52 protein-coding genes, 1 tRNA gene and 2 rRNA genes are annotated in these 55,624 nt (G+C 66.9%); 29 read left to right on the forward strand and 26 right to left on the reverse strand.

Going from position 1 to position 55,624, the window contains the following annotated elements:
• The 3 genes from DS843_RS09655 to DS843_RS09665 all read left to right on the forward strand — a co-directional run.
• Positions 1-140, forward strand: a 23S ribosomal RNA gene (locus DS843_RS09655); the annotation flags it as partial.
• A gap of 136 nt (positions 141-276) precedes the next feature.
• A 5S ribosomal RNA gene (rrf, locus tag DS843_RS09660) occupies positions 277-392 on the forward strand.
• Between the two features lie 237 nt (positions 393-629).
• Positions 630-920, forward strand: coding sequence for a YkgJ family cysteine cluster protein (locus DS843_RS09665; protein ID WP_286192022.1), 291 nt, complete (start codon positions 630-632; stop codon positions 918-920).
• Here DS843_RS09665 and DS843_RS09670 read toward each other — a convergent pair.
• Positions 862-1,689 (reverse strand): hypothetical protein, encoded by an 828-nt coding sequence (locus DS843_RS09670; protein WP_149468681.1) that lies wholly within the window; start codon positions 1,687-1,689, stop codon positions 862-864. The two genes, DS843_RS09665 and DS843_RS09670, sit on opposite strands and share 59 nt — an antisense overlap.
• 95 nt (positions 1,690-1,784) lie before the next feature.
• Here DS843_RS09670 and DS843_RS09675 point away from each other — a divergent pair, with 95 nt between their 5' ends.
• The 9 genes from DS843_RS09675 to DS843_RS09715 all read left to right on the forward strand — a co-directional run bounded on the left by DS843_RS09675 (position 1,785) and on the right by DS843_RS09715 (position 10,055).
• Positions 1,785-2,555 carry an SDR family oxidoreductase gene (locus DS843_RS09675; protein WP_149468682.1) on the forward strand — a complete coding sequence of 257 codons (771 nt, stop codon included), beginning with the start codon at positions 1,785-1,787 and terminating at the stop codon, positions 2,553-2,555.
• Between the two features lie 401 nt (positions 2,556-2,956).
• Complete coding sequence (uvrC, locus tag DS843_RS09680; RefSeq protein WP_149468683.1) at positions 2,957-4,894, forward strand: excinuclease ABC subunit UvrC; 1,938 nt, start codon at positions 2,957-2,959, stop codon at positions 4,892-4,894.
• 48 nt (positions 4,895-4,942) lie between these two features.
• Positions 4,943-5,554 carry a CDP-diacylglycerol--glycerol-3-phosphate 3-phosphatidyltransferase gene (pgsA, locus tag DS843_RS09685; RefSeq protein WP_149468684.1) on the forward strand — a complete coding sequence of 204 codons (612 nt, stop codon included), beginning with the start codon at positions 4,943-4,945 and terminating at the stop codon, positions 5,552-5,554.
• A gap of 291 nt (positions 5,555-5,845) precedes the next feature.
• Positions 5,846-6,373, forward strand: coding sequence for a molybdopterin-guanine dinucleotide biosynthesis protein B (mobB, locus tag DS843_RS09690; RefSeq protein WP_149468685.1), 528 nt, complete (start codon positions 5,846-5,848; stop codon positions 6,371-6,373).
• A 54-nt stretch (positions 6,374-6,427) separates the two neighbouring features.
• A complete protein-coding gene (moeA, locus tag DS843_RS09695) occupies positions 6,428-7,693 on the forward strand; it encodes a molybdopterin molybdotransferase MoeA (protein ID WP_149468686.1) in 1,266 nt (421 codons plus the stop codon).
• Complete coding sequence (gene moaD / locus DS843_RS09700; protein WP_149468687.1) at positions 7,693-7,944, forward strand: molybdopterin converting factor subunit 1; 252 nt, start codon at positions 7,693-7,695, stop codon at positions 7,942-7,944. The genes moeA and moaD overlap by 1 nt, the downstream gene beginning before the upstream one ends.
• 204 nt (positions 7,945-8,148) lie before the next feature.
• On the forward strand, positions 8,149-8,607 hold the full coding sequence (gene moaE, locus DS843_RS09705; protein WP_149468688.1) for a molybdopterin synthase catalytic subunit MoaE: 459 nt from the start codon (positions 8,149-8,151) through the stop codon (positions 8,605-8,607).
• A gap of 89 nt (positions 8,608-8,696) precedes the next feature.
• A complete protein-coding gene (locus tag DS843_RS09710) occupies positions 8,697-9,344 on the forward strand; it encodes an MORN repeat-containing protein (RefSeq protein ID WP_149468689.1) in 648 nt (215 codons plus the stop codon).
• A 75-nt stretch (positions 9,345-9,419) separates the two neighbouring features.
• The gene (locus DS843_RS09715; RefSeq protein WP_149468690.1) at positions 9,420-10,055 is read left to right on the forward strand and encodes a LysE family translocator; all 636 of its coding nucleotides are present in this window, start codon (positions 9,420-9,422) and stop codon (positions 10,053-10,055) included.
• 13 nt (positions 10,056-10,068) lie between these two features.
• Here DS843_RS09715 and DS843_RS09720 read toward each other — a convergent pair whose 3' ends face one another.
• Positions 10,069-11,235, reverse strand: a complete 1,167-nt coding sequence (locus DS843_RS09720) for an alpha/beta hydrolase family protein (protein ID WP_149468691.1) — start codon at positions 11,233-11,235, stop codon at positions 10,069-10,071.
• 222 nt (positions 11,236-11,457) lie between these two features.
• Between DS843_RS09720 and DS843_RS09725 the strand changes: the two genes are divergently transcribed.
• Complete coding sequence (locus DS843_RS09725; RefSeq protein ID WP_149468692.1) at positions 11,458-11,928, forward strand: hypothetical protein; 471 nt, start codon at positions 11,458-11,460, stop codon at positions 11,926-11,928.
• On the opposite strand, the gene DS843_RS09730 is transcribed toward DS843_RS09725, so the two are convergent.
• Complete coding sequence (locus tag DS843_RS09730) at positions 11,906-12,481, reverse strand: GNAT family N-acetyltransferase (RefSeq protein WP_149468693.1); 576 nt, start codon at positions 12,479-12,481, stop codon at positions 11,906-11,908. The genes DS843_RS09725 and DS843_RS09730 overlap by 23 nt on opposite strands.
• Before the next feature lie 310 nt (positions 12,482-12,791).
• Here DS843_RS09730 and DS843_RS31130 point away from each other — a divergent pair, with 310 nt between their 5' ends.
• Positions 12,792-12,962: a hypothetical protein gene (locus tag DS843_RS31130; protein ID WP_167525254.1), complete on the forward strand. Its 171-nt coding sequence runs from the start codon at positions 12,792-12,794 to the stop codon at positions 12,960-12,962.
• Between the two features lie 117 nt (positions 12,963-13,079).
• Here the strand turns inward: DS843_RS31130 and DS843_RS09735 are convergent, their stop codons facing one another.
• Together DS843_RS09735 and rpoH are read right to left on the reverse strand one after the other, a co-directional pair.
• Positions 13,080-14,426 (reverse strand): globin-coupled sensor protein, encoded by a 1,347-nt coding sequence (locus tag DS843_RS09735; RefSeq protein WP_149468694.1) that lies wholly within the window; start codon positions 14,424-14,426, stop codon positions 13,080-13,082.
• A gap of 233 nt (positions 14,427-14,659) precedes the next feature.
• The gene (gene rpoH, locus DS843_RS09740) at positions 14,660-15,550 is read right to left on the reverse strand and encodes an RNA polymerase sigma factor RpoH (RefSeq protein ID WP_149468695.1); all 891 of its coding nucleotides are present in this window, start codon (positions 15,548-15,550) and stop codon (positions 14,660-14,662) included.
• A 515-nt stretch (positions 15,551-16,065) separates the two neighbouring features.
• Here rpoH and DS843_RS09745 point away from each other — a divergent pair.
• Positions 16,066-16,599 (forward strand): GNAT family N-acetyltransferase, encoded by a 534-nt coding sequence (locus tag DS843_RS09745; RefSeq protein WP_149468696.1) that lies wholly within the window; start codon positions 16,066-16,068, stop codon positions 16,597-16,599.
• Positions 16,600-16,854: 255 nt separating this feature from the next.
• On the opposite strand, the gene DS843_RS09750 is transcribed toward DS843_RS09745, so the two are convergent.
• Together DS843_RS09750 and DS843_RS09755 are read right to left on the reverse strand one after the other, a co-directional pair.
• Positions 16,855-17,265: a Ros/MucR family transcriptional regulator gene (locus DS843_RS09750; protein ID WP_149468697.1), complete on the reverse strand. Its 411-nt coding sequence runs from the start codon at positions 17,263-17,265 to the stop codon at positions 16,855-16,857.
• A gap of 71 nt (positions 17,266-17,336) precedes the next feature.
• On the reverse strand, positions 17,337-17,741 hold the full coding sequence (locus DS843_RS09755; RefSeq protein ID WP_475849067.1) for an HU family DNA-binding protein: 405 nt from the start codon (positions 17,739-17,741) through the stop codon (positions 17,337-17,339).
• A gap of 267 nt (positions 17,742-18,008) precedes the next feature.
• On the opposite strand from DS843_RS09755, the gene DS843_RS09760 reads away from it, so the two are divergent.
• On the forward strand, positions 18,009-18,962 hold the full coding sequence (locus DS843_RS09760) for a TerC/Alx family metal homeostasis membrane protein (protein ID WP_475849068.1): 954 nt from the start codon (positions 18,009-18,011) through the stop codon (positions 18,960-18,962).
• 12 nt (positions 18,963-18,974) lie between these two features.
• Here the strand turns inward: DS843_RS09760 and DS843_RS09765 are convergent, their stop codons facing one another.
• A complete protein-coding gene (locus DS843_RS09765) occupies positions 18,975-19,442 on the reverse strand; it encodes an HAD family hydrolase (protein ID WP_149468700.1) in 468 nt (155 codons plus the stop codon).
• A gap of 13 nt (positions 19,443-19,455) precedes the next feature.
• On the reverse strand, positions 19,456-21,450 hold the full coding sequence (locus DS843_RS09770) for an acetoacetate--CoA ligase (protein ID WP_149468701.1): 1,995 nt from the start codon (positions 21,448-21,450) through the stop codon (positions 19,456-19,458).
• A gap of 114 nt (positions 21,451-21,564) precedes the next feature.
• Between DS843_RS09770 and DS843_RS09775 the strand changes: the two genes are divergently transcribed.
• Complete coding sequence (locus DS843_RS09775) at positions 21,565-22,683, forward strand: polysaccharide pyruvyl transferase family protein (protein WP_149468702.1); 1,119 nt, start codon at positions 21,565-21,567, stop codon at positions 22,681-22,683.
• A gap of 81 nt (positions 22,684-22,764) precedes the next feature.
• Positions 22,765-24,126 (forward strand): FAD-dependent oxidoreductase, encoded by a 1,362-nt coding sequence (locus tag DS843_RS09780; protein WP_286192024.1) that lies wholly within the window; start codon positions 22,765-22,767, stop codon positions 24,124-24,126.
• Between the two features lie 26 nt (positions 24,127-24,152).
• Here the strand turns inward: DS843_RS09780 and DS843_RS09785 are convergent, their stop codons facing one another.
• The 3 genes from DS843_RS09785 to DS843_RS09795 form a co-directional block, all read right to left on the reverse strand.
• A complete protein-coding gene (locus DS843_RS09785) occupies positions 24,153-25,493 on the reverse strand; it encodes a ferredoxin reductase family protein (protein WP_149468703.1) in 1,341 nt (446 codons plus the stop codon).
• A 143-nt stretch (positions 25,494-25,636) separates the two neighbouring features.
• On the reverse strand, positions 25,637-26,668 hold the full coding sequence (locus tag DS843_RS09790) for a hypothetical protein (protein ID WP_149468704.1): 1,032 nt from the start codon (positions 26,666-26,668) through the stop codon (positions 25,637-25,639).
• Between the two features lie 35 nt (positions 26,669-26,703).
• Positions 26,704-27,984 carry an NAD(P)/FAD-dependent oxidoreductase gene (locus tag DS843_RS09795; protein ID WP_149468705.1) on the reverse strand — a complete coding sequence of 427 codons (1,281 nt, stop codon included), beginning with the start codon at positions 27,982-27,984 and terminating at the stop codon, positions 26,704-26,706.
• Positions 27,985-28,149: 165 nt separating this feature from the next.
• Here DS843_RS09795 and DS843_RS09800 point away from each other — a divergent pair, with 165 nt between their 5' ends.
• The 8 genes from DS843_RS09800 to DS843_RS09835 all read left to right on the forward strand — a co-directional run bounded on the left by DS843_RS09800 (position 28,150) and on the right by DS843_RS09835 (position 36,602).
• Entirely contained in the window at positions 28,150-29,493 is a 1,344-nt protein-coding gene (locus tag DS843_RS09800) for a glutamine synthetase family protein (RefSeq protein ID WP_149468706.1), read from the forward strand.
• A gap of 209 nt (positions 29,494-29,702) precedes the next feature.
• Positions 29,703-30,803 carry an extracellular solute-binding protein gene (locus tag DS843_RS09805; RefSeq protein ID WP_149468707.1) on the forward strand — a complete coding sequence of 367 codons (1,101 nt, stop codon included), beginning with the start codon at positions 29,703-29,705 and terminating at the stop codon, positions 30,801-30,803.
• Between the two features lie 100 nt (positions 30,804-30,903).
• Positions 30,904-32,067 carry an ABC transporter ATP-binding protein gene (locus DS843_RS09810; RefSeq protein ID WP_149468708.1) on the forward strand — a complete coding sequence of 388 codons (1,164 nt, stop codon included), beginning with the start codon at positions 30,904-30,906 and terminating at the stop codon, positions 32,065-32,067.
• The gene (locus DS843_RS09815; RefSeq protein ID WP_149468709.1) at positions 32,064-32,987 is read left to right on the forward strand and encodes an ABC transporter permease subunit; all 924 of its coding nucleotides are present in this window, start codon (positions 32,064-32,066) and stop codon (positions 32,985-32,987) included. The genes DS843_RS09810 and DS843_RS09815 overlap by 4 nt, the downstream gene beginning before the upstream one ends.
• Positions 32,984-33,817 (forward strand): ABC transporter permease subunit, encoded by an 834-nt coding sequence (locus tag DS843_RS09820; RefSeq protein WP_149468710.1) that lies wholly within the window; start codon positions 32,984-32,986, stop codon positions 33,815-33,817. The genes DS843_RS09815 and DS843_RS09820 overlap by 4 nt, the downstream gene beginning before the upstream one ends.
• Before the next feature lie 413 nt (positions 33,818-34,230).
• Positions 34,231-35,247, forward strand: a complete 1,017-nt coding sequence (locus DS843_RS09825; protein WP_149468711.1) for an agmatine deiminase family protein — start codon at positions 34,231-34,233, stop codon at positions 35,245-35,247.
• Between the two features lie 121 nt (positions 35,248-35,368).
• Positions 35,369-35,668: a hypothetical protein gene (locus DS843_RS09830; RefSeq protein ID WP_286192025.1), complete on the forward strand. Its 300-nt coding sequence runs from the start codon at positions 35,369-35,371 to the stop codon at positions 35,666-35,668.
• 136 nt (positions 35,669-35,804) lie between these two features.
• Positions 35,805-36,602, forward strand: coding sequence for a PP2C family protein-serine/threonine phosphatase (locus DS843_RS09835; protein ID WP_286192026.1), 798 nt, complete (start codon positions 35,805-35,807; stop codon positions 36,600-36,602).
• Positions 36,603-36,615: 13 nt separating this feature from the next.
• On the opposite strand, the gene DS843_RS09840 is transcribed toward DS843_RS09835, so the two are convergent.
• Positions 36,616-37,428, reverse strand: a complete 813-nt coding sequence (locus DS843_RS09840; RefSeq protein WP_149468712.1) for a DUF4384 domain-containing protein — start codon at positions 37,426-37,428, stop codon at positions 36,616-36,618.
• 300 nt (positions 37,429-37,728) lie between these two features.
• Between DS843_RS09840 and DS843_RS09845 the strand changes: the two genes are divergently transcribed.
• The gene (locus DS843_RS09845) at positions 37,729-38,916 is read left to right on the forward strand and encodes a lysozyme inhibitor LprI family protein (RefSeq protein ID WP_149468713.1); all 1,188 of its coding nucleotides are present in this window, start codon (positions 37,729-37,731) and stop codon (positions 38,914-38,916) included.
• A gap of 45 nt (positions 38,917-38,961) precedes the next feature.
• Here the strand turns inward: DS843_RS09845 and DS843_RS09850 are convergent, their stop codons facing one another.
• From DS843_RS09850 to DS843_RS09885, 8 genes are all read right to left on the reverse strand, one after another.
• Positions 38,962-39,756: an MBL fold metallo-hydrolase gene (locus DS843_RS09850; protein ID WP_149468714.1), complete on the reverse strand. Its 795-nt coding sequence runs from the start codon at positions 39,754-39,756 to the stop codon at positions 38,962-38,964.
• Complete coding sequence (locus DS843_RS09855; protein ID WP_149468715.1) at positions 39,753-40,550, reverse strand: TatD family hydrolase; 798 nt, start codon at positions 40,548-40,550, stop codon at positions 39,753-39,755. Before DS843_RS09855 ends, DS843_RS09850 begins: the two co-directional genes overlap by 4 nt.
• Before the next feature lie 6 nt (positions 40,551-40,556).
• Positions 40,557-42,107, reverse strand: coding sequence for a methionine--tRNA ligase (gene metG / locus DS843_RS09860; RefSeq protein WP_149468716.1), 1,551 nt, complete (start codon positions 42,105-42,107; stop codon positions 40,557-40,559).
• Positions 42,108-42,182: 75 nt separating this feature from the next.
• Complete coding sequence (locus DS843_RS09865; protein ID WP_149468717.1) at positions 42,183-43,301, reverse strand: DNA polymerase III subunit delta'; 1,119 nt, start codon at positions 43,299-43,301, stop codon at positions 42,183-42,185.
• A 1-nt stretch (position 43,302) separates the two neighbouring features.
• A complete protein-coding gene (tmk, locus tag DS843_RS09870) occupies positions 43,303-43,935 on the reverse strand; it encodes a dTMP kinase (RefSeq protein ID WP_149468718.1) in 633 nt (210 codons plus the stop codon).
• A gap of 70 nt (positions 43,936-44,005) precedes the next feature.
• Positions 44,006-45,172 carry a D-alanyl-D-alanine carboxypeptidase family protein gene (locus DS843_RS09875; RefSeq protein WP_149468719.1) on the reverse strand — a complete coding sequence of 389 codons (1,167 nt, stop codon included), beginning with the start codon at positions 45,170-45,172 and terminating at the stop codon, positions 44,006-44,008.
• A gap of 76 nt (positions 45,173-45,248) precedes the next feature.
• Positions 45,249-46,193: a septal ring lytic transglycosylase RlpA family protein gene (locus tag DS843_RS09880; protein ID WP_149468720.1), complete on the reverse strand. Its 945-nt coding sequence runs from the start codon at positions 46,191-46,193 to the stop codon at positions 45,249-45,251.
• A 72-nt stretch (positions 46,194-46,265) separates the two neighbouring features.
• Entirely contained in the window at positions 46,266-47,090 is an 825-nt protein-coding gene (locus DS843_RS09885; RefSeq protein ID WP_286192048.1) for a YdcF family protein, read from the reverse strand.
• 167 nt (positions 47,091-47,257) lie between these two features.
• On the opposite strand from DS843_RS09885, the gene DS843_RS09890 reads away from it, so the two are divergent.
• Complete coding sequence (locus DS843_RS09890; RefSeq protein ID WP_149468722.1) at positions 47,258-49,216, forward strand: methyl-accepting chemotaxis protein; 1,959 nt, start codon at positions 47,258-47,260, stop codon at positions 49,214-49,216.
• Positions 49,217-49,293: 77 nt separating this feature from the next.
• Here DS843_RS09890 and DS843_RS09895 read toward each other — a convergent pair whose 3' ends face one another.
• The 5 genes from DS843_RS09895 to DS843_RS09915 form a co-directional block, all read right to left on the reverse strand.
• A complete protein-coding gene (locus DS843_RS09895) occupies positions 49,294-51,945 on the reverse strand; it encodes a valine--tRNA ligase (RefSeq protein WP_208852212.1) in 2,652 nt (883 codons plus the stop codon).
• A 56-nt stretch (positions 51,946-52,001) separates the two neighbouring features.
• On the reverse strand, positions 52,002-52,679 hold the full coding sequence (locus DS843_RS09900; RefSeq protein WP_149468724.1) for a DUF2497 domain-containing protein: 678 nt from the start codon (positions 52,677-52,679) through the stop codon (positions 52,002-52,004).
• Positions 52,680-52,806: 127 nt separating this feature from the next.
• Positions 52,807-54,165 carry a TolC family outer membrane protein gene (locus DS843_RS09905; protein WP_286192027.1) on the reverse strand — a complete coding sequence of 453 codons (1,359 nt, stop codon included), beginning with the start codon at positions 54,163-54,165 and terminating at the stop codon, positions 52,807-52,809.
• Positions 54,166-54,200: 35 nt separating this feature from the next.
• Positions 54,201-54,527, reverse strand: coding sequence for a rhodanese-like domain-containing protein (locus DS843_RS09910; RefSeq protein WP_149468726.1), 327 nt, complete (start codon positions 54,525-54,527; stop codon positions 54,201-54,203).
• A 98-nt stretch (positions 54,528-54,625) separates the two neighbouring features.
• Entirely contained in the window at positions 54,626-55,282 is a 657-nt protein-coding gene (locus DS843_RS09915; RefSeq protein WP_149468727.1) for a protein-L-isoaspartate O-methyltransferase family protein, read from the reverse strand.
• Between the two features lie 219 nt (positions 55,283-55,501).
• Between DS843_RS09915 and DS843_RS09920 the strand changes: the two genes are divergently transcribed.
• A tRNA-Cys gene (locus DS843_RS09920) sits at positions 55,502-55,575 on the forward strand.
• Positions 55,576-55,624: the final 49 nt, after the last annotated feature.

Raw genomic sequence — 55,624 nt, forward strand, 5'->3', positions numbered from 1 at the left:
AAAGCATCTAAGCGGGAAACCCACCTCAAAACCAGAACTCCCTTGAGAGCCGTGACAGACCATCACGTCGATAGGAGGCATGTGGACCGGCGGCAACGCCTGAAGCTGAGCCTTACTAATCGCTCGATAGGCTTGATCTTTCCCAGTGGCGGCCCGCGCGCAGCGGCCAGCCCTGGGCGCACGAGCCAGCACCGCAAAAGCAAACCGCATCGAAAAACGTCCTCGCTTAACGATACCCGCCCGTCCGTTCCGGCCGGTTCGCGTGTGCCTTGGTGACCTGGTGGTCATGGCGAGGCTCCCAACACCCGATCCCATCCCGAACTCGGCCGTGAAACGCCTCAGCGCCGATGGTACTGCGTCTCAAGACGTGGGAGAGTAGGTCGCCGCCAGGTCACCACGGCACACGCCAGACCAAAACCGGTCCGGACGCAGCGGAACGTTGTACAGTCACGCGACAATCGGCTTCATGAACGACAAGCCGGCGCTTCTCCGCAAGGGAAGCGCCGGCTTTTCGTCGTGTTCGGGGTGTCGCCACGGGGGCCCTCCCAAACCCTGAACCGCGCAGCGGGGGAGGGGATTGAAAGGTGCGGACGGGGGACAGGGAAGGTGGAACGGGAATGGGGGGTATCATGTCGGCGGGTGAGTCCGTACCGGACTGCGAAAGCTGCGGCGCGTGCTGCGCCTACTCCTGGGAGTGGCCGACTTTCATCGGCGATTGGGACGGCGATGGTATCATGGAGCACCTTAAGGAAGACGGGCGCATGCGGTGCAACGGGAACCGCTGCGCCGCATTGATGGGAACCCTCGGCGACTCCGTCTTCTGCAGCGTCTATGAGCACCGGCCATTGGTGTGCCGGGAATTCACGGCGGGGAGCGATGCCTGTCACACGGTGAGGAGTCAGTTGGGACTGGCGGACTGAACCACGCGCCGACCCTGTGACGCAGACTGCGCCGACGGTCTTCCTCCGGAGCGGGGGCGATGTCCCAGTCCCAGGAGCGGTCGGGTGGGAGAAGGTCGAGCCCCCAGAGAGAGTCTTCACGCTCTTGGACCGTACCCTTCTCCAGCCAGAGGCTTTCGGTGTCGGTGAAGAGCGCCGCCTGTGCGGCGACTCTGGCAAGCCAGGACAGGTGACTGCGCGCCAGAGCCTGGGCGAAGCACTCCCGCTCCGCAAGCGAGGTTGCCGGGGCCTTCCGATCGATGACCTCCAGGGGCAGCAGGGGGAGCTGCGACAGGAGATTGCAGGAGATGGCGAAGGCGAAACGTCCCCCCGGTGGTTCGGGCGGGCATGGCGCGGGAAGCGGCTGGCCGTCCGACACGGTGTCCAACCGGTCCAGCGTGCCGGTCACATCGAGCGTGAGTAGGCGGACGTTGGAATGGCGCCGAACCTGACGGCGGACGGCGTGCGTGTGAAGCATGTCGATCAGCAGCACCTCGTCGAATCGCTTCGCCAGGGTGGGCAGCGGGATCTCGATCAGCAAGCCGGAACCGGCCACCAGCGCCCGTCCACCCCGCGGGACCTGCTCCGCGGCCTCCTGGACGAAGCGGCGGCAGGCGTCGACATGGGGAGCCCAGGCCCGCCGTTGGCGCCGGTAGCGGGCGCCGAGGGCCAGCGCTTCCGCCAGATACCCGTAGCGGCGGGCCAGCGGCGGGCAGGGCGTGGTCAGATATTCGAAGGCTTCCCTCAGCATGACCGCATCCTGCTCCGTGCGTCCTTCACCGGTCCGGACCTTGACCTCAAGGGAACCCCCTTGACCGGAACGGGTGGCAGGGTACCTATGGCGGCATGGTCGAGATCAAGAGGAAAGCAGCCCTGGTCACCGGGGCGGGGAAGCGGATCGGACGCGCCATCGCGCTCGACCTCGCAGCGCATGGCTGGCGGGTGGGGGTCCATTTCGGGCATTCCCGAAGCGAGGCCGACTCGGTGGTCGCGCACATCGTCGGGCAGGGCGGCATCGCTGTCGCCCTTCAGGCCGATCTGGAGCGCGAATCGGACGCACAGGCGCTCGTGCCCGAGGCAGTGGAGCGGCTGGGAGCCCTGTCGCTGCTGGTCAACAACGCCTCCCGCTTCGAGCGGGACGAGGTGAAGGATGTGACGCGGGACTCCTGGGACCGGCATATGGAGGCGAACCTGCGCGCGCCCTTCGTGCTGAGCCAGAGATTCGCGGCACAGGTGCCAACGGACATGGAGGGGCTGATTGTCAACATGATCGATCAGCGGGTGTGGAACCTCACCCCGCACTTCATCTCCTACACCTTGTCGAAGGCGGGCCTGTGGACGCTGACCCAGACCCTCGCCATGGCGCTCGCTCCCCGCATCCGGGTCAACGCCATCGGGCCGGGGCCGACCTTGAAGAACGTCCGGCAGACGGACGAGGAGTTCGCGGCCCAGCGCGACGCGACCCCACTCAAGCGCGGCCCGTCGCCGGAGGAGATTTGCGCGGCCTTGCGCTTCCTGATCGATGCGCCTTCGGTCACCGGACAGATGGTCGCGCTGGACGGAGGCGAGCACCTGGGGTGGGCCCAGCCGGCCTTTGGCTTCGTTCCAAGGGAATAGGCCATAAGGACGAGCGGTGCTGCGCCGTGCCGTGCTTTTCGGCCTCGTTCAGGCGGCACCCTGGCAGGAGGACCGCGCGTTTTACACATCCGGCCCGGCCTGCGCAAGAGGCTGTTTGCGCGATTCGGAAAATTAATGGCGCAGCGCCAAAGAGCCGGCTTGACTCCGGGTCGAATAAATAAAATCAATGGCTTAAGGGAAATGCCAAAATTTTGAGCAGAGCTTGGAAACCCCTTGGGCCGCCTTGGTTCGGACGGGGTAACCAGCAGGTTATCGACACACTTATCCACAGGAGTCGTGGATATCCGGAAGGGCTCCCTCTGAAGGGGTGAGTCGTTTGCATTAACCATTCAGGACAGGGGGCGGTTGACCGGTATCCCCGGCTCGACGACATTCGACACATGGCCGATACCACAGACAATTCCATGGATCTCATCGCCCCGGAGACGGACCCCGCCGGCGCCGCGCCGCGTCCACGGCGGCGGCCCGCCGACCTCGCCCGTGGGGCGGAGGTGATCCGGGACCATCTGAAGACGCTGCCGCAGACCCCCGGCGTGTACCGCATGCTGGCGGGCGACGGGGCGGTTCTCTACGTCGGCAAGGCCAAGAACCTGAAGCGGCGGGTGTTCAACTACACCCAGGTCAACCGCCTGCCCGTGCGGCTGCAGCGCATGGTGTCGGAGACGGAGACCATGGAGTTCGTCACGACCCACACCGAGGTCGAGGCGCTGCTCCTGGAATCGAACCTGATCAAACGGCTGATGCCGCGCTACAACGTGCTGCTGCGGGACGACAAGACCTTTCCGCATATCATGATCACCAAGGACCACGACTATCCGCAGTTGACCAAGCACCGTGGGGCGCGGTCGCGCGACGCCGACTATTTCGGTCCCTTCGCGTCGGCGGGAGCGGTCAACCGGACGATCACGGCGCTTCAGCGCGCCTTCCTGCTGCGCAACTGCGCCGATTCGGTGTTCTCAGTGCGCACGCGGCCCTGTCTGCAGTACCAGATCAAGCGCTGCACGGCGCCCTGCGTGGAGCGGGTCAGCCCGGCCGAGTATCAGGCACAGGTCGATCAGGCCCGCGCCTTCCTGTCGGGCCGGAGCCGGGACATCCAGACGGAATTCGCCGCGAGGATGACCGAGGCGGCGGAGGCCATGGATTACGAGACCGCCGCCCGCTACCGCGACCGTATCCGCGCGCTGACCGCCGTGCAGGCTCATCAGGACATCAACATCGAAGGCGTGATCGAGGACGCCGACGTCATCGCCGCCTATGCGGAGGGCGGGATGACCTGCGTGCAGGTGTTCTTCTTCCGCGGCGGACGCAACTACGGCAACCGCGCCTACTTCCCCAGCCACGACAAGGCGGCGGAGATGCCGGAGGTGCTGGCCGCCTTCATCGCCCAGTTCTACGAGAACAAGGCCGCACCCGGTCTCGTTCTGGTCAGCCACGACCTGCCGGAGCACGACCTGCTGACCGAAGCGCTGTCGCTGCGCGCCGGGCACCGGGTGGAACTGGCCGCGCCCAAGCGGGGCGACAAGCGCCGCATCGTGGACCACGCACTGACCAACGCGCGGGAAGCGCACGGGCGGCGGCTTGCGGAAAGCTCGTCCCAGGCGCGCCTTCTCGACGGGGTGGCGACGGTCTTCGGGCTGGACGGCCCGCCGCAGCGCATCGAGGTTTATGACAACTCCCACGTCCAGGGCGCACACGCCATCGGCGCGATGATCGTGGCGGGGCCGGAGGGCTTCATCAAGAATGCCTACCGCAAGTTCAACATCAAGACGGAGGGGGCCGCCGGGGACGACTTCGCCATGATGCGCGAGGTCATGGCCCGCCGATTCGGGCGCGCCATCAAGGAGGACCCGGAGCGGACGCAGGGCACCTGGCCCGATCTGGTGCTGATCGACGGCGGGCAGGGGCAGCTCAACATGGCGCTGGGGGTCCTGGCCGACCTGGGAATCGACGACGTGCCGCTGGTCGGTATCGCCAAGGGGCCGGACCGCGACGCCGGGCGGGAGCACTTCTACATGCCGGACCGCGCGCCCTTCCAACTGGAGATGCGCGATCCCGTTCTCTATTTCCTGCAGCGGCTGCGCGACGAAGCGCACCGCTTCGCCATCGGCACCCACCGGGCGAAGCGCACCAAGGCGTTGGGCAAGTCGATGATCGACGAGATTCCGGGGATCGGACCCAGCCGGAAGAAGGCCCTGCTGCATCACTTCGGCAGCGCCGTCGCCGTGTCCCGCGCCGGTCTGGCGGATTTGGAGTCGGTCGAAGGGATCAGCAAGACGGTGGCGAAAAAGATATACGATCATTTCCATTCAGACGGTTAGAATGACGCCGCCCGACGCGCGTTTCCCCCGACTCCAGAGTTCCGACCGATGCTGACCAGCCTGCCCAATCTGCTCACCCTGTCGCGCATCGCGGTGATTCCCGTGGTCGTCGGGCTGTTCTACGTGCCGGAGACCTGGGCGGCCTACACGGCCTGCGCCCTGTTCGCCGCGGCCTGCATCACCGACTGGTTCGACGGTTATCTGGCCCGCGCCTGGGAACAGGAAAGCGTCATCGGCAAGTTCCTGGACCCCATCGCGGACAAGCTGCTGGTCGCCGCCACCCTGATCATGCTGGTCGCCTTCACGCGGCTGTCCGGACTGTCGGTGCTGGCCGCCGTGGTCATCCTGCTGCGCGAGGTTCTGGTGTCCGGCCTTCGGGAGTATCTGGCCGGGCTGAACGTCGGGGTGCCGGTCACTTGGATGGCCAAGTGGAAGACCACGATCCAGATGGTGGCGATCGGCTTCCTGATCGTCGGCGATTACGGGCCGGCCCACATCCCGGTCACGCTGATCGGCACGCTGGGCCTGTGGGTGGCGGCGATCCTCACCTTCGTCACCGGTTGGGACTACATGCGCGCCGGGCTGAAGCACATGATGGCCCACCAGCCGCCCAAGCCGCAGAAGGGCGCCTCCGGGAATCCGGCCCGCACGCCCGGATAATCTGGTTTGGGATAATCTGGTTTGGGCTGATCCGCCTTTCGTGGCGGAGGCTTTCCGGCAAGCGGCAGAGCAGGCCGTCATTCCGGTTTGTCCGTTCGCATGCCCGCGTGTTTCTGCTATGTGATGCCAACGGCGCCTGAAGGTGCCGTTGGCATCACCCTCTCGATCAACGCTAAAGCGTTGATCTGACGGGTTTCACGGCTGGAAAATGATGAAGCAATCATTTCCCGGCCGTATGACCGGGGAACGCCCGCGCAGCGATGGGCGGCAAGGCGGAGGATAGGGGCTTCCATGAAGATGTTCGGCCTGACGGGGTGGAGCGGCAGCGGCAAGACGACGCTGATCGTCCGCCTGATTCCGGCGCTGATCCGGCGTGGCCTGACCGTTTCGACCATGAAGCACGCGCACAAGGGCTTCGACATCGATCATCCCGGCAAGGATAGCCACAACCACCGGGTGGCCGGCGCGACGGAGGTGCTGGTCAGTTCCCCCCGCCGCTGGGCACTGATGCACGAGATCCGGGACGACGAGCCGGAGCTGACCCTGACCGAACTGCTGCCGAAGCTGTCGCCCGTCGATCTTCTGCTGATCGAAGGCTTCAAGCGCGAGCCCCACGAAAAGATCGAGGTCTGGCGCGCGTCGGTGGGCAAGCCCCTGATCGCGCCCGACGATCCCAGCATCGTCGCCATCGCCAGCGACGGCCCGGTGCCGGGCGCCGGGGTTCGGGTCTTCGACCTGAACGACGAGGAGGCCATCGCGTCCTTCATCATCGAGCGTTGCGCGCTGGACCGGTGCGGGGCGACGGGGCAGGCTGTCTAAGCCGACGAAGAGGTCGATCCGCCGGACGGCGGGTTTGCAGGGTGGAGTGTGGCCATGGCTCAGCTGAGCGACGATTGCTTCGCCTTCGGCGGCGAGATGATGGCGGTGGACCGTGCGCTGGAGCTTCTCGCCGGCCGCCTCCATCCCGTCACGGAGACCCGGCGCGTCGGCATCGCGGACGCGCTGGACCGCGTGCTCGCCGAGGATGTGGTGGCGCCTTTCGACGTGCCGCCCCACGACAATTCGGCGGTGGACGGCTACGCCGTCTTCTTCGACGACCTGACGCCCGACGCCGCCACGCTTCTGCCGGTCACCGCGCGCGTGGCCGCCGGCCATGCGCTGGATCGTCCGGGACAGCGGGGGGAGGCGGTGCGCATCTTCACCGGCGCTCCGATGCCCGAGGGTTTCGACACCGTTCTGATGCAGGAGGATTGCAAGGCGGAAGGCGGCGCCGTCGCCATTCCCCCCGGCATCCGGCGCGGGGCCAACCGCCGCCGCGCGGGGGAGGACATGGCGCAGGGAAGCACCGTCCTGACCGCCGGGCGCCGGCTGCGGGCGGAGGACATCGGGCTGCTCGCCTCGCTGGGACGGCGGGAGGTGGCGGTGCGCACGGCGCTGCGCGTCGCCGTCTTCTCCACCGGGGACGAGGTGCGGGAGCCCGGCGTGCCGCTGGAGCCCGGCTGCATCTATGACGCCAACCGCTTCGCCCTGATCGCCTCGCTGCGCCAGCTCGGCTGTGCCGTGACCGACCTGGGCATCCTGCCCGACCGGTTCGACGCCATCCGGGGCGCCTTGGCCGAGGCGGCGGAGGGGCATGACGTCCTCATCACCTCGGGCGGCATGTCCACCGGGGAGGAGGACCACGTCAAGGCGGCGGTGGAGGCTCTGGGCGGGCTGCATTTCTGGCGGCTGGCGATCAAACCGGGGCGCCCGGTGGCGCTGGGCACGGTCAAGGGGGCTGGCGGGGGCGCCGTCTTCGTCGGCCTGCCGGGCAACCCGGTGGCGGTCATGGTCACCTTCCTGCGCATCGCACGCCCGATCCTGCTTCGGCTGATGGGCGCGGCGGAGGAAGCGCCCGCCTTGTTCCCGCTGCGCGCGGGCTTTACCTACAAGAAGAAGGCGGGGCGGCGCGAGTATGTGCGGGCCACGCTGGCGCGCGCCGCCGACGGGGTTTTGACCGCGGTCAAGCACCCGCGCGACGGGGCGGGCATCCTGTCGTCGATGGTCGAGTCCGATGGGCTCGTCGAACTGCCGGAAGAGATCACCCGTGTCGAGCCGGGGATGATCGTGGAATTCCTGCCCTTCAGTGAGGTTCGGTGATGAAGATCCTCTATTTCGCCTGGCTGCGCACCAAGATCGGCGTGGCGACCGAGACGGTGGACCTGCCGGCGGAGGTCCGCGACGTGGGCGCTCTGGTGGACTGGCTGAAGACCCGCAGCCCGAAGCACGCCGACGCGCTTGCCAACAGCACGGTGGTGAAGGTCGCGGTGAACCAGGAGCATGTGCCCTACGATCACCCGGTCGGCCCCGGCGACGAAGTGGCCCTGTTCCCGCCTGTGACCGGCGGCTAAAGCGGATTGCGATCCGCTTTGGACCGCGACGGCGGTCCCGGCCGCACACGCGGCCGAAGCCTGGCCTCTCGCGGGAACACAGTTCCCGCGAGAGGCCAGGCGGATGCCATGGGCATCCGCTGAGAGCCGGCGAATGAGGCAATATGAATCCGAAGCGAACGGAAGTTCGCTTTGAGGACGAATGCCGAAGAAGGAAACCGTGCCGTGACGGTGAGGGTACAGAGCGAGGATTTCGACGTCGGCGCGGAACTGGCCGCGATGTCCGATGGCAAGACCGGCATCGGTGGAGTGACGCTGTTCGTCGGGCTGGTCCGCGACATGGCGGGCGGCGAGCCCGTCAGCGCCATGACGCTGGAACATTATCCCGGCATGACCGAGAAGCAGTTGGAGGCCATCGAGGCGGAGGCGCGGGCGCGCTGGCCGTTGGACGATGCGCTCATCATCCATCGTTATGGACGGCTGGAGCCGGGCGACCGGATCGTTCTGGTCGCCACCGCCAGCGCCCACCGCCAGGCGGCCTTCGAGAGCTGCCACTTCCTGATCGACTGGCTGAAGACCAGGGCGCCCTTCTGGAAACTGGAAGCGACCCCGGAAGGCGAGCGTTGGGTGGAGGCCAAGGACTCCGACGACGACGCGGCGGCCCGCTGGGGAAAACCGGCCTGAGGTGAGAGGCAGGGCACAGACGGGCCCCTTCCCATGGTGATTGGATTCGCTCCCGCGCAAGGCTGCGCGCGCGTGCGGAGTGTCCGATCATGCGAACCCGGTTCCTGCTCACCGGCTTGGCCATTCTGCTGGGCATCGTGGAGTCGTGCCCCGTCCACGGGAGAGAACGGCAACCGGTGGAACGGGTCGTGACCGACCCGTTCGGCGGCTGCCGCGTCCGCGACAGAGAGCCAGACAACCGGAAATCCATTCGCTGGACCGGCCCGTGCCGCAACGGCTTCGCCCATGGCGCGGGCCTTCTCGAATGGTTCATCGACGGGGAGCCGGCGGGATGGATCGACGCGGTCTTCGCCGATGGGCGGGCCGAAGGGCCGGGACGCAGCGGGCGGGAGGACGGGCAGATATTCCAGGGCCTGTTCCGGCACGGACTCGCCAGCGGCATGGGGACCCTGACGTTGCCGGACGGTCACCGCTATGTGGGCGGTTTCGCCTTCGGGCGCCCGACCGGGCAGGGCGAGTTCATCGCCTCCATGGGGTTGCGTTATCAGGCGCTGGTCGACCCGGATGGGCGCGTGTGGCCCGGTGCGCTTCTGGGGCCGAAGGCGCCCGAAAGCATCCAATCCGCCGAACGGCCACAGGTTCGCGGGCGGGCGGCGCCGGGCAGTCTGGAGGAATGGCTCCGCACGCCACCATGGGATTACCGTGATCCGGGCTGGCATGATCGGGGGCGGCGGTGAGCAGCTTTGCACAAGCCGCGTTTGCCAGACGCGAAGAGCCGTGGTGACATCGTCGCCCCTCTTCGGAAGACCGCGATGAACTGGCAGACCCTCGGACTCTTCTTCGTGACCGCCTTCGTGCTGTCAATGACCCCCGGCCCCAACATGCTGCTGGCGATGAGCCTCGGCCTGCGCTACGGCGTCCGCCGGGCGGCCTGGGGCGGGCTTGGCATGTGCGTGGCCCTGACGCTGATGGCCACCCTGTCGGTGCTGGGGCTCGGCGCCCTGTTGGCCGCGTCGGAGCCGGCCTTCCAGGCGGTGAAGTGGGCCGGGGTGGCCTATCTGACGTGGCTGGGGATCGCCGCGTGGCGGGCGCCGGTGCCGGACGGCTCGCCGCGCGCCGCCGGTGCCGCGGCGGTGGAGGAAGCCCCCGCCCATCGCCTGTTCCTGCGCGGGCTGCTGGTCGCCTTCAGCAACCCGAAGGCGCTCGTCTTCATGGCCGCCCTGTTCCCGCAGTTCATCGACCCGGCGGCCCCGCTGGCGCCGCAACTCGTGGCGCTGGTGACGGTGATGGTGGTGATCGAGTTCGGCTGGATCATGGCCTACGCCACCGGGGGCAACAGCATCGGCGCCCGCCTGACCAGCGCCTCCGCGGCCCGGACGCTCAACCGCCTGACCGGCGGGCTGATGATCGGCGCCGGCGGGCTTCTGGCGCTCGCCCGCCGGCTTTGAAAGAGGGGTTTCCTCAGTCCACCCGGCGGAGGGTCGTCTCCAAGCGGCCCTTGCCGGACCGGTCCAGCCATGTGGCGGACAGCCGCCCATCCGTCCGGACGCTGTAGCGCAGCACGTTGCGCCCCTTCTCGTCGAACACCAGTTCGTCGTTCTCGATGCGGCCCTTGCGGCGCGCCCGCTCCATGGGCTGGTCCGCTTCCATGCCCGGCCCCAGCACATAGTCGGCATGGACGGCGTCGCCATCCACCGTGTCCACGGACAGCGCCACCTCCCGCCCGTTGATGTAGGCGCCGTACCAGACGCCGAGGAAGTTGCGCCCGCCCGTTCCCGCGGGGGAGGAGGTGCCGCTGCCGCGCGGCTCGGGTGCCGCGGCCCGCATCAGTTCCGCGCTCGGCGTGCGGCCCCAGGACTCGTCGCAGGACGGGTCGCCCTGGCGCGGTGGGGCTTCCGCAAAGCGCAGGATGCAGGCGGAGAAGCGACGGACGAACATGCCGGTCGCCGCCGCGCCATGGCCGGTCAGCAGCGCCGGCTGGTCCACCACGATGTGGTCCAGCCCGCGCGAGGAGAGGATGCCGCGCGCCGAATCACCGCGCCCGCCGGGGTCGAAATCGTCGCCGTGGAAGAAGAACAGCATCACCCGCGCGCTCTGCACCCTGCGCAGGATCGGCCAGAGCTGCGAGGCGTTGTCGCGGAAGCTGTCATAGGCGTCGGAGAAATTGCCGAAGGCGGCGGGGGCGGTGCCCACCACCGCGTCGATCCGGTCGGTCTGCCCGGCGGCCATCAGCGAGATGAAGGCGCCGAAGGACTGGCCGGTCAGAACGACCTTTCGGTAGCCACGGTCCTTCAACTGGTCGGCATAGCCGGCCAGCGCGCGGGAGCTGTTCGGCAGCGTGTCGCTGACCCGCATGCGGTCCAGCCGGAACACGTCCCATCCCGCGTCGCGCATGGTCTTCATGTAAAGCGGGGTGGGGGCGTTGGAGTCCTCCACATCCACCGACCGGCCATGGCTCCACACCACCGCGCCGCGCGCCATGGTCGGGCCGAGCAGGGTGCCGTCGCCGTAGGCGGGGTTCAGGTGGATTTGGGCCGCCGCCGTCTGCGCCGTCCCCAGCATCGCCGCTAAGATCGCAAACGCCGCCATCACCAGTCCAAGCAGCGATTGTCCGACTGTCCGCCTCATCCTTCCACGCTCCTGTCTGCGGGCGTGGGAATGGTCCCGGAATATGGTTAACCCGACCTTTCCATCGGACCGGACCGGCCTTTGTCACGGATCGTTGTCACAACCGCTTCCGGCGGAGGGAGCCTGCGTCAGAACGCGCATGTTCTGCGAATGCGAATGACTCGCAATTCAAGCGTGGATCGTCTATGGTCGGTTTCGTCATTTCAGTCGGGGAGGGGCAACATGTGCGATTCGGTGGGCGAGGGGCGGCTGTCGCCCTGGACGGTGTCCGACCTGACGACGGCGGAGCGCGCGCTCCTGACCGGCTTCCGGCAGTGGTTCCGTTACGGCACCGCGGGCGCCATGGCGGCGATGCGGGCCGGCTTCGGCGTGGCCGGCGTGCCGTCCTCGGCGCTGCTGCCGCTGTTCGCCCTGCTGGGCACCTTCGCCGTGACCAACGCGGGCCGACCTGCCTTCCGTTGCCCCTCCTGCTCGCGGGTCGGCATGGATGAGATGGCGGTGCTGGACGGGCTGGCGGCCATGCAGGCGGGGGAGGCGGATGTGACGACCCAGGTCTTCGACCGCTGGCTTCCGCTGGTTGCCCTGACCATGGCCACCGACTCCGCGCGGGAATTGGCCGACATCCTGGACGGCGCGCGCATCCGTCTGCCGCGGCGCCGCCCGGCCCGGCTCATAGCGCTGGCGGCGGAATGACCGGAGCGAAGCCGGCCCCCGCCTGCCACACGGCCTCTCTCAACAGAGGCTTGCGCAGAATCCACTGATCGATGGGCACATTGACCAACTCGCCGGCCGGGGTGCGGTAGGAATAGCGCCCCCGCTCGGTGCCGCGCAGCTCATAGCCCAGCCGCTCGTAGAAGGCGAGTACCCCGGCGTTGTCCCGGTCCACGCCCAGTTCGGATTCCGAATAGCCGTGGTCGAGGGCGGTGCTCTCCGCGCTGCTCATCAGCCGTGTGGCGATGCCCCGGTTCCGGAAGGGCTGGAACACCCGCAGCGCCCACAAGGTGGCGCGGCGCAGATGCCGCTTGCGCTGGAAGTCGATGCAGATCTGGCCGGCGGGAAAGCCGTTGACCTCCGCCACGAGAAGGGCGCCAGTTCCGCGCTCCTGCGCGCGGAAGGCCGTGGCGAGAATTTCCCGGTGTGGGGTGTGCAGCCCGAACCATTCGAGATCCGGCAGATCGGTCCGGCGGGCGGAACGAACTGTGACGGGCAGGGTGATGACATCCTGCGACGCGGTGGCGGCGTCCATTCCTCCTCCGGACTTTCAAGCCTTATGGCGGAATGAACGGACCGACGCGGGGAGGCGTTCCCCGCGCCCACGCAAAGTCTTGCCGCAGACGGTTCGTACGCAAAGAGCGCAAGGAAAAGGAGAGCATTTTATCATTTCCACGCACAAAGGACCTTGTCGCGGGTCTTGAACAACCTAGGGACTATGAGGATCGGCCGTGTTGACCGTTTGCGCGGATTCTTGATAAGTCTCTAAACGAAATGGGGCGATACGCGACCGCCGGTCGGCAACGGGACGGGGTCGCAGCCCAGGGACGAAGGAGGGCAGCGCGATGATCAAGATTGTGAACCTGGGCCGCACCGGCCTTTTCGTCGCGATGCAGAACGGCGCCCTGACCAGCATCGGTGGCCGCAGCCACTGGCGCTCGCTGGAAGACGTCCGTTCGGCGGCGAACGCGGCGAAGATCAAGATCAGCGATACGGTCCTGCGCACCGTTCTCTGACGCCGGCTTCTCAAAGCGGCTTTCCCAGGACACCGCCCCCCGACAACGGGGCGGCGACGGAAAACGAACGAGCCGGCGGCTCCACAACGGGCCGCCGGCCTGCGTTCATTCCAGCGATCAGCCGGCGCGCACCCGCGCCAGGAACCGGTCGACCTCCGTCCGCAGCGTCGTGGACTGGATCGACAGTTCGTTGGTCGCCGACAGGACGCTGCGCGCTTCCGACCCCGTGTCGGACGCCGAGGAATTGACGCGCACGATGGTCTCGCTCACCTCGCGGGTGCCGATGGACGCCTGCTGGACGTTGCGGGCGATCTCGGTGGTTGCGGCACCCTGCTCCTCCATGGCGGACGCGATGGAGGTCGAGATGTCGTTGATCCGCGCGATGGTTTCGGAGATCGAGCGGATGGCCAGGACCGCTTCCTGGGTCGCCCCCTGAACGGCGCCGATCTGGGAGTTGATCTCCTCCGTCGCCTTGGCCGTCTGGTTCGCGAGACTCTTGACCTCCGACGCCACCACGGCGAATCCCTTGCCGGCCTCTCCGGCGCGGGCCGCCTCGATGGTGGCGTTCAGCGCCAGGAGATTCGTCTGGCTGGCGATGTCGTGGATGAGCTTGACCACCTGACCGATGCGGCTGGCGGCGTCGGCCAGACCCTGCACGGTGTTGTTGGTGCGCTCCGCCTGCGACATGGCCTCGCCGGCGATCGCCGCCGACTGGGTGACCTGGTGGCTGATCTCGCCGATGGAGGCGGTCAGTTCCTCCGCCGCCGCGGCGACGGTCTGGATATTGACGGACGCCTCCTCCGCCGCCGCGGCCACCTGGGTGGACTGGGCGCTGGTTTCCTCGGCGGTGCGGCTCATGGTCTGGGCGGTGCCCTGGAGCTGCTGCGCGGCGGAAGCGACGGCCTGCACCACGCTCTTCACCTCGCGTTCGAACGAGTCGGCGGTGCTGCCCAGCTCGCGCGAGATGATCGCCGCGGTGTTCAGGTCGACATAGACCGAGGTCGCGAGATCCATGTCCAGGAAGACCGCCTTGTTGATCGCCTGCATGAGCAGGGCGAGCTTCTCCGGCTTCTTGCGGTAGACCTGATAGGCAAGGTCGATCAGCTTGTTCAGCGTGAAGCAGTAGGCGCCCGTGTACCACCGCGGCTCCAGCCCGATGCGCTGGTGAGCCTGCCCGATCTTCAGCACCTGCGCCATGTAGGCGTCGTCGAAGGTGCCGGTGAAGACGCTCTTCAGCCAATGCTGCTTCTGCATGTCGCGCGCCCGGCTGACGGTCGCGGGGTTGGAGAGAAGCGCCGCGACCTGCGGGACGGAGCGCAGGTAGCTGTAGAACTCCTCCAGGATCTGGTCGATTCGCTGCGCGAGATGGGGCTGAAACTCCCGAAGGACGGCCTTCGTGGGTTCGTCGATCCGCAAGAAGGAGATTCGGTCGAGGATGGATTGCGTCTGGGCAGAATGCGACATGGATCAACTTCCCCGCGAAATAGGACCGCGCCAGATTAGCGGAATTTGTTGTTAATGCAAAGTAACTAACCTGCGGGCGGCACTATGAAGGGTTTCGACCGGCATGAAAATCAGCAGAGTTGTCGCAGGACCGGCATTCTATAATCTCATAGCCGAAATAAAAATACCGGCGGAGCCGGGTGGCATCCGCCGGTATGTGTGGAACCATCGCAGAGATCGTCGAATCCGCTTCGTCAGGCCGCCATGTGGGCCGGCGCGCGGCGCAGCGCCTGGGCGGCGCTGAGAACGGCCTTCTGCAGCTTTTCGAAGGCCCGCACCTCGATCTGACGCACCCGCTCGCGCGAGACGCAGAACTGCTGGCTCAACGACTCCAGGGTGGACGGGTCGTCCTTGAGCCGGCGCTCGAACAGGATGCGGCGCTCGCGGTCGTCCAACCGCTCCAGGGCCTGCCCAACCAGCCGGCGGCGCAGCGCCAGCTCGTCGGCGTCGGCGATCACGCTTTCCTGGGTCGGACGGTCGTCGGCCAGAAGCTCCAGCCAGTTGGTTTCGCCGTCGCTGGACAGGGCGGCGTCGAGCGAGCTGTCGTTGGAGGAGAGCCGGCGGTTCATCTCGATCACCTCCTGCTCCGGAACGTCCAGCTCGGTCGCGATGGCGGTGACGGTGGAGGGGGACAGGTCGCCCTGCTCCAGCTCCTCCATCTGGCTCTTCAGGCGGCGCAGGTTGAAGAACAGCTTTTTCTGCGCGGCGGTCGTGCCCATCTTCACGAGGGACCAGCTGTGCAGGATGTATTCCTGGATGGCCGCACGAATCCACCAGGTGGCGTAGGTCGCGAAGCGGAAGCCGCGCTCCGGATCGAATTTCTGCGCGGCCTGCATCAGGCCCACATTGCCCTCGGCCACGAGGTCGGGCAGCGGCAGGCCGTAACCGCCGAAGCCGCGGGCGATCTTGATGACCAGCCGCAGATGGCTGCCCACCAGACGTTCCAGCGCATGGCCGTTGCCGCGGTCGCGCCAGGCGACGGCCAACTCGCGCTCTTCATCGGGGGCCAGGATGGGGAACCGCTTCGACTCCTCGACATAACGGGTCAGGCTGGCGTTTTCACCAGTCAGGAGTTTCTTGAGCACTCCAGCCTCCTCTCTCCAACGCTCCACCGTCTCTTGCCGCAGAACCCTTTCGGTGGACGTTCGGGGACGCCCATCGTTTCGGCATTCTTTTTGTAGGGGATTTGCCGAAATTATCCGGGAACACGTCAATCAGACATTGATACTGTGCCGCCACCACCAAGTTGGATCAAGCCTGGAAACGGCGGTGCAGCAATATTTTTTGGCGTATATCCGGACTATTCGGTCCTTGCCGGCGCCGAAAAGATCGGGCGAACTTTTGGAAGATTGGCGAAAACATGGTGACTTTCGTTTGGAACGAAGGCAGATGCGGTTCTCTCCGCTTCGTTATCACTCGGCCAGTTGGCTGTATCTTTTGCTCAGGCTATGACCATACAGGTTATCGGCATCGGCTATAGGGCATAGGCCCATCCGGTGAAACTCCCATTGAGGCTCGGCCGCAACACCTCTGTTTCCACTGGTTGCAGGCGTGCTATTCCAGGTGGAACGACGCCCCGATGCGGCACGAGAGGCCTTTCATGAACATCCGCGACAGCCGCCCGGACGATCTGGCACGCATCCAGGCGATCTACGCCCACCACGTCCTGACCGGCACCGCCAGCTTCGAAGAGGTTCCGCCCGGCCTGGAAGAACTGGCCCGTCGGCGGGATGACGTGCTGGCCCGGGGAATGCCCTATGTCGTTGCGGAGACGGAAGGGCGGGTCATAGGATACGCCTATGCCGGCCCCTACCGGTTGCGCACCGCCTACCGCTACACGGTCGAGGATTCGATTTATCTCGACCCCGACTGCATGGGGCGCGGCGCCGGGCGGGCCCTGCTGTCGGCTGTGATCGACCGTTGCGCGGCGGCCGGGTGCCGCCAGATGATCGCGGTGATCGGCGGCAGCGACAACGCCGCGTCCATAAGCCTGCACCGCAGCCTGGGGTTCGAATCGGCGGGTGTGCTGAGGGCCGTGGGGTTCAAGTTCGGGAACTGGCTGGACAGCGTCCTGATGCAGCGCCCTCTCGATCACGGTGACCGGTTGCCGCCCGACGGCTTTCAGCGGACCTGAACAAAGGGGCCGTTGGACGAACCAACGGCCCGAGTTCAGGGAGGAAACGCTCCAGAGGCGTATGCGAAGAGTCTTATGTCGCGCTGCACAATCGCGCTATGCGCGGAATGTCGCAGTGTTTGCGTCGGCCTCGCATTGTCTTCCGGTGTCCGCGTGCCGCCATGCACCGTGCGATTGATGGAAACAAGTACGGGCGCTCCCATGGGAAGCGCCCGCTGTTGCGTATGGTACCGATGCGCCAAGCGAAGGAGGAGGTCAGTCCTGCGTGACCCGCTTGCGGCCCAGGCCGAGCTTGGTGGCCATCTCCGACCGGGCCTTGGCGTAGTTCGGGGCGACCATCGGGTACTCCGCCGGCAGGCCCCATTTGGCGCGGTAGTCGTCCGGAGACATGTCGTAGACGGTCTTCAGATGCCGCTTCAGCATCTTCAGCTTCTTTCCGTCCTCCAGGCAGACGATGTATTCCGGTGTCACCGACTTCTTGATCGGCACCGCGGGGACCAGTTCGGCCTTGGCCGGGGCGGCCTTGTCCTCGCCCAGGCCGTTGAAGGCCGCCTGCACGTTGAGGATCAGCGCCGGCAGGTCGGCGACCGGCACCATGTTGTTGCCGACATAGGCCGCGACGACCTTGGCGGTCAGGGCCTGCAATTCCGATGCTTCGATGGTCATGGCCGCGTTCAGCTCCGTTCCCCAGTAGATCAGCCGCTTTGGTTCAGCCGCTTTGGATTAGGCGATGTCGATCAGGTGTTCACCACGTCGCGCAAATTCTTCGCCGGCTTGAAGCGGGGCGCCTTGGAGGCGGCGATCTTCACGGCCTCGCCGGTGCGCGGGTTGCGCCCTTCGCGGGCGGCGCGCTCGGCAACCTCGAAAATGCCGAAACCGGCAAGACGGACGTCCTCGCCACGACCGAGCGCCGAGGTTATGCCTTCGAACACCGACTGGACGACCTTCGCCGCATCGGACTTGCGGATGCCGGCGGAGGTTGCGACGGTCTCGATGAGCTCGGCCTGGTTCATGCGAAACTCCTGGTGCTTTTGCGCGTGCGGATTTTTCCGTGTTCTTGGCAGATTGAATCCATCGGCACAAGAGCGATGGCCGGGAAGGCAACCATAAGTGTTTTGCTCATTATGAGTTCTTGCATCCACTGTGGCCCGGATGCATCAAAGCGACCGTCTTCCGTGGCGCAACGGTGCCAAGGGATGGATGTTTCCGGCAAAAAGTTGATCGACTCGCGAGGCGCGTATCTTGAACGGAAAACGGGCAACACCACTTGCGTTGCGTTCGGGTCCGGGCCCCTCTGACGGCTGAGGCGTCAGCCGTGATGTCGGAACCGCTTGAATTCACTGCAGACGCAGCGCAATCAAGTGGGCCTTCTTATGGATTCCCTTATCGCTCCCGTCCTCCTTGATTTTATGGGGAAGCCGCTGTGGGTCTGGCTGACCTTCATCGGCATCGTTCTGGCCCTGCTGGCCTTCGACCTCGGCATCCTCAACCGCCGCGAACGCGAAATCGGCGTGACGCAAAGCCTCCGCCTCTCGGCCTTCTACATCGCCGTCGCCCTGCTGTTCGGCGGCTGGATCTGGTGGTCGATGGGCGACGCGGCGGCGGCGCAGTATTACACGGGCTTCTTCATCGAAAAGAGCCTGTCGCTCGACAACGTCTTCGTCATATCGCTGATCTTCACCTACTTCGCGGTCCCGCGCGCCTACCAGCACCGGGTGCTGTTCTGGGGCATCCTGGGCGTGATCGTGATGCGCGGCGTGATGATCGCCGCGGGCGCCGCCCTGGTCAGCGAGTTCCACTGGGTCCTCTACATCTTCGGCGCCTTCCTGCTGCTCACCGGCGTGAAGATGCTGTTCGCGGTGGACCAGGAGCCGGACCTCGCCAACAACCCGGCGCTGCGCTTCCTGAACCGGCATCTGCGGATCACCGACGGCTTCCGCGGCCAGAACTTCTTCGTGCGGGAGAAGGGGGCGGACGGGCGGACGGCGCTCCACGCCACGCCGCTGTTCCTGGCGCTGATGATGGTGGAGTTCGCCGATCTGATCTTCGCGGTCGACAGCGTGCCCGCCATCTTCGCCATCACCACCGACCCCTACATCATCTACACCAGCAACATCTTCGCCATCCTCGGTCTGCGCGCTCTCTACTTCGCGCTGGCGGCGATGGTCCACCGCTTCCGTTACCTGAAATACGCGCTGGCGCTGGTTCTGGTCTTCATCGGCGGCAAGATCTTCTACACCCAGTTCTTCGGCAAGCCGGACCCGCTGATCTCGCTGGGCGTGACGCTGACCCTGATCGCGGGCGGCGTGGTGGTCTCGCTTCTGAAGACGCGGAGCGAGAATCGGCGGATGCCGGCGGAGTGACCGCCGGGTCCGTCAGCCGGTGAATCCCAGATGTTTCAGGGCGGCGATGCTGTCCTTCGCGCTGGTGTGGAGGATGAAGTCGCCGCCCGCCTGCGTCCAGGGCTCGCGGGCCTTCTCGCGGTCGTCCACCAGAACCGTTCCCGGACCGCCATGGCGGTGCTTGTCGCGGGCCATGCAGGTGATGACCCGCACATGGGGACCCAGCATGTGGGCGACCCAGCGCCGCTTCTGCTCCGGCGCCCAGGAACCGAGCGGCAGGCCGGTGAGGATGGTCGGCCCGTAGGGCTCGCAGAAGCGCCAAAGGTCCTGCGCGTCGTGCATGAACTCCAACGTTCCGAAGAAGTCGGGGTGGCGGGACAGTTCCCGCCACATGACCTTCATCGGAATCTCCTCCGGGCGCTTGCCGGTGACCGCCTTCACGCCGCGGTCGAAATCGGCCAGAACGCCGTCGAGGTCGAGAAACAGCTTGGGCCTTTGCATCGCTTACTCTTCCCTATCCTTCCAGCTCCGGGCGCTCGCGGAACTCGTCGAGCGCCATGGGGTTGGCCAGCGCCTCGGTGTTCTTGATCGGGCGCCCGTGCACCGCGTCGCGCACCGCCAGTTCGGTGATCTTGCCCGAGCGCGTGCGCGGGATGTCCTTGACCGCCACGATCCGCGCCGGCACATGACGCGGCGAGCAGTTCTCCTTGATCCGCTTACGGATCGTGTCCTCCAGCGCCTTGTCGAGCGTCAGCCCCTCGCGCAGCACCACGAACAGGATGACGCGCACGTCGCCGTCCCATTCCTGGCCGATGCACACCGCCTCCAGGATCTCCGGAAGCTGCTCCACCTGCCGGTAGATCTCCGCCGTCCCGATGCGCACCCCGCCGGGGTTCAACACCGCGTCCGAGCGCCCGTAGATCACCCAGCCGCCATGCGCCGTGCGCTCGATGAAGTCGCCGTGCGTCCACACATTGGGGAAGCGCTCGAAATAGGCCGCCCGGTACTTCGCCCCGTCCGGGTCGGCCCAGAAGCCCACGGGCATGCTCGGGAAGGGCCACGTGCAGACCAGTTCGCCCTTCTCCCCGCTGACCGCGTGGCCGGCGTCGTCGAAGGCCGCCACCGCCATCCCCAGCCCCGCCGTCTGAAGCTCGCCCGCCCACACCGGAGCGGTCGGGTTGCCCAGCACGAAGCAGCTCACGATGTCCGTGCCGCCGCTGATCGAGGCCAGATGCACGTCCGCCTTGATAGCGCGATAGACGTATTCGAAGTTCTCCGGCATCAGCGGCGAACCGGTCGAGGCCAGCGCCCGCAGCGTGGACAGGCTGTGCGTGCGCATCGGCTCCAGCCCCGATTTCTCGGCCTGCTGGATGAACTTGGCCGAGGTGCCGAACAGCGTCATCCCCTCCGCGTCGGCGTAGTCGAACAGGATGGTGCCGTCCGGCGCGAAGGGCGAGCCGTCGTACAAGAGCAGCGTCGCCCCGGCGGCCAGCCCGGAGACCAGCCAGTTCCACATCATCCAGCCGCAGGTGGTGTAGTAGAAGACGCGGTCGCCCGGCTTCACGTCGCTGTGCAGGCGGTGTTCCTTGACGTGCTGGATCAGCGTGCCGCCGGTGCCGTGGACGATGCACTTGGGCTTGCCGGTGGTGCCCGAGGAGAAGAGGATGAACAGCGGGTGGTTGAAGGGCACCCGCTCGAAGCTCGGCTCCGCCGCCGCGAAGGGGGCGAGGAAGTCGGTCCAGGTGACGCCGCCGCGGATGGCCGAGACGTCGGGCGTCTCGCTGACGTAGGGGATGATGACGGCGGCCTTGACGGTGGGCAGCTCGGTCAGGACCTGGGCGATCTTGGCCCGGACGTCGTGGCTCTTGCCGTTGTACCAGTAGGCGTCGGGGGCGAAGAGGACGGTCGGCTCGATCTGGCCGAAGCGGTCGGTGATGCCCTGGACGCCGAAGTCGGGGGAGCAGGAGGACCAGATGGCGCCGAGGCTGGCGGTGGCGAGCATGGCGGCCAGCGTTTCGGGCATGTTGGGCACGACGGCGGCGACGCGGTCGCCCTTGCCGACGCCGGCGGCTTTCAGCGCCTGCTGGAGGCGGGAGACCTCGGCGGTCAACTCGGCGCCCGACCAGCGGCGCTTGACCTTGTCCTCGGCCCAGAAGACGACGGCCTCGCCCTCGGGGGCGTTGGCGAGCAGGTTCTCGGCGTAGTTCAGGCGGGCCTCGGGGAACCAGTGGGCGCCGGGCATCCTGTCGCCGTCGGCCAGCGCGACGCCGCCGAGGTCGCCCGTCAGCCCGGCCCACTCCCACAGGAAGCGCCAGAAGTCCTCCTTGCGGGCGACCGACCAGTCGTAGAGCGCGTCGTAATCGTCCAGCCGCAGCCCGAAGCGGGCGTTCGCGGCCTGCCGGAAGGCCGTCAGGTTGGAGGCCGCCACGCGCGCCTCCGACGGGGTCCACAGCGGTTGATCCGAGGGCGGTTGATCCGAGGGCGGTTGATCGGAGAGTGCGTGGGTCATGGGGCGGTCCTCCCGAGCGGATTGTCGCGTTTTGCGAAGAATACCGGTCCGGTGGAACCTTCGCCAGCCGGTCGGGTTGCACCCGAAGGCATAGGCGCGCCGCAGGGGGATAGGATGACGGTCATCGGCATTTCAGGGTCATACGGCGGCCTGAACTTGGGCGACGAGGCGATTCTCACATCGGCCATCGAGCAATTGCGCGCCACGGTGCCGGGGGTGGAGGTGGTCGTCTTTTCCCGCAACGCCGCCCACACGCGCGCGAATCACGCGGTCGACCGCGTGCTGAACCCGCGGGAGGCCATGCGGGACGAGATGACGCCGGAGGTGGAGCGGCTGGACCTGCTGCTTCTGGGCGGCGGCGGCATCCTCTACGACAGCGAGGCGCAGACCTATCTGCGGGAGGTGACCATCGCGCAGAAGCTCGACGTCCCGACCTACACCTTCGCCATCGGGGTCGGCCCCCTGAAGGACCGGGTGGAACGCGACGCGGTGCGCGAGGGCCTGGACCGCATGGCCGGGATCACCGTGCGCGAGCCGAGCGCCAAGCGTCTGATCGAGGAGATCGGCGTGCAGGTCCCCGTGACGGTCACCGCCGACCCGGCGCTTCTTCTGAAGCCGGAGCCCTTCACGGAGGAGATGCTGGCCGAAGCCGGCATTCCGCTGGGGCGCCCGCTGGTCGGGCTGTCGGTGCGCGAACAGGGCGCCGCCGCTCCGGAGCTGAGCGACGCGGCCTATCACCAGCTCTTGGCGGAGGCGGCGGACTACATCGTGGAGCGGTTCGGCGCCGACGTGGTGTTCGTTCCCATGGAGCGGGCCGACGTGCGGGAGGCGCACCGCGTCATGGGCCGCATGGCGGTGCCGGAGCGCGCCCATCTGCTGAAGTACCGCTACACGCCGCGCCAGATCATCGGGTTGATGGAGCATTTCGAGATGGCCGTGGGGATGCGGCTGCATTTCCTGATCTTCGCGGCCATCACCGGCACGCCGCTGATCGCGCTGCCCTACGCGTCCAAGGTGTCGGATTTCCTGTCCTCGGTGGGGCTGGAGCCGCGGGCGACCGTGTCCCACACCACCGCCGGGACCTTCCTTGCCGACCTCGACCGTCTGTGGGACCACCGGGTGGAACAGAAGGGGCTGCTGCGCGACCGCGTGCCCGTGCTGATGGAGCGTGCCCGCGAAACGGCGCCGCTCGCGCTGCGGACGGTGGCCCCGCGGGCCGAGGCGGCGGAATGACGAAAGGAGCCTGTCTTGCCCGTTCTGCCCCGACCCCCCAATCCTGAATCCGTCACTCTACCGCCGCGCCGGGCCATAAAGGTGGCGCGCTGCCATGTGCTCGTCGTCGGCGGCGGCCCGGCCGGCATGGGGGCGGCCATCGGCGCCGTTCAATCGGGCGCCGACACGATCCTGGTGGAGCGCTACGGCTTCCTCGGCGGCAACGCCACGGCGGCTCTGGTCATGCCCTGGATGAGCTTCTACACCCAACGCGGTTCGGTCGCGGTGGTGGACAACACCCGGCTGATGCCGCAGGACCATGGCCCCGGCGAGCCGGTGGTGGGTGGGGCGCTGGCCGTCTTCCTGGGGCGCCTCTACACCAACCAGGGAGCCATCCCTCCCTCGCCGGACACCGGTTTCACGGTCCCCTTCGATCCGGAGGTGCTGAAGGTCACCGCCCAGCAGATTCTGGACGAGGCCGGGGTGAAGGTGCTGCTGCACGCCTTCGCCTCCACCGTCCTGGGCGAGCCGGGCAAGCCGAACGCCGTGGTGTTCGAGACCAAGTCCGGCCCGGTGGTGATCGAGGCCGACGTGATCGTGGACTGCACCGGGGACGGCGACATCGCGGCGCTGGCCGGCTGCGACTACGAGGTCGGGCGGGAGGAGGACGGGCTGACCCAGCCCATGACGCTGATGTTCCGCATGGTCGGTTTCGACCACGGCGCCTTCACCGGCTATGTGCGGGAGCATCCGACCCAGTGGCGCGGCGTGCACGGGCTGTGGGACCTCGTGTCCAAGGCCACGGCGAACGGCGACCTCGACCTGTCGCGCGAGGACATCCTGTTCTTCGCGACCACCCACCCTGGCGAGATCGCCCTGAACTGCACCCGGGTCACCGGCGTGCTGGGCACCGACGTCTTCGACCTGACCCGCGCGGAGTGGGAGAGCCACCGGCAGGCCGCGCAGATCGCCAATTTCCTGCGCAAGTACGTGCCGGGATTCGCCGACGCCTACAATTGCCAGACCGGCACCGGAATCGGCATCCGCGAGACGCGGCGCATCGTCGGCGACTACGCCATGACCGCCGACGACGTGCTGGGCGCCGCCAAATTCAAGGACGCCATCGCCCGCGGCACCTACCCGGTGGACATCCACAGCCCGACGGGCCGCGGCACGGTGCTGAAGCGCGTGCCCTCCGGCGAGTGGTACGAACTGCCGATGCGCGCCCTGCTGCCCAAGGGGATGGAGAATCTGCTGGTGGCGGGCCGCTGCATTTCCGGCAGCCACGAGGCCCATTCCTCCTACCGGGTGACTCCCACCTGCATGGCGACGGGGCAGGCCGCCGGGGTTTGCGCGTCGATGGCGGCCCGGCGGCGCGAGCGCACCCGCGACATCCCGGTCGGTGCCATCCAGCGCGAGTTGCTGCGCCAGGGCGCCCTGCTGCGCGAACCGGAGGCCGGGTGACGCCGCGCGGACGAACGGCCGGCGGACTATCGCATCGCAAAGAGTTCCTGGTGGAAGCGCCGGTCCACCGGCATGCCGTGGGCTGCGAAGTCCTTCCGCAGCGCCTGCCCGAAACCGGACGGGCCGCAGAACCACACGCTGGCATCACGCCATTCCGGAACCGCTGCGCGAATGCGGTCCCCATCCAACCGGCCATCCCGGCTGTCGATGAGGACATGAAAACGCACCCCCGACGCCGCCGCGTCGGCAGTGAGCTTGGCAAGCGCCTCTTCGTCGTACTCGCTGGTCGTGTGGAAGAAGTGGACGGTCTGGCGCGGGCGCCCGGGGGTTTCCGCCAGGAACTTCATACGGGCGATGAAGGGGGTGACGCCGATGCCGCCGCCCACCCAGATCTGGTGAGGGCAAGAGTCGTCGAAGGTGAAGCAGCCGTAGGGACCTTCGACCGTCACCGCCTGGCCGACCCGCAGCGTTTCCCGAAGCCGCCGGGTGTGGTCGCCCAACTCCTTGACCACGAAGGTGATGCGGTGGTCGGTGCCGTTCCAGGCGGAGGCGATGGTGTAGGGATGGGCGCCCTCCGCGGTGTCCGAGGTGGCGAAGGCGAACTGCCCTGCCTTGTGGCCCGGCCAGCCCTGCGGCACGTCGATCCCGACTTCAAGCGCATGGACACCCGGAAAATAGTGCAGAGCGCCGATCGTGCCGGGAACCTGCCGGCCGGCGCCAACCCGGCGGAACAGCACCACGAGGGCGGCCCAGACGCTGCCGGCGATCAGCAGCGCCATCACCCAGCCGATGGGCGAACTCCAATAGACGAACTTCGTCAGCACGACGGTATGGAACACCAGGATCAGATAGGTGATCGCCAGCAGGCGGTGCGTCTTGAGGAACAGCCGGTAGGGAAAGCGGTTGAGCAACGCCAGCGCGATCAACAGAACAGCCGCGTAGAAGGCCCATTCACCGACCCATTCGGCGGTGCCGCGCAGGCTCCGCAACGACTGTTCAAGGGTGCTCTCCGGGGCCGCGCGCGGTCCCCGCTGCGGTCGGGCCAGCCAACCCCAGCCAACCGCCCATTTCGGGGCCTGGGACCACAGCCAATGAGCGATTGCAACGATGAGCGCGGTGATGCCCAGCCATTTGTGCAGGCGGTACATCTTGTCCAGGCCGCCGAACCACGCCTCCGGCCAGCGCGGGCGCAGCGCAAGGATCATCGCCATGCCCATGGCGCCCATGGCAACGATGCCGCTGTACTGGACCATCAGGGAGCGAAAGCCGAAGAAGCCGTTCGCGTGGAACACGTCCGGCTCGGCGGCAAGCCATAAGGCCGTCAGGAAAGCCAACGAAACCCAAAGCGTGAGCTTGATCGTCTTCATCGCGACATCCTCCGGGCCAGCCGCCGTCTAGGGGCGGATGGACGGATAGGTCGCCAACGTCGAATGACAAGCCGGTTGCCGTCAGCACAGCCATTCGAATTCGGCGCGACGGGGGCGATGGGCCGGGATGCCGCAGGATTCGCCTACTTGCGAATCCAGACCTTGGTTTCCATGAAGCGGTTGGCGAGGAAGCGGTAGGTCTGCTTCTGCAACTGTTCGACGGCGGGCGATTTTTCCAAGGGGGTGGTTTCCCAGGCCTGGAGGATCTCCTCCCACTCCAGGAGCCGGGCGCGCAGATCGTCGCGGATCTTGCGGATGAAGGTCACGGTCGTGTCGAACGCCTTCAGCGCGCCGAAGATCTCGCCGGTCTGGGCGTCCGCCTGCTCGAAGATGGCGTCGTAGCCCTTCACCGGCTTGCTCAGCAGGCCCTGCATGCGGGCGACCTCGTTGCACAGGGTGCGGTCGGTCCGGTAGAGCTGGGTCAGGCGGGTGAGCTTGCCGCTGATCGAGCGGATGGCGTTGAAGCGGTCGCGCAGCGCCTCGATGTAGGACAGCTCCTGCGTCAGATCCTCGATGCGGTCGGTCAGGTACTGCTCGTAATTGTCCTTCAGGCCCAGCTTTGCCGCGATGTCCTTGAAGGCGGCCTTGACGCGCTGCTTGGTCTGGGGGTCTTCGACGATCTGCTCCAGCTCGTCGGCGTTCACCACGATCATCTCGGTTCCGGAGATCGAGGAGACGAGCTGGACCGTCAGGCGCCCCCGGGCGATGTTCCGGTGCTTCTCCTCCACCGACCAGGAGGCCCGGCCGTCCAGCAGCTCCCCCGGAATCTGCTCGCCGGGGCGGATCTGCTTCACATAGGCCAGCCCCTTTTCCACCACCTCCAGCAGTTTGGCGTCGCGGCTGTCCTCCTTGATGTCGAAGGATTCCATCAGAGTGTTGAAGGGCAGGGCGGCGTTCAGATCGCCGAGCAGGATGTGCAGCACCGGCTGCTTGGAGGACGGGTCGATGCCGAAGAAGGCGCCGGACAGGCTGAAGACCTTGTGCTCGAAATCGAAATGCGTGTCGCGCATGGGGGCCGCGGGTTCCGCAGCCGGCGCCGCCTCCGCCGGAGGAGCGTCGGCGACGGGAACCTCGGCTTCCGTGCTTCCGGTTTCGGGATCGTTGACGTCGGACATGGGCGGGGACCGGAAGCGGGAAGGGGACGGGCAGGTTACAGCAGATCGCGCAGCCGGAACCAGAGCATCGCGAGGACAAGCGCCGGGGTGCGGAACCGCCGCCCGCCGGGGAAGGGCAGGTGGGGCATGCGGGCGAACACGTCGAACCGCTCCGCCGTTCCGCGAATCCCCTCCGCCATGACCCGCCCGGCCATGCCCGCCAGCGCCACCCCGTGGCCCGAATAGCCGTGGGCGAAACAGGTGGTCGGGGTCAGCCGCCCGACATGCGGCATGCGGTTCATGGTGATGGCGACGTGGCCGCCCCAGAAATGCTCCACCGCCGCGTCGCGGAGCTGCGGGAAGACCGCCAGCATCTTGGACCGCATGGTCATCCGCAGTCCCGGCGCGTCCAGCCCGGAATAGCTGACCCCGCCGCCGAACAGCAGCCGGTGGTCGGAAGAGCGTCGGAAGTAATTGAGCACGAAGTTCATGTCGCTGACTGCCACGTTGGTCGGCAGCAGCGACGCCGCGGTCGCTTCCCCCAGCGGTTCGGTGGCGATCAGGTAGGTGGCGACCGGCATCACCATGGTGGACAGGCGCGGGGCCAGCCCCCCCAGATAGGCGTTGCCGGCCAGCACGAGGAAACGCGCCGTCACGCGCCCCTTCGCCGTGGTGGCGACGGGACGGTCCCCGGTGTCGATGGCGGTGACGCGGCTGTCCTCGAAGACGCGCACGCCGGCCCGGACGGCGGCGGCGGCGAGGCCCAGCGCGTAGTTCAGCGGGTGCAGGTGGCCGCTTCCGGCATCGGACAACCCGCCGACATAGGCGTCGCTGCGCACCACCGCCCGCATGGCGTCCCGGTCCAGCGCGCGGACCTTTCCGTAGCCGTAGCGGTCGCGCATCTCCCGCTCCATGTCCGCCACGTCGTCCATGTGGCGCGGCTTCACCGCCGCGTGGACGAACCCCCAGGTGAGGTCGCAGGCGATGGCGTGCTTCTCGACCCGTTCGGCCAGCAGGGTCTTGGCGTCCTCGCCGAGGTCCCACAGGCGCCGGGCGTCCTCCGCCCCGACCCAGCGTTCGATGGTCGCCATGGATTTGTTGTAGCCGGTGATGATCTGCCCGCCGTTGCGGCCCGAGGCGCCCCAGCCGACGCGGTTGGCCTCTAGCAGCACGACGTCGTAGCCCTGCTCGGCCAGCTCCAAAGCGGTCATCAGCCCGGTGTAGCCGCCCCCCACCACGCAGACGTCGCAGGACAGCGTCCCCTCCAGCGGCGGGTGCCGCGGGTGCGGTGTCGCGGTGTCGGCGTACCAGGAACGGATGTGGGTCGGGTTCGGCATAACCGCCGAGTTAGGGGAGGGACCCCCGCCCCGTCAATGATTCCGGCGGTCATTTGGACAGGGTCTTTGTTCCCCTCTGGCGCAAGAAGGGGGTGCGGGATCATAATATGGCGGTCGTTCACAGCAGGGAGGGGCTGCCCACCGTCCGGTGCGGTCCATACGTTCATGGGTTTCATGGAAGACTTCATCAAGAAGAACCGCATCACCGAAGTGGAATGCCTCGTGCCCGACATGTCGGGCATCGCGCGCGGCAAGATCGTGCCCGCCGAGAAGTTCCTGCGCATCCTGCGCGACCGCGGTCTGCGGCTGCCCGAGGCGATCTTCGTCCAGACCGTCACCGGGGAGTATCCGGAGGACGACTCGGTCACCTCCGACGAGAATTCCGACATCTACATGATCCCGGACGAGCGGACGATCCGCTTCGTTCCCTGGTACGAGGAGCCGACCGCCCAGGTCATCACCGACTGCGTCTACGCCGACGGCAGCCCGGTGAACTTCTCCCCCCGCCATGTCCTGAAGCGGGTGCTGTCGCTCTACGAGGAGCGCGGCTGGAAGCCGATGGTGGCGCCGGAGCTGGAGTTCTTCCTCGTCCAGGTCAACAAGGACCCCGACTATCCTCTGGTTCCGCCGGTCGGGCGCAACGGGCGCGTGGAAAGCGGGCGGCAGGCCTTCGGCATCGACGCGGTGAACGAGTTCGATCCGATCTTCGAGATGGTCTACGACTTCTGCGAGGCGCAGGACATCGACATCGACACCCTGACCCACGAGGCCGGGGCCGCGCAGATCGAGATCAACTTCAACCACGGCGACGCGCTGGAGTTGGCCGACCAGGCCTTCCTGTTCAAGCGGACGGCGCGCGAGGCGGCGCTTCGCCATCAGGTCTACGCCACCTTCATGGCCAAGCCCATGCAGAACGAGCCGGGCAGCGCCATGCACATCCATCAGTCGGTGGTCGATGCCGAATCGGGGCGCAACCTGTTCTCCGACTCCAGCGGGGCGGACACGCCGCTGTTCATGTCCCACATCGCCGGCCTTCAGAAATATTTGCCCTACGCGATGCCGCTGCTGGCCCCGAACGTGAACTCCTACCGCCGGCTGGTTCCGAACTCCGACGCGCCGATCAACGTGCATTGGGGCCGCGACAACCGCACCACCGGCCTGCGCGTTCCCGTCTCGCCTGCCGATTCGCGCCGGGTGGAGAACCGGGTGGCCGGCGCGGACGCGAATCCGTACCTCGCCATCGCCGCGTCGCTGGCCTGCGGCTATCTCGGCATGGCCCAGGGGCTGGAGCCGACGGACCCGGTGAAGGGGTCCGCCTACCGGCTGGCCTTCACCCTGCCGCGCCACCAGGGCGACGCGCTCCAGAAGTTCAACGCCTGCAAGCCGCTGAAGGAGGTGCTGGGCGAGAAGTTCCTGGATGCGGTGACCTGCGTGAAGGAGGCGGAGTACGAGGCCTATCACCGCGTGATCAGCTCCTGGGAACGCGAGAATCTTCTGCTGAACGTTTGAGCACTCTCCCGCCCCCTTCCGCCGCTGCCGCGGAAGGGGGCGTTTCTATCCCGCGAATTCCCCGCAAACCGTTGACAACGAACCTCCCCGTGAGTGCAATAGCGCTCGCGCCGGGGACGCCGTGCGATGCGCGCCGCCCCCCAAGTCGAATGGCCAAACGTCGAACGGTCGGGAACCGACGGACGATTCAGAATTCGGGGGCTTTCTGTATGAAACGTTTCGCTCTCAGCGTCATCGGCGCCGTCGCGGCGATCGCCATCGCCGGTCCGGCGCTGGCCCAGGCCAAGAAGCCGGTCAACATCTACATCTGGAACGACTATCTGGGCGAATCGACGCTGGCCGACTTCACGAAGGCCACCGGCTACGACACCAAGGTGGACCTGTACGACAGCCTGGAACTGCTGGAGCAGAAGGTGCTGGTCGGCAAGTCGGGCTATGACGTGATCGTCCCGACCGCCGAGCCGACCCTGTCGCGCATGATCCAGGCGAAGGTCGTGGCGCCGCTCGACAAAGCGAAGATCCCGAACCTGAAGAATGTCGATCCGAAGGTTCTGAAGCTTCTCGAGAACTCCGACCCCGGCAACAAGTTCGCCGTGCCCTATCTGGGCGGCACGGTCGGCATCGCCATCATCCCGGAGAAGATCAAGGCCGTCGCCCCCGACGTCCCGCTGGACAGTTGGGACCTGATCTTCAAGCCGGAGGTGGCGAAGAAGGTCGCGGCCTGCGGCATCACCGTGATGGATTCGGCCATCGACGTGATCCCGTCGGTGCTGAACTACCTCGGCCTCGATCCGAACTCCGAGAAGAAGGAGGATCTGGACAAGGTCGAGAAGACGCTGCTGGCGGTCCGCCCCTACATCAAGCAATTCGTCACCGGCCAGAACATCAACATCCTGGCGGGCGGTGACGCCTGCGTCGTCATGGCCTACAACGGCGACGCCATCCAGGGTGCGGCCCGCGCCGAGGAAGCCAAGAACGGCGTGAAGGTAGAATACATCACGCCGAAGGAAGGCGTGCAGGTGTGGTGGGACACCCTGGCCGTCCCGGCGGACGCGCCGAACAAGGACGGTGCGCACGCCTACATCAACTTCGTCCTGGACCCGGCGAACATCGCGGCGATCTCCAACACGGTCAGCTACGCGAACGCCGTTCCGGCCTCGCTGGCCTCGGTTGACGAGGGCGTGAAGTCCAACCCCGCCGTCTTCCTGCCGGCGAACAGCGACGTGAAGCTCTTCGCGCTGAAGTCGATCAAGCAGTCCACCGACCGGGCGCGCACCCGCGTCTGGACCAAGGTGAAGACCGGCAAGTAAGCGCGCCGCGCAAGCCGGCACGCGTGACACGCGCCCCGGTCGCTCCCTGTCGGGAACGGCCGGGGCGTTCCCTTGAGAAGAGGACGCCGAGAGGAGCCGCATGGCCGTCCAGCCGATCCGCAAGCCCACGCGCCTGGAACCCTGGCAGGACCCGGGGCAGACGCCCTATGTGCGCATCGACAAGGTGACCAAGACCTTCGGCGATTTCGTCGCCGTGGACGAGGTCAGCCTGTCCATCTACCGGGGGGAGTTCTTTGCCCTGTTGGGCGGCTCCGGGTCCGGCAAGACGACCCTGCTGCGCATGCTGGCCGGGTTCGAGACGCCGACCGAGGGCAAGATCTTCATCGACGGCGTCGATATGGCCGGCATTCCGCCCTACGAGCGGCCGGTCAACATGATGTTCCAGTCCTACGCCCTGTTCCCGCACATGTCGGTGGAGCAGAACGTCGCCTTCGGCCTGAAGCAGGACGGCGTTCCGAAGGCGGAGATCAAGGAGCGGGTGGGGGCGATTCTCGACCTCGTCCAGCTCGGCCAGTTCGGCAAGCGCAAGCCCCACCAGCTTTCCGGTGGCCAGAGGCAGCGCGTGGCGCTGGCCCGCTCGCTGGTCAAGCGGCCCAAGCTGCTGTTGCTGGACGAACCGCTTGGCGCGCTGGACAAGCGGCTGCGCGAGCGGACCCAGTTCGAACTGGTCAACATCCAGGAAAAGCTGGGCGTCACCTTCATCGTGGTCACCCACGACCAGGAGGAGGCCATGACCATGTCCTCGCGCATCGCCGTCATGAACCACGGCGTCATCGCGCAGACCGGCACGCCGACCGAGATCTACGAGTATCCGCAGTCCCGCTTCGTCGCGGAGTTCATCGGCTCCGTGAACATGTTCGAGGGCAGGGTGGTGGAGGATCAGGCCGATCATGTGCTGATCCGGTCGGAGGACGCCGGCTGCGACCTGTACATCAACCACGCGGTGTCGGTTCCCTCCGGCGCCACGGTGGGCGTCGCCGTCCGTCCGGAGAAGATCGCGCTGAGCAAGGAGCCGCCGGCCAACGCCGCGACCAACGCCGATGGGCGCAACGTCACCAGCGGCATCGTGCGCGAGATCGCCTATCTTGGCGACGTCTCGATCTATCTGGTGGAGCTGAAGACCGGCAAGACGGTGCGCGTCACGGCGCCCAACGTGGTGCGGCGGACCGAGATGCCCATCACCTGGGACGACGAGGTGTATCTGAGCTGGCGTCCCTTCGCCGGGGTGGTGCTGACGCAATGATCGACCTTCTGCGCCGGATCGGCCTGTGGGGGCGGGGGGTGGTGGTCGCCATCCCCTACCTGTGGCTTCTGCTATTCTTCCTGGTGCCCTTCCTGATCGTCTTCGGCATCAGCCTGTCGGAAGCGATGCTGGCGCAGCCGCCCTACGCGCCGCTGCTCGAATGGCTGGTGGACGAGGACGCGGGCACGAGCAAGCTGCAAATCCTGCTGAATCTGTCCAACTACATGCGGCTGGGCGGGGATGATCTCTACATCCTGGCCTATCTGAATTCGGTCAAGATCGCGCTGGTCACCACCGTCTGCTGCCTGCTGCTGGGCTATCCCATGGCCTACGCCATCGCCAGGGCGGAGCCGGCCAAGCGCGGGCCGTTGATGATGCTGGTCATCCTGCCCTTCTGGACCAGCTTCCTGATCCGCATCTACGCCTGGATCGGCATTCTGAAGGCCAACGGGGTGGTGGACAACCTGCTGCAATGGACCGGCCTGACGACGGAGCCGTTCGAGCTGCTCTATTCGGACTGGGCCGTCTACATCGGCATGACCTACTGCTATCTGCCCTTCATGGTGCTGCCGCTCTACGCGACGCTGGAGAAGCTGGACCCGACGCTGCTGGAGGCGGCGGCGGATCTCGGCTGCCGGCCCTGGAAGGCGTTCCTGACGGTGACGCTGCCGCTGTCGCTGCCGGGGATCATCGCCGGGTCGCTGCTGGTCTTCATCCCGTCGGTCGGCGAGTTCGTGACTCCGGAACTGCTGGGCGGCCCCGACACGCTGATGATCGGGCGTGTTCTGTGGAACGAATTCTTCGCCAACCGTGATTGGCCGGTCGCCTCGGCGGTGGCCATCGCGCTGCTGCTGTTCCTGGTCGTTCCGATCATGGTCTTCCAGCATGTCCAAGGACGCCAGACGGAGGCGGGGCGATGACGCGGATGGGAAAACTGGCCTGGGCGCTGTGGTTCGGCTACGCCTTCCTCTACGTGCCGATCGCGCTGCTGATCTTCTACTCCTTCAACGAGTCGCGGCTGGTCACGGTGTGGGGCGGATTCTCCACCAAATGGTACGCGGAGCTGTTGCAGAACGACCAGCTTCTGGGAGCGGCCTGGCTGTCGCTGAAGGTCGCGGCGATGTCGGCCACCGCGTCGGTCGTCCTGGGCACCGCCGCCGGTCTGGCGCTGGCCCGGTTCGGGCGGTTCCGGGGGCGGACGCTGTTCGGCGGCATGATCACGGCACCGCTGGTCATGCCAGAGGTCATCACCGGCCTGTCGCTTCTGCTGCTGTTCGTGGCGCTGGAGCAGGCCATCGGCTGGCCGGACGGGCGGGGCATGACGACGATCACCATCGCCCACACCACCTTCACCATGGCCTATGTCGCGGTCATCATCCAGTCGCGCCTCGTCAGCCTGGACGAAAGCCTGGAGGAGGCGGCGATGGATTTGGGCGCCCGCCCGGCCAAGGTGTTCTTCGTCATCACCCTGCCGATCATCGCGCCGGCCATCGTGTCGGGCTGGCTTCTGGCCTTCACCCTGTCGCTCGACGACGTGGTGGTCGCCAGCTTCGTGTCGGGGCCGGGCTCCACCACGTTGCCGATGGTCATCTTCTCCAGCGTGAAGTTCGGCATCAGCCCGCAGATCAACGCTCTGGCGACCCTGATGATGATGGTCGTCGCCACCGGCATCTTCATCGCGAGCCTCGTCATGGCCCGGCAGGAGCGGCAGAAAAAACGGGACGAGCAAATGGCGGTGCAGGGGGGCTGAAAAAAGGCGCAAGGCTCCGTCTTACCCCGAGGGTCCGCCTCTCAGGGACTATACCGTAAGGTAGCAGACGGCAGGGGTGGCCGTTCGCTGTTGCTTTTGCTATGCTGTGGGCATCTGCAACAGCGAATGAGGCCGCGTCATGCGTGCGCTTTTATGGTTCCCGATGCTTCGTCTTGGTTTTTCGATGCCCTTTTCGGCGCCGGTGCGCCGTTACTCGGATCGCCCGCCCTCCCGCCGTTGAGCGGTCGAGAGCTTAGCCCCTTCGGGCGCTTCGGTGGCCCCTGTCGGTGGCCGTTGCCAAATCCTCCGCTCCGTGGTTAGGGTGACCGTGGATCACGGGTGACGTCGTGACGACGCGCTCCGGCCACGCAAAAGAGCCGGGCATTTCAGGGATTTGGCAGGAGACTCAAGCAATGACCACACCGGCGGCGGAAGGCTTCACCATGCCGGGCGAATGGGACCGGCACACGCGTTGCTGGATGGCATGGCCCTGCCGGCCCGAGACGTGGCCCGACGGGGCCTTCGACGCCGCCGCCGCCGCCTACACCGACGTCGCGCGCGCCATCAGCCGGTTCGAGCCGGTGACCATGGTCTGCGACCCCGCCGACGTCGCCGATGCCTCCCTGGCCTGTGGGCCGGGCGTCGAAATCCTGCCCTTGCCCATCAGCGATTCCTGGATTCGGGACACCGGCCCCAGCTTCGTCACCGATGGGAAAGGGCAGTTGGCGGGCGTCCACTGGCGCTTCAACGCCTGGGGCGGCAATTACCCGGAGTGCGCCAAGGACCAGGAGGTCGGGCGCCTGATGCTGGAACATCTTGGTCTGCGCCGCTTCGAGGCGCCTCTGGTCATGGAGGGCGGCTCCTTCCATGTGGACGGGGAGGGGACGCTGCTGACGACCGAGCAGTGCCTGCTGAACCCGAACCGCAACCCCAATCTCGGCAAGGCGGAGATCGAGGAGCTTCTGAGGGAGCATCTCGGCATCTCCACGGTCATCTGGCTGGGAGAGGGCTATCAGGACGACGAGACGGACGGTCACATCGACGAGATCGCCCTGTTCGTGAAGCCCGGCGTCGTCATGGCGATCACCACCGACGATCCCTGCGATGCCAATTTCAAGGCGTTCCAGGACAATCTGGACCGGCTGAAGCGCGCCCGCGACGCCCAGGGGCGGGAGCTGGAGGTCATTCCGGTCCGCCAGCCGGCGCGGCGCGACGAGAACGGCGTGCGGCTGACCTTGTCCTACACGAATCTCTACATCGCGAACGGCGGCATCGTCATGCCGGCCTTCGAGGACCCCGCCGACGACGAGGCGTTCCGCGTCATGCGTCGGGCCTTCCCGGACCGCGAGGTGGTGCAGATCCCGGCGCTCGACATCGTGCGCGGGGGCGGCGGAATCCACTGCATCACCCAGCAGCAGCCGGCGGTCTGAGGAAGCGGCCTTGTGCGGGAAGCGCGGGAGAGGCGAGGGCGCTCGGCGTCTTCGCCCCGGAATCGGCATCTGCGTCGTTTCGGATCTTGAATCGGTGGGTGCGTGAGCGCATCTTCTTAATATGCAGTTAAATCCGCTCAACCTGCCTCCGTTGGCAAAGCCGCAGGCGCCGATCACCCCGGCGATGCAGATGGCGTTGTCTCCGGCGGTTCAGGCGGCGCAACAGACCACCCCGACCATCCGCACCCAGACGGTCCAAGCGACCCAGGCGGTCGGCAAGATCGACCCGACGCGGGAGACGCGCAACGCGACCCAGTCGGGGCAGGCGGTGGACCCGCAGGCGGCGGCGGTCCAGGCCCGGACCAACGGCACCGGCTATGGCCGCAAGCAGCGCGGTTCGCTTCTGGACGTCAGCGTCTGATCCAAAGCCCGGATGTGCCGTGAGGCGTTTTTACGCGTTCAATCCGCTGTTCAAGCGTTCGTCTCTCCGCCATTATTCTGCGTCTAGCCCCGGCATTTTTCGCGTTGCCGAAGGCTGACGCGCTGGAGCTGTACGCGTGAATCATTCCGCCTCCGTTGAGATGATCGCCGCCGGACGTACGGACGTGGGCCGCGCCCGCGCGCGCAACGAGGACGCTTTCCACCTCGATCCGACGCTCGGGCTGGCGGTCGTCTGCGACGGCATGGGCGGCCACGCCGGTGGTGACATCGCCAGCCGCACCGCGGTGGATGCCGTGGCCGCCACCATCGCCGGCCATGACCGTGCGCATGAGCGCATGGCGGAGGAGGAAAGGGCAGCGGGCGCCGCCTCATTGGCCCGTACCGCCGTCGTGGCTGCCAACCGCCGCATCCACGCCCTGAACCGGCAGCGCGGGTTCCCCGACGGAAGGGGCATGGGCACCACGCTGGTGGGGCTCTGGCGCGTGCCGGGAACAGGGCAGCCGGGAACAGGGCGGATTGTCGTCTTCCACGCGGGAGACAGCCGCCTGTACCGGCTGCGCGACGGCGAACTGCGCTTGCTGACGCGCGATCACAGCCTTTACCAGGTCTGGCTGGACAACGGACGGCGCGGACCCGCGCCCCATCGCAACATCATCATCCGCGCGCTGGGCACCGGGGACCAACTGGAGCCGGACGTGACCCTTCACGATCTGGCCCCAGACGATCTTTACCTACTGTGTTCGGACGGTTTGACCGGTGTCGTGCCGGAAGGCGTGATCCAACGGACGCTGACCCAGCAGCCACGGCCCGCGGCGGAAGACGCCTGCGCCCGGTTGATCGATCTCGCCAATGGGGCGGGCGGACCGGACAACATCACCATCATCCTGGCCCGCTTCGTCCTTGCTTCGGCTTGAACGCCGCGCCCGCTCAAGGCGCTTTGGTCTTCAGAAAGCGTGCGGTTGCCAGAGTTCCCGGAGCGGCACCGTCCAGGGCCTGTTTCAGGGTGGGCAGGTAGGACGCCGCCGTCTCGGCTTCGGGCCGCGGTGACGCGAAAAGCGGCGCGGGACTTGCGATCACGACGATCAGCTCATGACCGAAGGGTGGACCGATGGTCCAGAATCGGCCCCCGCCACCGCGTTCGCCAAGCCTGCGGACCGCGCCGGAGTCGACCCGGCTGCTGATTTCCAGGGGATTGGGCAGAAGATGGATCACATTGCCGTCCGACGTGAAGTAATCCACCTGTAGATGCGCGGGGAAATCAGGGGCCGAGACATCGAACACCAACTCCTGCCCGCCCTTGAACGGTGCGGCGCCGGCCTCGAAACGAACGGCCAAGGGGGTCGCGGCGGCGGCATTGGCGGCACGGAACGAGCCGATCAGGGTCAGCGGCTCGCAAAGGGCAGGGGGAGCCTGCTCGACATCGACCGCGGCCCGTTGCCCAGCGAAGAAGTCCTGGGCGAGCAGCGCAAGGCTGTTCGGGTCGGTGTCGCCCGCCGAAAGGCCGGAGATCGCCAACCTCTGGTCCTTGCCGACGGCAACGTCCAGTTCGGCGCAATGAAACTCCGACAGGGCGGCACGCAGGGCCGACAGGTCGGGCGCGGCTGGTGTGGCCGGAACCGGCGGATCGCCCGTTGTCGCAGGCGCCGGATGTGCGGCGGGCGGGGCTTGGCCTTCGACTGGTTCGGCGGCGACGGCATGGGCGGGCCAGACGGTCGCTGCTGCGAAAGCGGCTCCGGTCATGGCGGAGAGCAACGCCGCGGCGCATCGCAATCTCCAAGTCGTCCGCGCCTGCGCGTTCTTCACCAGAACCTGACCGTTGGGTATAAACTGTGGTTTATGTAGCGTGCATTTCGGGCATCGCCAAGGGAGGAGGCACCGTGCCGACGTGGGACATCGTCAGTCATATAATCTATATTATGGAAAATAAAGCCGGAACGAAGGGAGCAGGGCACCAATCCGACCCTTCCGGCGTTCCGGCCGTTGGACTATCGTCTCGGCTCGCGTTTCCCCGTCCGTTCCCGTCGATGAAGGCTGCGCCTTATGGCTCGTTCCTCGTGGCTTTTCGGTCCCGCGTTGTCGCTCTGCCTGATCCCGGTTTCCGCTCTGGCCCAGATGCCGGACCAGACATTGGATTGCACCAAGCCGGCCAGCCGAGCCGAGCGGACCGTCTGCGCCAGCGCCGATCTGAAGGTCGCCGCGGAAGATGTGGCGACGCTTCTGCGCGACACGCTGGGCAACACGCCGGTCGATGGCCGCGATTCCGTCGAGCGTGCGCAGAAGGCATTCCTGACCGAACGTGACGGCGCTTGCCCCGACAAATCCTCCATTCCGGCTTGCCGGGGCCTGTATGAGAAGCGCGCCGCCGATCTCGCCGCCCAGAACTCCGCGTCCCAGAAGAAGCTGGCCGCGATCGTCGCCGGCATTCCAAAGGACCCCAAGGCCGCCGCAGCCGCGCTCCAGCGTTACGATGGCGCCGCCGCCAAGGCGTGGCTGGTCTACCTTTACCAGAGCGGCACCGTGCCGGTGGCGGACAAGGACTCCACGCTGCGCAAACTGGTGGACGATATCCTGAACCGGCATCTTCAGAAAGACCCGTATCTCTCTGAGGAAATGAACAATCTCGGCGATGTGCCGAGCGCCCCTCTGGGCACCGCGCTTTTCTTCCTGCGCCATGTCCTGTCCACCACGGAGATGGACGCGCCTTGCTTCCTCTTCACCAGGCACGGACAGCCGGCGTTCGAGGCCTTCGGCGCCTTCTGGGGCAACGCCCGCGACGAGACGCCCGGTCCGTGCCGCCCACCCTCGTCGGTGTTCGATCTGCCGGAATGGAAAGCGGTGTCCACCCACATGGACCCGGCCATCGAACCGGCTCTCGCGGAGCGCGGGAGCATCCGCCACGGCTATGAGCGCCAGTTCGAGGTGGACGACCTGCAGGCATCGCTGGTCCCCAGCACCCTTCTGGAAGCCCCCATATCCGCCGAAGCCCGGAAGATGGCCGAGCAGCGCGGGAAAGCCGTGGCCGCCTTCCGCTCCTGGAAGGACTTCGACGTCTGGCCGGAGGCGGAGTACCGGGCCACGGTCGCGGCCTTGCCCGCTGCGATCGCTGCGACATCAAAGCTTTACAGGGAGAGGTTCAAGCTGCTTCCGCAGACGGCCGATCAGGCCGCGAAGGCCGCCGGGGACCGGTTCATCGCCGGGCGGCTGGGCCTCATCATGCCGGACGATTGATGGCCGCCCTGCCCTGTCCGGCATCAGAGGCCGGCGGCGGCAGGATCAAAGCTCGATGACGAGTCCGTCGTAGGCGGGCTCGACACCGGGGGGCAGAAGGCGGCGGACCGTGTCGTAATCCATGGTCTGATCCATGTGCGTCAGATAGGCCCGCTTCGGCCGCACCCGCGCGATCCATTCCAGCGTCAGGGCAAGATGAGCATGGACCGGATGCGGTGGCTCCACGCGGGCGCAGTCCACCACCCACACCTCAATGCCGTCCAACGCCGCGAAGGCGGCTTCATCCAATCTCACAACATCGGTCGAATAAGCAAATTTATCAAAGCGGTAGCCAAAGGTCTTCATGTAGCCGTGGTCCTGCTCGAACGGCACGATCCGATGGCCACGCACTTCGAACGGGCCTTCCACGGCATGGGATGTCAGCACCGGTCGGTAGAAAGGATCGCCCGGGCGCAACGGTTCGAAGCAATAGGTGAAGCGCCGGCGCAACTCGGCAAGATCCTCGGCGCCGCCATAGACATCGATGGGGGCGTGCATCATCCGGCACAGCTCCCGCAATTCGTCGATGCCGTGCGAATGGTCGGCGTGCTGGTGGGTCCACAAGACCGCGTCGAGCCGCCGCACATCGGCGTCGAGAAGCTGCCGGCGCAGATCCGGAGAGGTGTCGACCAGGACACCGACCCCGCCCTGCCCCGTTCCCCGCTCCCACTCCACCAGGACGGATGGCCTCAACCGGTGGTTCCTGGGGTTCGCCGGGTCACAGGCCCCCCAGCCGAGGCCGATCACGGGAACGCCCCGCGAGCCGCCGCAGCCGAGGATCGTGACCCGCTGAGACGTCATGCGGCGGCCTGCTGGGCCGTGCCGGCGCGCGGGAACAGGCGGAAGAAGTTCTCGGTCGATATCCGCGCCAGTTCCGCCGCATCCACGCCCTTCACCTCCGCGACGCAGGCCGCAGTGTGGGCGACGTAGGCCGGCTCGTTGCGCTTGCCGCGGAACGGCACCGGCGCCAGATAGGGCGCGTCCGTCTCCACCAGAATCCGGTCCAGCGGGACGTCCTTCACGATGGCGCGGAGATCCTCCGACTTCTTGAAGGTGACGATGCCGGACAGGGAGATGTGGAAGCCGAAATCCAGAGCCTCTTCAGCGAGTTGCCGCCCGGAGCTGAAGCAATGCAGCAAGCCGTTGACCGGCTCTCCGGCGGCTTCCTCACGGATGATCCGCATGGTGTCGTCGTCGGCGTCGCGGGTGTGCACGATCAGCGGCAGGCCGGTTTCCAGGCTGGCGCGGATGTGCCGGCGGAAGCACTCCTGCTGAACGTCCCGCGGGCTCTTGTCGTAGAAGTAATCGAGCCCGGTCTCGCCCAATCCGATCACCTTCGGGTGGCTGGACAGCTCGACGAGGCGCTCGACGGTCACTCCGGCGATCTCCTCCGCCGCCTGATGCGGATGGACCCCCAGGGAGCACAGCACGTCGTCGTACCGCTCCGCGACCGCCAGAATCCGGTCGAACCGCGACAGGTAGGTGCAGATGGTCACCATCCGACCCACCCCCGCCTGCCGGGCGCGGTCGACGACCGCGTCCAGCTCCTCGGCGAAATCGGGGAAGTCGAGATGGCAGTGGCTATCGACCAGCATCGTTTCTCAGCTCTTCGCTTCGTCCACATAGCGCGGGAACACGCCCTGCGGCGTGGGCAGCGGCGTGCCGGGGACCAACGCCCCGCCCGCCCCCAGCCGGTCGAACCCGCGGGCGTCCGGCCCCTGCGCCAACTGGTCCAGGATCTTGGCCGAAGCCTCCGGCATGATCGGCTGGGTCAGGATGGCGAGGTGGCGGATGGTCTCGGCCAGCACGTACAGCACCGTGGCCATGCGCGCCGGATCGGTCTTCTTCAGCGCCCAGGGCGCCTGTTCGTCCACATAGCGGTTGCCGTCGCCGATCACCGACCAGATGGCGTCCAGCGCCTTGTGGAAGGACTGCGACTGGATTTCCGCACGAACGATGGGCAGCAGATTGTGAGCGGCCCCCAGCAGAGCGTTGTCGGCGTCGGTGAAGGCGCCGGGCTGCGGCACGGCCGCTCCGCAATTCTTGCCGATCATCGACAGCGAACGCTGGACGAGGTTTCCGTAATCGTTGGCGAGATTGCCGTTGATCCGCTGCACCATCTGCTTGTGCGAGAAGTCGCCGTCGTTGCCGAAGGGCACCTCGCGCAGCAGGAAATAGCGGGTCTGGTCCAGGCCGTAGGTGTTGACCAGCGTCTCCGGCGCGATGACGTTGCCCAGCGACTTCGACATCTTCTGGCCTTCGATGGTCCACCAGCCATGCGCGAAGACGCGCTTCGGCGGAGCCAGCTTGGCCGCCATCAGGAAGGCCGGCCAATAGACCGCGTGGAAGCGAAGGATGTCCTTGCCCACCATGTGCAGGTTTGCGGGCCAGTACTTGGCGTATTCGCCGCCCTCGTCCGGGAAGCCGACCGCGGTGATGTAGTTGGCCAGGGCGTCCAGCCACACGTACATGATGTGGTCGGGATTGCCCGGCACCGGGATGCCCCACTTGAAGGTGGTGCGGCTGACCGAAAGGTCCTTAAGCCCCGACTTCACGAAGGCGACGACCTCGTTGCGCTTGCCGGCGGGGGCGATGAAGTCCGGGTTCTGCTCGTAGAACTCCAGCAAGCGGTCCTGCCAGGCCGACAGGCGGAAGAAGTAGGACGGCTCTTCCACCCACTCGCACTCGGCGCCGGTCGGAGCGATCTTCTTGCCCGATGGCGACGTGGTCAGCTCATCCTCGCCGTAGAAGGCCTCGTCGCGCACCGAATACCAGCCGGCATAGCTGCCGAGATAGATCTCGCCGGCGGACTCCAGACGGCGCCACAGTTCCTGCACCGACGCGATGTGCCGCGGCTCCGTCGTGCGAATGAAATCGTCGTTGGAGAAGTTCATGAGCGACACGAGATCGCGGAAGTTCTTCGACACGCGGTCGGTGAACTCCTGCGGCGCGATCCCGGCGTTCATGGCGGATTTCTCCACCTTCTGGCCGTGCTCGTCGGTGCCGGTGAGGAACTTCACGTCGTAGCCGTCCAGCCGCATGAAACGGGCCAGCACGTCGCAGGCGAGCGTGGTGTACGCATGCCCGATGTGGGGCACGTCGTTCACGTAGTAGATCGGAGTCGTCAGGTAGAAGGTCTTCGACCCGGTCATGTCAGCGGCTCTCCCGAGAATGCGCCGGCCCGGCATCTCGCCGGTCCGGTGGAGCATGGTGTGTTGTCGTACGTGTTAATTAGCAGCCGCTTCCAGCGTCGCCAAGGCGTTCAGGACCACCTGTTTGCGGTCGAGATTGGCGGATTCCGCACGGGCGAACTGGCGTTGGACCTTTTCCCACACCTCCACCCAACGTTCAAGGCCGCGGGCGTTGGCCAGACGGGTCATCAGGGCGGCCTCCCCGGCCACCACCTCCGCCGGCCAGGCCCCGCGCGCCAGAGATCGGACGAAGCGTGCCAGCCACCAGACAAGCAGGTCGGTTGCCGTCTCGTACAGCCCGTCGTCCTGCTTGCGGGTCAGCTTGTCGCCGAAGGCGTGGGCCGCGGTGATGTCCAGTCGCGGCAGGGTGCCGAGCAACCCGACTAGTTCCCGGTACAGGTCCAGCCCGCCGGCCTCCGCCAGCCCGATGGCCCGGCCGATGCTGCCCTCCGACAGCCGGGCGAGCGCCGCCCGGTCCTCATCGCCCAGGTCGGGACGATGCTGCATCAGAAGGTTGATGACCGTTTCTTCAGGAAGAGGTTGAAGCGTGAGCTTCCGGCAGCGCGAGCGGATGGTGGGCAGCATGCCGCCGGGATTATCGCTGACCAACAGCAACAGGGCGCCGGGAGGCGGCTCTTCCAAAATCTTAAGAATAGCGTTCAAGCCACTGAGATTCATGCGATCCGCGCCGTCGATCACCGCCACCCGCCAACCTCCCTCGGCGGCGGTCTTGCGCAGGAAGGGGCCGATCTTGCGCACGTCGTCCACGGCGATGTCGCGCTTCAAGCGGTCACGCTTTTCGTCGCGCTGGCGCTCCACGGTCAGCAGGTCGGCATGCCCGCCCGATGCCACGCGGCGGAAGACCGGAGCATCCGCGGGCAGCGCCAGCGAGGCCGGCGGCGGCGGCGCGCCGAACAGGCCCGCGTCGGGCGGTTCGTGTCCCTGGGACAGGACGAAGCGGGCGAAGCGGAAGGCCAGCGTCGCCTTGCCGATCCCCGGCGGTCCACCGATCAGCCATGCGTGCGGCAGCCGCCCGGAATTCCAGGCGTCCAGCAACAGGCGCTCGGCCTCCACGTGACCGGTAAGGTAAGGGTTGCGGCGCGGGGAGAGGGTGTCCTCCTCCGCAACCGGCTCGGGCGCGCGGGCTCGGCTCACCTCAGGACACTCCCAGACGGCGCGTCACGCTGTCCAGAATGGCCGCTTGGACCGTCTCGACGGGGTGTGTCGCGTCGATCACCACACAACGCTCCGGCTCCCGCGCGGCGATGTCCAGAAAGCCGTCCCGCAGGCGGCGATGAAAGGCAATGTCCATGCGCTCGTAGCGGTCCTCCCCGCCACGGCGGGCGGCGGCACGGGCCAGCCCGTCCTCCACCGGCAGGTCGAGGATCAGCGTCAGGTCGGGCCGGAAGTCACCCAGCGCGGCCCCCTGAAGCGTAGCAATCAGCTCGCGCCCCAAACCCAGCCCATAGCCCTGGTAGGCCATGGTGCTGTCGAGGAAGCGGTCGCAGACGACCCAGTGCCCCGCCTTCAGCGCCGGCCAGACGGTGCGTTCCAGATGGTCGCGGCGGGCAGCGGTGTGCAGCAGCGCCTCGGTCACCGGTCCCCAGCGCCCGGTTTCGCCGGACACCAGAAGGTTGCGGATGTCCTCCGCGCCGGAGGAGCCGCCGGGCTCGCGGGTCAGCACGACCTTCTTCCCGCAGGCGACCAGCGCGTCGGCGAGCAGGCGGATCTGGGTGGTCTTGCCCGCCCCTTCCCCACCCTCCAGCGTGATGAACCGCCCGCGCGTCATGGTCTGCTCCCGATGGTGAGGTGGCCCGCCCTTTGCCGAACTCCGGCGGGGACGGGCCGGCTTACACCAATCAGCTCGCCCCGAAAATGAGGAACTTCGCGGCCGCGAGGGCGCGGCCCACGAAGCCCAGCTTCTCCACGTCCTGGGCGGCGACCACCGGGAACTCCTTGCCGGGGAAGCCGGGGGCGGACACCACCACCTTGCCCACCACGTCGCCCTTCTTCACCGGAGCGGCCACCGGGGCGTTGCTGACCAGCGAAACCTTCATGCTGCCGCGGTCGGCGCGAGCCATGGTGACCTTCATGTCCTCAGGCACGGTGACCGGAACCGCGTCCTGGGCGCCCAGCCAGACCGGCACCTGATCCACCGTCTCTCCCGTCTTGAACAGGGCGTAGGTGGCGAACTCCCGGAAGCCCCATTCGATCAGGCGGGCCGATTCGTCGGCGCGGGCCTGCATGTTGGGAAGCCCGTTGACCACCAGGACGAGGCGCCGCCCCTCCCGCTCCGCCGAGGCGGTCAGGCCATAGCCGCCGGCATCGGTGTGGCCGGTCTTCATGCCGTCCACATCCATGCCGCGGTAGAGCAGCGGGTTGCGGTTGCCCTGGTTGATGCCGTGGTACTTGAACTCCCGGATCGAGTAATAGTGGTAGTACTCCGGGAAATCGCGGATCAGCCGCTCCGCCAGGATCGAGAGGTCGCGGGCGGTCATGTAGTGGTTCGCGTCGGGCCAGCCCGTGGAGTTGGTCAGGTTGGTGTCCTTCAGCCCCAGTTCACGGGCGCGCTTGTTCATGCGCTCCGCGAAGGCCGATTCGGACCCGGCCAGCCCCTCGGCGAAGACGATGCAGGCGTCGTTGCCCGACTGCACGATCACGCCCTTGATCAGATCGTCGACCTTGATGTTGTTGTGCAGTTCCACGAACATCTTTGAGCCCTGCATCCGCCACGCGCGTTCCGACACCGGCAGCGTGCTTTCCAGCGTCAGGCGGCCTTCCTTGATCGCATCGAAGACCATGTACATCGTCATGATCTTGCTCATCGAGGACGGTGCCATGCGCTGGTCCGGACTCTTCTCGAACAGCACGGTGTTCGAGGTGATATCGACCAGGATCGCCTGCTTGGCGATGGTTTCGATGCTGGCGGCGTGAGCCACCGGCCCCACCCCCGCCGCGAACAGCGCGACCGCGAGGCCCATGGCGAAACGGGTGCGGGCAACGCGGGTGCGGACGACAGCGACCATGACAACTCCCTTCGAAACGCGGACTGGACAGGACTGAGGAACGGGACAAAGCGCGGACTTGGCTCTGTGCGGGTGATCAATCAACCACGATTTTGGCTTCGGTAAGGCCGGCTTGAATGATCTGGTTCAAAACGGCGTCGGCGGACTCGACGCTGGCCAGCGGCCCCACCCGCACGCGCTGCAACCGCTGCCGGCCGGAGACGGTCTGCGTGACCTGCGCCTGCTGGCCGAGCGCGGCCAGACGGGCGCGCACACGGGTGACATTGTCCTGGCTGCCGAAGGCGCCGACCTGGACATAGATCTGCTCATAGGGCTTCACCGGCAATTCGGCGACCACAGGAGCCGGGACGAAGCGCCCGTCCACCATGTCGCCGGGCACGGTCGTCGGCGGCGGAACCGGGGCGCGGCTGACCGCGGCGGGGGTCGGACGCGCGGCGCCGGCCACCTCCACCGAGTTGCGCGGGGCGGCCTTCGGCGGCGGACCTTCCAGTTCGGCCAGAATGGGCGCGGGGGTGCCCTGGCGGGCCGCTGCGGCGATGGCGCGGCTTTCCTCCGCCAGGATCTGCACGCGCACCTTGGCCGTGCCCGTGCCTTCAAACCCCAGCAGTTGCGCGCCGCGCCGCGACATATCGATGATTCGCCCGTTGGCGTAAGGGCCGCGATCGTTGATGCGAACGACCAGCGACCGGCCATTGTCGAGATTGGTGACGCGCACGAGGCTTGGCATCGGCAAGGTCTTGTGCGCGGCGGTCAGTTCATTCTGGTCGTAAACCTCGCCGTTGGCGGTGACCTTTTGGTGGAATCCCGGCCCGTACCAGGAGGCGATCCCGGTTTCGCTGTAGGTGTAATCCTCGGCGGGATAGTACCAGACGCCGTTGACCTGATAGGGCTTGCCCATCTTGTAGACGCCGCTGCGCGGCAATCCGGACGCGGATGGCGCGGGCGGTGCGGAGGCGCAGGCGGCGAGCGTCAGCACCCCGGCGAGCACCACAGCCCCCCTCAGCATATGCGCGCGCCGCATCACACCACCCCGCTATATCTGGTGGCGCCACTCTAGCCGAGTTACCTCCGCACGCCAACCGCCGACCATCCGTCAGGACGCCGGCTGTGCCGCGCTGCGATCCGGGCCGGGGCCGGGGAACAGCGAGTCGGTGCGCCCCATCAGGCGGTAGGCGACGAGGCCGATCCATTCGCGGACGGGGTCCTGCAGGGCGTCGATCTGCTTGTCGAACTCAAACCGGAAGAAGGGCCGGCCGCCGAAGCGGGTGCGGTAGTCGACCGGGTAGGCGATCACCTCCCAGCCGACCTGCCGGAAGATGCCGACGGACCGCGGCATGTGCATGGCCGACGTCACCAGAATCCAGGTCTCCCCTGGCTTCGGCTGGACGATCCGCTGGCTGAACAGGGCGTTCTCCCAGGTGTTGCGGGATTCGTTCTCGAAGATCACGCCGTCCGGGTCGATCCCGGTCTGCCGCAGCGCGCCGCGGATGGCCACATCCTCCCGCAGGTCCATGGCGTCCTGCGCCATCAGCCGCCCCGAACCGCCGGTGAAGACGGCTTTCGCCTGGGGGTAGCGGCGGATCAGCTCGGCAAAGCCCAGAATCCGTTCCGCCGCGTCGTTGACGGACGGTTCGCCGCGGTCGCGGGCGATCGGCGGGTTCACGGCCCCGCCCAGCATGATGATGCCGTCCACCCGCTCCGGCAGGTCCGGACGGGGGAAGCGTTCCTCCAGCGGCAGGGCGACCAGGGAGGCGATCGGCGTGACCATGACGATGACGAAGCCCACCGCCGCCACCGCGACCAGCCGCCGCCCCCAATGGGCCAGACGGCGGATGAACAGCAACAGCGTTCCGGCGGCCAGGGTCAGCACCAGAAAATTGCCCGGCGAAACCAGGAGCCACAGCAGCTTCGACAGCACGAAGGACAACGGCCGACCTCCCCTTTCGATTTTCCGTGGTTCCTAGATACGGGCGTTCGCGCCCGCTGCCCAGGGGGATTGCACGGTAACGAATCCGCCATGAAAGCGTAACAGGGGCGTCTCCGGCGGCGGGTAAGGTCCGCGGCGCAACCGAGGATTTCCCGCCCATGCTGTCGAACATCTCCATCGGCACGCGAATCGCGCTGCTGGTCGCCGCGTCCGTGGTCACCTTGGGCCTTCTGGGGGGCACCGTCACCGTCGGCGCCCAGCGCATGTTCGAGGCGACCGCCGAGCTGGACCAGTTCCGTGACGCCTACGAACACACCGCCGCCATCGAACGCCGGGCCAGCCGTCTGCGCTTCCAGGCCCTGCGCTTCGTAGCCGACCGGGACGAGGCCGCGGCCAACGCCTTTGCGAAGAACGCGGCGGAAGCCTCCCGTCTGCTGGACGATCTCAAGCTGCGCGGTGCGGAACGCCTGCCGAAGGGGGAGCTGGACAACCTGTCCCAGGGCATCGGCACGCTGAAGGAGCGGTTCTCGTCCGTCGTCGCGCGGGCGAGGGAACTGGGGTTGTCCGACGACAGCGGTCTGCGCGGTGTCCTGCGCGCCTCGGCTCGCGCCATCGAGGACGAGTTGAAGCAGTGGCCGAACGCCGACAAGCTGACGGGCCGCATGGAATCCATGCGGAAGATGGAGAAGGACTTCATCATCTACAGCGACGAATCGCTGCTGTCCGGCCATCGCAAGGCCTTCAACGAGTTCACCTTCTTCCTGGCCGATTCGGGCCTGGACGCGACGACCCAGACCAAGCTGGAAAAGCTGGCCCGCACCTACCGCACCGACCTGGGCCGCTTCGTGGACGCCACCAAGGCGTTCCGTGCGGAGGTGCAGACCTTCAACGACGCCTTCCAGGCCATGGTCCCGCGTTTCGAGGCCCTGCTGGAAACGGCCAACGCCGGCATGGCCGGTGCCGTGGAGACCCAGAACCGGGTGCGCGGCGAGGTGATCGCCAGCGTGCTTCAGGTCGGCTCGATCCTGCTGATCGGCTTCGCGGTCATCAGCCTGCTCGTCGCGCGCAGCATCACCCGGCCCCTCCGCCTGATCGAAGGCGTGATGGAGCGGCTGGCCGGAGGAGACCGCACGGCAACCGTTCCGGAAACCGGGCGACGCGACGAGATCGGCGCGATGGCCCGTGCGGTCAGCGTGTTCAAGGAGAATCTTCAGCGCACGCATGAACTGGAACAGGAGGCCCGCCGGGCCGAACGGCGGGCGGAGGAGGAGCGGGAAAGCGCGCTGCGCGCCATCGCCCACGACTTCGATTCGGCCTTCGGGCGCGTGCTGCACACCGTCGGGCATGCCGCCGACCAGATCCGCAACGGTGCCCATATCCTGCGCGACACCGCGGAGAAGATGAAGGAACAGGCGCTCGACACGTCGGAGAAGGCGGAGCGGACGTCCGAGGTGGTCGGCATCGTCAACGACGTGTCGCGCACCCTCTCCGCCTCCATCGGGGAGATCGGGGGGCGCGTGAGCACCTCCAGCACGGCCATCCGCCGCGCGGTGGACCACGCCCGGCAGAGTGACTCGGCGGTTGCCGCGCTGGCCGACAGCTCGCAGCGGATCGGGGAGATCGTGCGGCTCATCAACGACATCGCCGGACAGACGAACCTGCTTGCTCTGAACGCGACCATCGAGGCGGCGCGGGCCGGCGAGGCCGGCAAGGGGTTTGCCGTCGTCGCGTCGGAGGTGAAAGTGTTGGCCAACCAGACCGCCAAGGCGACGGAGGACATCGCCGGGCAGGTCAGCGCCATTCAGGACGCCACCGGCTCCGTCGTCGAGGCGATCCGCGCCATCCGGACGACGGTCGAGGAGGTGGCCCATCTGTCGGAGGACGTCTCCGCAGCCGTCCGCGACCAGTTGGAGCAGACGGAGGAGATCGTCGGCGCCGTGGGCCGCGCCAACGACAACACCCACGAGGTGACCGAAAGCGTCAGCACCATGGCGATCACCGCCGCGGAAACCGGCAAGTCGGCCATCGAGATGATCTACTCCGCCGCCCAGTTGGCGGACGAGCTTCGGCAACTCGAAGCCGACGCCGACCGGTTCGTATCCTCGATCAAGCTGTAACGCGGCCTTCAACGAAAAAATAAGGGCAGGAGCCGAAGCCCCTGCCCTTTCTCGTTTTTTGGTCTGGATGACCGGCCTTACGCGGCCAGCATCTCCAGCGCCTTCTGCAGCTTTTCGCGGGCCTGCTCCGCGGTGTCGCGGCGGTCACGCTGCTCCTCGATCACCTCTTCCGGCGCCTTGGCGACGAACTGCTCGTTCGACAGCTTGGCGTCGATCTTCCTGATCTCGCCGGACAGCTTCTCGATCTCCTTGGTCAGGCGCGCGCGCTCCTTCTCAAGGTCCACGATGCCTTCCAGCGGCAGGATCAGCGTGGTTTCGTCCAGAACCGCCTGGACGGCGCTCTTCGGCACCGGTCCGGACAGCGGCTCGGCGCTGGCGAGACGGCCCATGCGCAGAATCAGGTCGCGGTGCGTGTCCAGCCGCTTCAGGCTTTCCGGACCGGCGTCCTTCAGCTTCAGCTCGATCTGCGCCGCGGGCGGCACGTTCATCTCCGACCGCATGGAGCGGACCGAGGAGATCAGCCGCACCACCCAATCCATCTCGTCGCGGGCGGCGGCGTCGATCAGCTCCGTGCCGTGATCCGGCCAGTGGGCGGAGATCAGGCGGTTCGCCCGGTCGGCGGAAAGCTGTTCCCACAGCTCCTCCGTGATGAAGGGCATCAGCGGGTGGAGCATGTGCAGGATCTCGTCCAGCACCCAGGCGGTGGTCGCCCGCGTCTCCGCGATGGCCGCCTCGTCCGCGCCGTTCAGGATCGGCTTGGTGAACTCCAGATACCAGTCGCAGAAGGTGCCCCAGGTGAAGGCGTAGGCGGTGTTGGCGGCCTCGTTGAACTTGTAGGCGTCGATGGACTCGCCGACCTTCTTCGCCGCCTCCGCCAGGGCGCCGACGATCCAGCGGTTGACCGTCTGGGTCAGCCCGACCGGCTTGAAGCCGGGGACCGGGGCCACGCCGTTCATCTGGGTGTAGCGCGCGGCGTTCCACAGCTTCGTCGCGAAGTTGCGGTAGCCCTCCACGCGGCTGACCGCCAACTTGATGTCGCGGCCCTGGGCGGCCATGGCCGTCAGGGTGAAGCGCAGCGCGTCGGTGCCGTACTGGTCGATCAGGTCCAGCGGGTCGATGACGTTGCCCTTGGACTTCGACATCTTCTGGCCCTTCTCGTCGCGGACCAGGGCGTGGATGTAGACCGTCCGGAAGGGCACGTCCTTCATGAAGTGCAGACCCATCATCATCATCCGGGCGACCCAGAAGAAGATGATGTCGAAGCCCGTCACCAGCACGTCGGTCGGGTAGTAGCGCGCCAGTTCCGGAGTCTCGTCCGGCCAGCCCAGCGTGGAGAAGGGCCACAGGGCCGACGAGAACCAAGTGTCCAGCACGTCCTGGTCGCGGGTCAGCTCCACGTCCTTGCCGTAATGGGCCTTGGCCGCGGCGATGGCCGCCTCCTCGGTCTCCTCGACGAAGAAATGGCCGTCCGGCCCGTACCAGGCGGGAATCTGATGGCCCCACCAGATCTGGCGGCTGATGCACCAGGGCTGGATGTTGCGCATCCATTCGAAATAGGTGTTCTCCCACTGCTTGGGCACGAACACGGTCTTGCCGGTCTCCACCGCTTCGATGGCCGGCTTGGCGAGCGTGGCGGCGTCCACATACCACTGGTCGGTCAGCCAGGGCTCGATGGCGACTCCGGAGCGGTCGCCGTGCGGGACCATGTGGGTGTGCGGCTCGATCTTCTCCAGAAGACCCAGCGCCTCAAGCTCCGCCACGACCTTCTTGCGCGCCTCGTACCGGTCGAGCCCGCGATAGGCCTCCGGAACCTCGTCGCCGGTGATGCGCGCGTCGCGGTCCATGATGTTGATGGCCGCGAGGTTGTTCCGCCGTCCGACCTCGAAGTCGTTGAAGTCGTGGGCCGGGGTGATCTTCACCGCACCCGAGCCGGTCTCCGGGTCGGCGTACTCGTCGCCGACGATGGGGATCAGGCGCCCGACCAGCGGCAGCACCACGTTCTTGCCGATCAGATCCTTGTAGCGCTCATCCTCCGGATGGACGGCGACGCCGGTGTCGCCCAGCATGGTTTCCGGGCGCGTGGTGGCGACGACGATGAAGCGGTCCGACTCGCCCTCGATCGGGTAGCGGAAGTGCCAGAGGTTGCCCTTGATCTCCTTCTGCTCGACCTCAAGGTCAGAGATGGCGGTGTGCAGCTTGGGGTCCCAGTTGACCAGCCGCTTGTCCTTGTAGATCAGGCCCTGCTTGTGCAGTTCCACGAACACCTTGCGGACGGCGCGGCTCAGCCCCTCGTCCATGGTGAAGCGCTCGCGCGGCCAGTCGGGCGAGGCTCCCAGGCGGCGGAGCTGGCGGGTGATGGTGCCGCCCGATTCGGCCTTCCACTCCCACACCTTGTCGATGAAGGCGTCGCGGCCGAAGTCGTGGCGCGTCTTTCCTTCCTTGGCGAGATTCCGCTCCACGACCATCTGCGTCGCGATGCCGGCGTGGTCGGTGCCCGGCTGCCACAGGGCATCGCGCCCGCGCATGCGGTTGTAGCGGGTCAGCACGTCCTGGAGCGTGAAGGTCAGCGCGTGGCCCATGTGCAGGCTGCCGGTCACGTTCGGCGGCGGCATCATGATGGTGTAGGGCTTTCCGTTCGACTCGGTCTTCGCCGCGAACGCGCCCGACTCTTCCCACAGCCGGTAGTGCTTTTCCTCGACCTCGGCGGGCCGGTACGTCTTTTCCAACATCACCAGGAACTTTCGCTTACGAATTCAATCGGAATGCGTGGCGTGCACAACGCCGCTCAGAATTTCTGGGACCGCCGGATCATCCGGTCGATTTCCTGCTGCACCAGCCGTTCGACGATGGTCGGCAGGTTCTCGTCCAACCATTCCTTCAGCAGCGGCTTCAACAGCTCGCGCACCACTTCCTCCACGGTGCGGATGCCGACCGGCATCGGACCGATGGACAGATCGTCGCCGAGCTGGCGCGCCAGATGCGTGAAGTGGTGGGACGACTCCTCCGCCACACGGCGGGAAATCAGCCCGTCGTCGAGATCCGACGGGCGGATGCGCGGCCGAGGCGGCGGCGGCTCGTCGTCGTCGAAGTCGTCGAAGGCCGGCGCCGGACGCCGCGCCGCGGGCCGCGGCGGGGGCGGTTCGGGTTCCGGCTCGTGGAAGGCCGGTTCCGGGTCCAGCGAGAAGGACGGCTCGTCGCGCCAGGGATCGGGCTCCGGCTCCTCGGGCTCCTCCCGCCCGTCGTCCTGGAGCATCTGGGTGAGTTCCAGGACGTCGTCGTCATCGTCCTCCATGGGAGGCGGTGGCGGCGGTGGAGGGGGCGGTGGCGGCGGAGGAGGAGGTGGAGGGGGGGGCGGAGGGGGCGCCGCTTCCGCCTTCGCGGGTTCGCCGTCCTCCGAGATGATGCGGCGGATGGAGGCGAGGATCTCCTCCATCGACGGTTCTTGCTGGCCTTTATCGCTCATCGTGGCAAACCCGGGGACGTCATCCTGACCCGGACACTAGGGCAGGACTGGGTAAAAAGCCACCAGACAAAAACGGCCCGCCGAAGCGGGCCGTTTCGAACATCCTGAATCGAACAGCCCGGAGCGTTCACTCCGGCACGCCGGTTCCGATCCACTTGTTCCGCACCTGCTTGTAGTGCGTGTCCGCGTCGTAATACTGGACCGGCAGGTTGAGCTGCCGCGCCGTCAACTGGCCGATGGCACCGAGGACCGTGAAGGCCTGGACCATCTCCGTCCGCTGTGCGCGGACGAGGTTGACGCGGGCGTTGAGCAGTTCCTGCTCCTGGTTCAGCACGTCCAGCACGGTGCGGGACCCGACCTGGGCTTCCTGACGCACGCCTTCCAACGCGATCTCGGCGGCCCGGATCTGGGAGTTGTAGGACTCGATGCTCGCCCGCGCGGCCTGAAGGCCCTGCCACGCGCTGATCGCCGCCTCGACCGCCTGACGGCGGGTGTCGTCGATCTGCAGGCGGGCCTGATTCGCGGTGTGCTTCGCCTCGCGGGTCAGCGCTTCCGGCAGGCCGGCCTGATAGAGCGGGATGGTGATCTGGGCGGTGAGCTGCGCGCCGTCCTGCCGCTTGATGTCGATGCCCGACGAACGGCCCGCGTCGATGGTGCGGTTCGCCTGGGCCGACAGGTTGGCCGACGGAAGCAGGCGGCCGAACTGCTGGTCCACCGCCTCGCGCTGGGCCGCTTCGGTGTAGGAGGCGGACAGCACCGACGGGTTGTTGGAGCGGGCCATCTCGACCACTTCGTCCAGCGTTGCCGGCAGCTTGAACTTCGGCTTCGGAGCCTTCAGCTTGCCGGGCATCGAGCCGACGACGCGCTCGTAAGTCGCGCGCGACGCCTGGAGCGTCCCTTCGGCGGAGATGCGGGCGGCGATGGAGGCGGCCAGGCGCGATTCGGACTGGCTGACGTCGGTGCGGGTGTACTCGCCGACGCGGAAGCGGTCGCGTGCGGCATCCAACTGGCGGCGCAGCACCTGCTCGTTGTTGGCCTGAAGTTCCAGCACCGCCTGGTTCTGCACGACGTCCAGATAGGCCGCCGCGGCGTTCAGCAGAATCTGCTGTTCGTTGGCGAGCACGGTGGCGCGCTGCGCTTCGACGGTGCGCTCGGCGCGGCGGACGGCGGGGCCTACGGTCGCGTCGTAGAGCGGCTGGGTGGCGGTGACTCCGACGCTTTTGGCGTTGTTCTCGGCGCCGGTTTCGCCGCCTTGAAACGTGCTGTTGCTGGCGTTGCGGGTGATGCCCGCCGTCGCCCGCACCGTCGGACGGTATCCGGACAGGGCCTGCGGAACGCTTTCGTCCACGGCGCGCTGGCGCGCGCGCTGGGCGGCGAGCGCCGGATTGTTGGAATAGGCCTGCGCTAGCGCGTCTTCGAGGGATTGGGCCGACGCGGTGTCGATGCCCCCGACGAAGGCGACCCCCAGCGTGAGGGCGGTCGCCATCAAATGGCGCGCGAAACGGCTTCGCACAGTCATGTTCAATAGACCTTCATGTTCGGGTCGATTCGGCGCGCCCAGGCATCCACCCCGCCATTCAGGTTGGTGGCGCGGGAGAAGCCCTGGGAGCGCAACCACATGGTCACCTGCGCGCTGCGCCCGCCATGGTGGCAGACGACCACGATGTCACGGTCCTTCGGCAGTTCCCCGACACGGGCGGGCAGCGCGCCCATCGGAATGTGGAGGCTGTCGGGAAGCGCGCAGATGGCCACCTCCCCCGGTTCCCGTACGTCGAGCACGAGCGGATCGTCTCCGGATTTTCGGATTCGGTCCAGCTCTTCGACTTCCATCTCGAACGGTGCCGGCATGCCTTGATTCTCCGCTGCGGGCCGCAGGACCGCGGCCGGTGAAAGACAAGGGACAGGCTGGGGGACAGGAAAAACCGGGGCCGAAGCCCCGGCAAACATCAGAATACGAATTTCGGCTTCGCTTCGAAACCGGGCAGAGGGCGCGGATGCGCCTCGAACAGGATGCGGCCGGACGTGATGCCGCCGGTGCGCTGGTACAGCTTTACCTCGCCCACCCCGCGCTCGCCCAGAACGGCGGCGACCAGCCGTCCGCCTTCGGCGAGCTGTTCGAGGATGCCCGCCGGCACGTCCGACACCAGCCCTTCGATCACGATCACGTCGTAGGGGGCCTGGGCCGGATAGCCTTCGGTCAGGGGCGCGGTGATGACCACGGCGTTGTCGACGCCGACGCCGGTCAGGGCCTCGGTCGCGCGCTGCGCCAGTTCGACGTCGGACTCGATGCCGACGACGGTCGCCGCGAGACGGGCCAGCACGGCGGTCGAGTAGCCGGAGCCGCAGCCGACGTCGAGCACGACGTCGGTCTCGTCGATGCTCACTTCCTGGAGCATGCGGGCGAAGACCATCGGCTCCATCAGGAAGCGGCCTTTGCCGATGGGCAGGTCCTCATCCACATAGGCGATGCCACGCGCCGCCTTCGGCACGAACTGTTCGCGGGGAATCTCCATCATGGCATCGACCAGACGCTGGTCGGTCACCTTGTTCGGTCGGATCTGCCCTTCGACCATGTTATAACGGGCGGCGGCGTATTCGGACATGGCGGTCGCTTACAATCTGGTGGACGGAGCGCGGCGCCAAGCCGTGGTACACGCGGCCTCGCTGCCTCGTCGCGTATATATCTTCAAAGTCTCACGAACACAACGCCGCACGGGAACTTGGAAATTCGTCACCAAGGCGCTTGACCACCCATTCGAAGCGCAGTATACGTCCGCTCCCACGCCGCGGCGCTCCCGCTAGGGGGTGCCGGACGCAAGGATGGCGCGGTGGCAGAGTGGTGATGCAGCGGACTGCAAATCCGTGTACGTGGGTTCGATTCCCGCCCGCGCCTCCATCCTTGATCCGGCTGGAAAGTCAGCATTCTTAATGAGTTCGATCGCATC

Origin of the sequence: Roseomonas genomospecies 6, from assembly GCF_008365375.1 — a bacterium.
Lineage (GTDB): Bacteria > Pseudomonadota > Alphaproteobacteria > Azospirillales > Azospirillaceae > Azospirillum.

Excerpts from the sequence above, each read along its gene's own strand:
- DS843_RS09665 (WP_286192022.1), top strand. The coding sequence starts at position 630 with ATGTCGGCGGGTGAGTCCGTACCGGACTGCGAAAGCTGCGGCGCGTGC.
- DS843_RS09670 (WP_149468681.1), bottom strand. The coding sequence starts at position 1,689 with ATGCTGAGGGAAGCCTTCGAATATCTGACCACGCCCTGCCCGCCGCTG.
- DS843_RS09675 (WP_149468682.1), top strand. The coding sequence starts at position 1,785 with ATGGTCGAGATCAAGAGGAAAGCAGCCCTGGTCACCGGGGCGGGGAAG.
- uvrC (WP_149468683.1), top strand. The coding sequence starts at position 2,957 with ATGGCCGATACCACAGACAATTCCATGGATCTCATCGCCCCGGAGACG.
- pgsA (WP_149468684.1), top strand. The coding sequence starts at position 4,943 with ATGCTGACCAGCCTGCCCAATCTGCTCACCCTGTCGCGCATCGCGGTG.
- mobB (WP_149468685.1), top strand. The coding sequence starts at position 5,846 with ATGAAGATGTTCGGCCTGACGGGGTGGAGCGGCAGCGGCAAGACGACG.
- moeA (WP_149468686.1), top strand. The coding sequence starts at position 6,428 with ATGGCTCAGCTGAGCGACGATTGCTTCGCCTTCGGCGGCGAGATGATG.
- moaD (WP_149468687.1), top strand. The coding sequence starts at position 7,693 with ATGAAGATCCTCTATTTCGCCTGGCTGCGCACCAAGATCGGCGTGGCG.
- DS843_RS09710 (WP_149468689.1), top strand. The coding sequence starts at position 8,697 with ATGCGAACCCGGTTCCTGCTCACCGGCTTGGCCATTCTGCTGGGCATC.
- DS843_RS09715 (WP_149468690.1), top strand. The coding sequence starts at position 9,420 with ATGAACTGGCAGACCCTCGGACTCTTCTTCGTGACCGCCTTCGTGCTG.
- DS843_RS09720 (WP_149468691.1), bottom strand. The coding sequence starts at position 11,235 with ATGAGGCGGACAGTCGGACAATCGCTGCTTGGACTGGTGATGGCGGCG.
- DS843_RS09725 (WP_149468692.1), top strand. The coding sequence starts at position 11,458 with ATGTGCGATTCGGTGGGCGAGGGGCGGCTGTCGCCCTGGACGGTGTCC.
- DS843_RS09730 (WP_149468693.1), bottom strand. The coding sequence starts at position 12,481 with ATGGACGCCGCCACCGCGTCGCAGGATGTCATCACCCTGCCCGTCACA.
- DS843_RS31130 (WP_167525254.1), top strand. The coding sequence starts at position 12,792 with ATGATCAAGATTGTGAACCTGGGCCGCACCGGCCTTTTCGTCGCGATG.
- DS843_RS09735 (WP_149468694.1), bottom strand. The coding sequence starts at position 14,426 with ATGTCGCATTCTGCCCAGACGCAATCCATCCTCGACCGAATCTCCTTC.
- DS843_RS09745 (WP_149468696.1), top strand. The coding sequence starts at position 16,066 with ATGAACATCCGCGACAGCCGCCCGGACGATCTGGCACGCATCCAGGCG.
- DS843_RS09750 (WP_149468697.1), bottom strand. The coding sequence starts at position 17,265 with ATGACCATCGAAGCATCGGAATTGCAGGCCCTGACCGCCAAGGTCGTC.
- DS843_RS09760 (WP_475849068.1), top strand. The coding sequence starts at position 18,009 with ATGGGGAAGCCGCTGTGGGTCTGGCTGACCTTCATCGGCATCGTTCTG.
- DS843_RS09765 (WP_149468700.1), bottom strand. The coding sequence starts at position 19,442 with ATGCAAAGGCCCAAGCTGTTTCTCGACCTCGACGGCGTTCTGGCCGAT.
- DS843_RS09770 (WP_149468701.1), bottom strand. The coding sequence starts at position 21,450 with ATGACCCACGCACTCTCCGATCAACCGCCCTCGGATCAACCGCCCTCG.
- DS843_RS09775 (WP_149468702.1), top strand. The coding sequence starts at position 21,565 with ATGACGGTCATCGGCATTTCAGGGTCATACGGCGGCCTGAACTTGGGC.
- DS843_RS09785 (WP_149468703.1), bottom strand. The coding sequence starts at position 25,493 with ATGAAGACGATCAAGCTCACGCTTTGGGTTTCGTTGGCTTTCCTGACG.
- DS843_RS09790 (WP_149468704.1), bottom strand. The coding sequence starts at position 26,668 with ATGTCCGACGTCAACGATCCCGAAACCGGAAGCACGGAAGCCGAGGTT.
- DS843_RS09795 (WP_149468705.1), bottom strand. The coding sequence starts at position 27,984 with ATGCCGAACCCGACCCACATCCGTTCCTGGTACGCCGACACCGCGACA.
- DS843_RS09800 (WP_149468706.1), top strand. The coding sequence starts at position 28,150 with ATGGGTTTCATGGAAGACTTCATCAAGAAGAACCGCATCACCGAAGTG.
- DS843_RS09805 (WP_149468707.1), top strand. The coding sequence starts at position 29,703 with ATGAAACGTTTCGCTCTCAGCGTCATCGGCGCCGTCGCGGCGATCGCC.
- DS843_RS09810 (WP_149468708.1), top strand. The coding sequence starts at position 30,904 with ATGGCCGTCCAGCCGATCCGCAAGCCCACGCGCCTGGAACCCTGGCAG.
- DS843_RS09815 (WP_149468709.1), top strand. The coding sequence starts at position 32,064 with ATGATCGACCTTCTGCGCCGGATCGGCCTGTGGGGGCGGGGGGTGGTG.
- DS843_RS09820 (WP_149468710.1), top strand. The coding sequence starts at position 32,984 with ATGACGCGGATGGGAAAACTGGCCTGGGCGCTGTGGTTCGGCTACGCC.
- DS843_RS09825 (WP_149468711.1), top strand. The coding sequence starts at position 34,231 with ATGACCACACCGGCGGCGGAAGGCTTCACCATGCCGGGCGAATGGGAC.
- DS843_RS09830 (WP_286192025.1), top strand. The coding sequence starts at position 35,369 with ATGCAGTTAAATCCGCTCAACCTGCCTCCGTTGGCAAAGCCGCAGGCG.
- DS843_RS09840 (WP_149468712.1), bottom strand. The coding sequence starts at position 37,428 with ATGACCGGAGCCGCTTTCGCAGCAGCGACCGTCTGGCCCGCCCATGCC.
- DS843_RS09845 (WP_149468713.1), top strand. The coding sequence starts at position 37,729 with ATGGCTCGTTCCTCGTGGCTTTTCGGTCCCGCGTTGTCGCTCTGCCTG.
- DS843_RS09850 (WP_149468714.1), bottom strand. The coding sequence starts at position 39,756 with ATGACGTCTCAGCGGGTCACGATCCTCGGCTGCGGCGGCTCGCGGGGC.
- DS843_RS09855 (WP_149468715.1), bottom strand. The coding sequence starts at position 40,550 with ATGCTGGTCGATAGCCACTGCCATCTCGACTTCCCCGATTTCGCCGAG.
- metG (WP_149468716.1), bottom strand. The coding sequence starts at position 42,107 with ATGACCGGGTCGAAGACCTTCTACCTGACGACTCCGATCTACTACGTG.
- tmk (WP_149468718.1), bottom strand. The coding sequence starts at position 43,935 with ATGACGCGCGGGCGGTTCATCACGCTGGAGGGTGGGGAAGGGGCGGGC.
- DS843_RS09875 (WP_149468719.1), bottom strand. The coding sequence starts at position 45,172 with ATGGTCGCTGTCGTCCGCACCCGCGTTGCCCGCACCCGTTTCGCCATG.
- DS843_RS09880 (WP_149468720.1), bottom strand. The coding sequence starts at position 46,193 with ATGCGGCGCGCGCATATGCTGAGGGGGGCTGTGGTGCTCGCCGGGGTG.
- DS843_RS09890 (WP_149468722.1), top strand. The coding sequence starts at position 47,258 with ATGCTGTCGAACATCTCCATCGGCACGCGAATCGCGCTGCTGGTCGCC.
- DS843_RS09895 (WP_208852212.1), bottom strand. The coding sequence starts at position 51,945 with ATGTTGGAAAAGACGTACCGGCCCGCCGAGGTCGAGGAAAAGCACTAC.
- DS843_RS09900 (WP_149468724.1), bottom strand. The coding sequence starts at position 52,679 with ATGAGCGATAAAGGCCAGCAAGAACCGTCGATGGAGGAGATCCTCGCC.
- DS843_RS09905 (WP_286192027.1), bottom strand. The coding sequence starts at position 54,165 with ATGGCGACCGCCCTCACGCTGGGGGTCGCCTTCGTCGGGGGCATCGAC.
- DS843_RS09910 (WP_149468726.1), bottom strand. The coding sequence starts at position 54,527 with ATGCCGGCACCGTTCGAGATGGAAGTCGAAGAGCTGGACCGAATCCGA.
- DS843_RS09915 (WP_149468727.1), bottom strand. The coding sequence starts at position 55,282 with ATGTCCGAATACGCCGCCGCCCGTTATAACATGGTCGAAGGGCAGATC.